This window comes from Bradyrhizobium sp. USDA 4501 (assembly GCF_054062115.1).
Window position 1 is genome coordinate 8,957,509 of record NZ_JBSSEX010000001.1, and the last position, 54,372, is coordinate 9,011,880.

At 64.6% G+C, this 54,372-nt stretch carries 60 protein-coding genes and 1 tRNA gene (2 of these 61 cut by a window edge); 27 read left to right on the plus strand and 34 right to left on the minus strand.

The window, feature by feature from the left end:
- Window positions 1–194, minus strand: partial view of a cold-shock protein gene (locus ACVWZM_RS41865; protein ID WP_057018559.1) — the beginning only. It extends 469 nt beyond the left edge of the window; 194 of the gene's 663 nt are visible here — the first part of the coding sequence; it begins with the start codon at window positions 192–194; the stop codon falls past the left edge of the window.
- A 209-nt stretch (window positions 195–403) separates the two neighbouring features.
- Window positions 404–1,165, minus strand: coding sequence for an SIR2 family NAD-dependent protein deacylase (locus ACVWZM_RS41870; protein ID WP_076828654.1), 762 nt, complete (start codon window positions 1,163–1,165; stop codon window positions 404–406).
- 252 nt (window positions 1,166–1,417) lie between these two features.
- Between ACVWZM_RS41870 and ACVWZM_RS41875 the strand changes: the two genes are divergently transcribed.
- The gene (locus ACVWZM_RS41875) at window positions 1,418–1,579 is read left to right on the plus strand and encodes a hypothetical protein (protein ID WP_162832435.1); all 162 of its coding nucleotides are present in this window, start codon (window positions 1,418–1,420) and stop codon (window positions 1,577–1,579) included.
- Between the two features lie 434 nt (window positions 1,580–2,013).
- On the opposite strand, the gene ACVWZM_RS41880 is transcribed toward ACVWZM_RS41875, so the two are convergent.
- Together ACVWZM_RS41880 and ACVWZM_RS41885 are read right to left on the minus strand one after the other, a co-directional pair.
- Window positions 2,014–2,199 carry a hypothetical protein gene (locus ACVWZM_RS41880; protein WP_057018561.1) on the minus strand — a complete coding sequence of 62 codons (186 nt, stop codon included), beginning with the start codon at window positions 2,197–2,199 and terminating at the stop codon, window positions 2,014–2,016.
- Window positions 2,200–2,453: 254 nt separating this feature from the next.
- Window positions 2,454–2,894: a GrlR family regulatory protein gene (locus tag ACVWZM_RS41885; RefSeq protein WP_244558847.1), complete on the minus strand. Its 441-nt coding sequence runs from the start codon at window positions 2,892–2,894 to the stop codon at window positions 2,454–2,456.
- 75 nt (window positions 2,895–2,969) lie between these two features.
- Between ACVWZM_RS41885 and ACVWZM_RS41890 the strand changes: the two genes are divergently transcribed.
- The 5 genes from ACVWZM_RS41890 (at window position 2,970) to ACVWZM_RS41910 (ending at window position 6,103) form a co-directional block, all read left to right on the plus strand.
- Window positions 2,970–3,143 carry a hypothetical protein gene (locus ACVWZM_RS41890; RefSeq protein ID WP_018271496.1) on the plus strand — a complete coding sequence of 58 codons (174 nt, stop codon included), beginning with the start codon at window positions 2,970–2,972 and terminating at the stop codon, window positions 3,141–3,143.
- Between the two features lie 68 nt (window positions 3,144–3,211).
- Window positions 3,212–3,439, plus strand: coding sequence for a hypothetical protein (locus ACVWZM_RS41895; RefSeq protein ID WP_076828658.1), 228 nt, complete (start codon window positions 3,212–3,214; stop codon window positions 3,437–3,439).
- Window positions 3,440–3,652: 213 nt separating this feature from the next.
- Window positions 3,653–4,009 (plus strand): hypothetical protein, encoded by a 357-nt coding sequence (locus ACVWZM_RS41900; protein WP_456856177.1) that lies wholly within the window; start codon window positions 3,653–3,655, stop codon window positions 4,007–4,009.
- A gap of 659 nt (window positions 4,010–4,668) precedes the next feature.
- Window positions 4,669–5,121, plus strand: a complete 453-nt coding sequence (locus ACVWZM_RS41905) for a VOC family protein (RefSeq protein ID WP_016844600.1) — start codon at window positions 4,669–4,671, stop codon at window positions 5,119–5,121.
- A gap of 346 nt (window positions 5,122–5,467) precedes the next feature.
- Window positions 5,468–6,103: a glutathione S-transferase family protein gene (locus tag ACVWZM_RS41910; protein WP_456856178.1), complete on the plus strand. Its 636-nt coding sequence runs from the start codon at window positions 5,468–5,470 to the stop codon at window positions 6,101–6,103.
- An 18-nt stretch (window positions 6,104–6,121) separates the two neighbouring features.
- Here ACVWZM_RS41910 and ACVWZM_RS41915 read toward each other — a convergent pair whose 3' ends face one another.
- The 5 genes from ACVWZM_RS41915 to ACVWZM_RS41935 form a co-directional block, all read right to left on the minus strand.
- Entirely contained in the window at window positions 6,122–6,370 is a 249-nt protein-coding gene (locus tag ACVWZM_RS41915; RefSeq protein WP_456856179.1) for a hypothetical protein, read from the minus strand.
- Window positions 6,371–6,500: 130 nt separating this feature from the next.
- On the minus strand, window positions 6,501–6,758 hold the full coding sequence (locus ACVWZM_RS41920) for a PilZ domain-containing protein (protein ID WP_018271493.1): 258 nt from the start codon (window positions 6,756–6,758) through the stop codon (window positions 6,501–6,503).
- Window positions 6,759–6,928: 170 nt separating this feature from the next.
- Window positions 6,929–7,003: transfer RNA gene (locus tag ACVWZM_RS41925), tRNA-Glu, on the minus strand.
- 154 nt (window positions 7,004–7,157) lie between these two features.
- The gene (locus ACVWZM_RS41930) at window positions 7,158–7,307 is read right to left on the minus strand and encodes a hypothetical protein (RefSeq protein ID WP_438071396.1); all 150 of its coding nucleotides are present in this window, start codon (window positions 7,305–7,307) and stop codon (window positions 7,158–7,160) included.
- 84 nt (window positions 7,308–7,391) lie between these two features.
- Window positions 7,392–7,736, minus strand: a complete 345-nt coding sequence (locus tag ACVWZM_RS41935) for a hypothetical protein (protein ID WP_456856181.1) — start codon at window positions 7,734–7,736, stop codon at window positions 7,392–7,394.
- Between the two features lie 166 nt (window positions 7,737–7,902).
- Here ACVWZM_RS41935 and ACVWZM_RS41940 point away from each other — a divergent pair, with 166 nt between their 5' ends.
- Complete coding sequence (locus tag ACVWZM_RS41940; RefSeq protein WP_456856182.1) at window positions 7,903–9,135, plus strand: hydantoinase/carbamoylase family amidase; 1,233 nt, start codon at window positions 7,903–7,905, stop codon at window positions 9,133–9,135.
- A gap of 7 nt (window positions 9,136–9,142) precedes the next feature.
- Here the strand turns inward: ACVWZM_RS41940 and ACVWZM_RS41945 are convergent, their stop codons facing one another.
- Window positions 9,143–10,048, minus strand: coding sequence for a sulfite exporter TauE/SafE family protein (locus ACVWZM_RS41945; RefSeq protein ID WP_057018569.1), 906 nt, complete (start codon window positions 10,046–10,048; stop codon window positions 9,143–9,145).
- A 342-nt stretch (window positions 10,049–10,390) separates the two neighbouring features.
- On the opposite strand from ACVWZM_RS41945, the gene ACVWZM_RS41950 reads away from it, so the two are divergent.
- From ACVWZM_RS41950 to ACVWZM_RS41970, 5 genes are all read left to right on the plus strand, one after another.
- Window positions 10,391–11,428, plus strand: a complete 1,038-nt coding sequence (locus ACVWZM_RS41950) for a PrsW family glutamic-type intramembrane protease (RefSeq protein ID WP_028342108.1) — start codon at window positions 10,391–10,393, stop codon at window positions 11,426–11,428.
- Window positions 11,429–11,507: 79 nt separating this feature from the next.
- Window positions 11,508–12,698 (plus strand): acyltransferase family protein, encoded by a 1,191-nt coding sequence (locus tag ACVWZM_RS41955; RefSeq protein ID WP_456856184.1) that lies wholly within the window; start codon window positions 11,508–11,510, stop codon window positions 12,696–12,698.
- A complete protein-coding gene (locus ACVWZM_RS41960) occupies window positions 12,628–13,368 on the plus strand; it encodes an SGNH hydrolase domain-containing protein (RefSeq protein WP_456856186.1) in 741 nt (246 codons plus the stop codon). The genes ACVWZM_RS41955 and ACVWZM_RS41960 overlap by 71 nt, the downstream gene beginning before the upstream one ends.
- Before the next feature lie 88 nt (window positions 13,369–13,456).
- Entirely contained in the window at window positions 13,457–14,029 is a 573-nt protein-coding gene (locus tag ACVWZM_RS41965) for an HdeD family acid-resistance protein (RefSeq protein ID WP_092083436.1), read from the plus strand.
- Window positions 14,030–14,265: 236 nt separating this feature from the next.
- Entirely contained in the window at window positions 14,266–15,351 is a 1,086-nt protein-coding gene (locus tag ACVWZM_RS41970; protein ID WP_057018573.1) for a 3-deoxy-7-phosphoheptulonate synthase, read from the plus strand.
- Window positions 15,352–15,417: 66 nt separating this feature from the next.
- On the opposite strand, the gene ACVWZM_RS41975 is transcribed toward ACVWZM_RS41970, so the two are convergent.
- The 4 genes from ACVWZM_RS41975 to epmA are packed head-to-tail and all read right to left on the minus strand — an operon-like array spanning window position 15,418 to window position 18,067.
- The gene (locus tag ACVWZM_RS41975; RefSeq protein WP_225644401.1) at window positions 15,418–15,663 is read right to left on the minus strand and encodes a hypothetical protein; all 246 of its coding nucleotides are present in this window, start codon (window positions 15,661–15,663) and stop codon (window positions 15,418–15,420) included.
- Between the two features lie 43 nt (window positions 15,664–15,706).
- On the minus strand, window positions 15,707–15,958 hold the full coding sequence (locus ACVWZM_RS41980) for a hypothetical protein (RefSeq protein WP_225644190.1): 252 nt from the start codon (window positions 15,956–15,958) through the stop codon (window positions 15,707–15,709).
- Entirely contained in the window at window positions 15,927–17,018 is a 1,092-nt protein-coding gene (locus ACVWZM_RS41985; RefSeq protein WP_456856188.1) for a lysine-2,3-aminomutase-like protein, read from the minus strand. Before ACVWZM_RS41985 ends, ACVWZM_RS41980 begins: the two co-directional genes overlap by 32 nt.
- The gene (gene epmA, locus ACVWZM_RS41990) at window positions 17,015–18,067 is read right to left on the minus strand and encodes an EF-P lysine aminoacylase EpmA (protein ID WP_456856190.1); all 1,053 of its coding nucleotides are present in this window, start codon (window positions 18,065–18,067) and stop codon (window positions 17,015–17,017) included. Before epmA ends, ACVWZM_RS41985 begins: the two co-directional genes overlap by 4 nt.
- A 416-nt stretch (window positions 18,068–18,483) precedes the next feature.
- Between epmA and efp the strand changes: the two genes are divergently transcribed.
- The 3 genes from efp (at window position 18,484) to ACVWZM_RS42005 (ending at window position 21,534) form a co-directional block, all read left to right on the plus strand.
- A complete protein-coding gene (efp, locus tag ACVWZM_RS41995) occupies window positions 18,484–19,050 on the plus strand; it encodes an elongation factor P (protein WP_016844580.1) in 567 nt (188 codons plus the stop codon).
- 128 nt (window positions 19,051–19,178) lie between these two features.
- Window positions 19,179–20,783: a M23 family peptidase gene (locus ACVWZM_RS42000; RefSeq protein ID WP_456856192.1), complete on the plus strand. Its 1,605-nt coding sequence runs from the start codon at window positions 19,179–19,181 to the stop codon at window positions 20,781–20,783.
- A 328-nt stretch (window positions 20,784–21,111) separates the two neighbouring features.
- Window positions 21,112–21,534, plus strand: coding sequence for a DUF805 domain-containing protein (locus ACVWZM_RS42005; protein ID WP_159109549.1), 423 nt, complete (start codon window positions 21,112–21,114; stop codon window positions 21,532–21,534).
- Window positions 21,535–21,555: 21 nt separating this feature from the next.
- On the opposite strand, the gene ACVWZM_RS42010 is transcribed toward ACVWZM_RS42005, so the two are convergent.
- The 4 genes from ACVWZM_RS42010 to ACVWZM_RS42025 form a co-directional block, all read right to left on the minus strand.
- Window positions 21,556–22,449 (minus strand): dihydrodipicolinate synthase family protein, encoded by an 894-nt coding sequence (locus ACVWZM_RS42010; RefSeq protein ID WP_229189463.1) that lies wholly within the window; start codon window positions 22,447–22,449, stop codon window positions 21,556–21,558.
- Between the two features lie 148 nt (window positions 22,450–22,597).
- A complete protein-coding gene (locus tag ACVWZM_RS42015) occupies window positions 22,598–23,104 on the minus strand; it encodes a cupin domain-containing protein (RefSeq protein ID WP_456856194.1) in 507 nt (168 codons plus the stop codon).
- Between the two features lie 41 nt (window positions 23,105–23,145).
- Window positions 23,146–23,625: a carboxymuconolactone decarboxylase family protein gene (locus tag ACVWZM_RS42020; protein WP_057018579.1), complete on the minus strand. Its 480-nt coding sequence runs from the start codon at window positions 23,623–23,625 to the stop codon at window positions 23,146–23,148.
- 37 nt (window positions 23,626–23,662) lie between these two features.
- Window positions 23,663–23,833: a hypothetical protein gene (locus tag ACVWZM_RS42025; protein WP_456814398.1), complete on the minus strand. Its 171-nt coding sequence runs from the start codon at window positions 23,831–23,833 to the stop codon at window positions 23,663–23,665.
- Between ACVWZM_RS42025 and ACVWZM_RS42030 the strand changes: the two genes are divergently transcribed.
- A complete protein-coding gene (locus tag ACVWZM_RS42030) occupies window positions 23,832–24,296 on the plus strand; it encodes a MarR family winged helix-turn-helix transcriptional regulator (protein ID WP_246786882.1) in 465 nt (154 codons plus the stop codon). The two genes, ACVWZM_RS42025 and ACVWZM_RS42030, sit on opposite strands and share 2 nt — an antisense overlap.
- A gap of 55 nt (window positions 24,297–24,351) precedes the next feature.
- Window positions 24,352–25,587: a lytic murein transglycosylase gene (locus ACVWZM_RS42035; RefSeq protein WP_456856196.1), complete on the plus strand. Its 1,236-nt coding sequence runs from the start codon at window positions 24,352–24,354 to the stop codon at window positions 25,585–25,587.
- A 98-nt stretch (window positions 25,588–25,685) separates the two neighbouring features.
- On the opposite strand, the gene ACVWZM_RS42040 is transcribed toward ACVWZM_RS42035, so the two are convergent.
- The 7 genes from ACVWZM_RS42040 to ACVWZM_RS42070 form a co-directional block, all read right to left on the minus strand.
- Window positions 25,686–26,504: an SDR family NAD(P)-dependent oxidoreductase gene (locus ACVWZM_RS42040; protein WP_076828684.1), complete on the minus strand. Its 819-nt coding sequence runs from the start codon at window positions 26,502–26,504 to the stop codon at window positions 25,686–25,688.
- Window positions 26,505–26,522: 18 nt separating this feature from the next.
- Window positions 26,523–28,364: a single-stranded-DNA-specific exonuclease RecJ gene (gene recJ, locus ACVWZM_RS42045; RefSeq protein WP_168858799.1), complete on the minus strand. Its 1,842-nt coding sequence runs from the start codon at window positions 28,362–28,364 to the stop codon at window positions 26,523–26,525.
- A gap of 153 nt (window positions 28,365–28,517) precedes the next feature.
- A complete protein-coding gene (locus tag ACVWZM_RS42050) occupies window positions 28,518–29,237 on the minus strand; it encodes a haloacid dehalogenase type II (protein WP_057018584.1) in 720 nt (239 codons plus the stop codon).
- Between the two features lie 127 nt (window positions 29,238–29,364).
- Window positions 29,365–30,363, minus strand: a complete 999-nt coding sequence (gene glpX / locus ACVWZM_RS42055; protein WP_050420275.1) for a class II fructose-bisphosphatase — start codon at window positions 30,361–30,363, stop codon at window positions 29,365–29,367.
- A 79-nt stretch (window positions 30,364–30,442) separates the two neighbouring features.
- Entirely contained in the window at window positions 30,443–31,762 is a 1,320-nt protein-coding gene (locus ACVWZM_RS42060) for a homoserine dehydrogenase (protein ID WP_057018585.1), read from the minus strand.
- Window positions 31,763–31,800: 38 nt separating this feature from the next.
- Window positions 31,801–33,021, minus strand: a complete 1,221-nt coding sequence (locus tag ACVWZM_RS42065) for an LL-diaminopimelate aminotransferase (RefSeq protein WP_016842955.1) — start codon at window positions 33,019–33,021, stop codon at window positions 31,801–31,803.
- A 216-nt stretch (window positions 33,022–33,237) separates the two neighbouring features.
- The gene (locus tag ACVWZM_RS42070) at window positions 33,238–33,513 is read right to left on the minus strand and encodes a hypothetical protein (protein WP_057018586.1); all 276 of its coding nucleotides are present in this window, start codon (window positions 33,511–33,513) and stop codon (window positions 33,238–33,240) included.
- Between the two features lie 291 nt (window positions 33,514–33,804).
- Here ACVWZM_RS42070 and ACVWZM_RS42075 point away from each other — a divergent pair, with 291 nt between their 5' ends.
- Together ACVWZM_RS42075 and ACVWZM_RS42080 are read left to right on the plus strand one after the other, a co-directional pair.
- Window positions 33,805–35,613 carry a PHA/PHB synthase family protein gene (locus tag ACVWZM_RS42075; protein ID WP_456814397.1) on the plus strand — a complete coding sequence of 603 codons (1,809 nt, stop codon included), beginning with the start codon at window positions 33,805–33,807 and terminating at the stop codon, window positions 35,611–35,613.
- A 73-nt stretch (window positions 35,614–35,686) separates the two neighbouring features.
- The gene (locus tag ACVWZM_RS42080) at window positions 35,687–36,085 is read left to right on the plus strand and encodes an MAPEG family protein (RefSeq protein ID WP_076828695.1); all 399 of its coding nucleotides are present in this window, start codon (window positions 35,687–35,689) and stop codon (window positions 36,083–36,085) included.
- 61 nt (window positions 36,086–36,146) lie between these two features.
- Here the strand turns inward: ACVWZM_RS42080 and ACVWZM_RS42085 are convergent, their stop codons facing one another.
- The gene (locus ACVWZM_RS42085) at window positions 36,147–37,277 is read right to left on the minus strand and encodes an IS630 family transposase (RefSeq protein ID WP_076829362.1); all 1,131 of its coding nucleotides are present in this window, start codon (window positions 37,275–37,277) and stop codon (window positions 36,147–36,149) included.
- A gap of 39 nt (window positions 37,278–37,316) precedes the next feature.
- On the opposite strand from ACVWZM_RS42085, the gene ACVWZM_RS42090 reads away from it, so the two are divergent.
- The gene (locus tag ACVWZM_RS42090) at window positions 37,317–37,598 is read left to right on the plus strand and encodes a LexA family protein (RefSeq protein WP_076829365.1); all 282 of its coding nucleotides are present in this window, start codon (window positions 37,317–37,319) and stop codon (window positions 37,596–37,598) included.
- Window positions 37,599–37,605: 7 nt separating this feature from the next.
- On the opposite strand, the gene ACVWZM_RS42095 is transcribed toward ACVWZM_RS42090, so the two are convergent.
- The 6 genes from ACVWZM_RS42095 to ACVWZM_RS42120 form a co-directional block, all read right to left on the minus strand.
- The gene (locus tag ACVWZM_RS42095; RefSeq protein WP_057018589.1) at window positions 37,606–38,196 is read right to left on the minus strand and encodes a class I SAM-dependent methyltransferase; all 591 of its coding nucleotides are present in this window, start codon (window positions 38,194–38,196) and stop codon (window positions 37,606–37,608) included.
- Window positions 38,197–38,210: 14 nt separating this feature from the next.
- Window positions 38,211–39,191, minus strand: a complete 981-nt coding sequence (argC, locus tag ACVWZM_RS42100) for an N-acetyl-gamma-glutamyl-phosphate reductase (protein WP_456856198.1) — start codon at window positions 39,189–39,191, stop codon at window positions 38,211–38,213.
- A gap of 121 nt (window positions 39,192–39,312) precedes the next feature.
- Window positions 39,313–40,359 (minus strand): N-acetyl-gamma-glutamyl-phosphate reductase, encoded by a 1,047-nt coding sequence (argC, locus tag ACVWZM_RS42105; protein WP_057018591.1) that lies wholly within the window; start codon window positions 40,357–40,359, stop codon window positions 39,313–39,315.
- Entirely contained in the window at window positions 40,356–41,030 is a 675-nt protein-coding gene (locus ACVWZM_RS42110; protein WP_456856200.1) for an FMN-binding negative transcriptional regulator, read from the minus strand. Before ACVWZM_RS42110 ends, argC (ACVWZM_RS42105) begins: the two co-directional genes overlap by 4 nt.
- Window positions 41,031–41,368: 338 nt before the next feature.
- On the minus strand, window positions 41,369–42,358 hold the full coding sequence (locus ACVWZM_RS42115) for an MBL fold metallo-hydrolase (protein ID WP_456856202.1): 990 nt from the start codon (window positions 42,356–42,358) through the stop codon (window positions 41,369–41,371).
- Between the two features lie 148 nt (window positions 42,359–42,506).
- Window positions 42,507–43,037: a DedA family protein gene (locus ACVWZM_RS42120; RefSeq protein WP_028332199.1), complete on the minus strand. Its 531-nt coding sequence runs from the start codon at window positions 43,035–43,037 to the stop codon at window positions 42,507–42,509.
- Window positions 43,038–43,222: 185 nt separating this feature from the next.
- On the opposite strand from ACVWZM_RS42120, the gene ACVWZM_RS42125 reads away from it, so the two are divergent.
- From ACVWZM_RS42125 to ACVWZM_RS42140, 4 genes are all read left to right on the plus strand, one after another.
- Window positions 43,223–43,591 (plus strand): hypothetical protein, encoded by a 369-nt coding sequence (locus tag ACVWZM_RS42125; RefSeq protein ID WP_057018594.1) that lies wholly within the window; start codon window positions 43,223–43,225, stop codon window positions 43,589–43,591.
- 126 nt (window positions 43,592–43,717) lie between these two features.
- Window positions 43,718–45,778, plus strand: coding sequence for a DNA topoisomerase IV subunit B (gene parE, locus ACVWZM_RS42130; protein ID WP_076828704.1), 2,061 nt, complete (start codon window positions 43,718–43,720; stop codon window positions 45,776–45,778).
- A gap of 226 nt (window positions 45,779–46,004) precedes the next feature.
- Window positions 46,005–46,796 carry an outer membrane protein gene (locus tag ACVWZM_RS42135; RefSeq protein ID WP_028332202.1) on the plus strand — a complete coding sequence of 264 codons (792 nt, stop codon included), beginning with the start codon at window positions 46,005–46,007 and terminating at the stop codon, window positions 46,794–46,796.
- A gap of 197 nt (window positions 46,797–46,993) precedes the next feature.
- Window positions 46,994–47,764 carry an SDR family NAD(P)-dependent oxidoreductase gene (locus tag ACVWZM_RS42140; RefSeq protein WP_016842941.1) on the plus strand — a complete coding sequence of 257 codons (771 nt, stop codon included), beginning with the start codon at window positions 46,994–46,996 and terminating at the stop codon, window positions 47,762–47,764.
- 36 nt (window positions 47,765–47,800) lie between these two features.
- Here the strand turns inward: ACVWZM_RS42140 and ACVWZM_RS42145 are convergent, their stop codons facing one another.
- Both ACVWZM_RS42145 and ACVWZM_RS42150 read right to left on the minus strand, forming a co-directional pair.
- On the minus strand, window positions 47,801–49,045 hold the full coding sequence (locus tag ACVWZM_RS42145; protein ID WP_456856204.1) for an FAD-dependent oxidoreductase: 1,245 nt from the start codon (window positions 49,043–49,045) through the stop codon (window positions 47,801–47,803).
- Between the two features lie 72 nt (window positions 49,046–49,117).
- Window positions 49,118–50,614 (minus strand): caspase family protein, encoded by a 1,497-nt coding sequence (locus ACVWZM_RS42150; protein WP_141341088.1) that lies wholly within the window; start codon window positions 50,612–50,614, stop codon window positions 49,118–49,120.
- A 230-nt stretch (window positions 50,615–50,844) separates the two neighbouring features.
- On the opposite strand from ACVWZM_RS42150, the gene ACVWZM_RS42155 reads away from it, so the two are divergent.
- From ACVWZM_RS42155 to ACVWZM_RS42165, 3 genes are all read left to right on the plus strand, one after another.
- Window positions 50,845–51,798 carry a helix-turn-helix transcriptional regulator gene (locus ACVWZM_RS42155; protein WP_456784806.1) on the plus strand — a complete coding sequence of 318 codons (954 nt, stop codon included), beginning with the start codon at window positions 50,845–50,847 and terminating at the stop codon, window positions 51,796–51,798.
- A 228-nt stretch (window positions 51,799–52,026) separates the two neighbouring features.
- Window positions 52,027–52,743 carry a helix-turn-helix transcriptional regulator gene (locus tag ACVWZM_RS42160; RefSeq protein WP_456856206.1) on the plus strand — a complete coding sequence of 239 codons (717 nt, stop codon included), beginning with the start codon at window positions 52,027–52,029 and terminating at the stop codon, window positions 52,741–52,743.
- A gap of 251 nt (window positions 52,744–52,994) precedes the next feature.
- On the plus strand, window positions 52,995–54,372 hold the 5' portion of the coding sequence (locus tag ACVWZM_RS42165) for a DEAD/DEAH box helicase (RefSeq protein WP_456856208.1). 104 nt of this gene lie beyond the right edge of the window; 1,378 of the gene's 1,482 nt are visible here — the first part of the coding sequence; the start codon lies at window positions 52,995–52,997; its stop codon lies beyond the right edge, outside the window.

The window sequence follows — 54,372 nt, forward strand, 5'->3', positions numbered from 1 at the left end:
TTCGAGGCGTCGAACCATTTGATGACGCCGGAAACTTCGACGAGGTTGGCCGCTGCGTCGCCGAGGCCTGAGAAAGCATCCATCGCCGGATCGCGTGGCGCGCTTCCATACTCGCCTTGACCAATCCTGCTTTGCCCAACTCCGCCCATCGGCGGTCCGCCGAGCTTCTTGGACTCAAATCCGTCCGACCCCATGACCCCGGACCCCACACATCAAATGCAGATCGCCGTCGTTGCGGCGCACCCTGTACACGCTGCTCTCCATGACCAACTCACTCGGACTGATTTGGACGCGGCGCGAATCTCTCAACCAAAAGATAACACTCCCGCTTGCGGGGCATAGCTAAAAAACGATTCTTGCGGGAACTATGAACAGACTTGCAGAGCCGCGAATCAATCAGGCATCAATTGCCTACGAAAGGACCAAGCGTGTCGCCGATGTCGTGGCGGATCACCAGATCGGCGATGTCGTCCTGATCGGTCGGCTCGTTGTTGATGATCACGAGCCGCGCACCGCTCTCCTTCGCCATCATCGGAAAGCCTGCGGCGGGCCACACCACAAGCGATGATCCGATCGCCAGAAACAGGTCGCAGTGCCGGGAGAGTTCCGCCGCGCGGCGCATCGCATCCTCGGGCATCGATTGCCCGAACGAGATCGTCGCGGTCTTCACCGGATCGCCGCAGTCCGCGCAGTCGGGGGCGCTGCCCGTCTTGTCGAACTGCTGCTTCACCCACGACAGCTCGTAGTCCTTGCCGCAGCCGATGCAGCGGCCATAGGTCGTGTTGCCGTGCAGCTCGATCACGTCGTCGGCCTTGAAGCCCGACGCCTGATGCAGATTGTCGATGTTTTGCGTGATGATGCCGGGAACCTTGCCGGCCCGGTAGAGCGACGCAAGCGCGCGATGCCCACGACCGGGTTTGGCCGCCGCAAACGTCTGTTCCATCGCAAAGCGGCGCCGCCAGGACTCGTCGCGCGCGTCCTGGCTGGCGACGAACTCGTCGAACGGAATTGGTCGGTTGCGGGTCCACAACCCGCCGGGCGAGCGGAAATCGGGAATGCCGCACTCGGTGGAGATGCCCGCCCCGGTGAAGGGCACGATGGACGACGCCTCCGCAATCATGTTGCCGAGCTGCTCGACGCCGCTGCGCAAGTCTTTTGCGATCACTAAAAACAATCCGGTTGGCCGCAGCGACTATAGCACGGCCCGACCGATTGCGAGCTCAACCGTTGCGCGAGCGATCGGCTGCGAGCGGCGTGTCTTGATCGATCGGCTTGCGATCAGCTGCGTCGGCGCCTCCGCTTGGTCGCTCTTCCAGCGCCTCAGCATCATCACATTCCTGCACTGGCTGCTCCGCATTGACGCCCAATTCGCCGACGCCAATGCGCCCGGGACAGGACCACGGCCAGGAGGATGGGCATGACCGATCAGGAAGACCGCGTCGCGCGCGAGCGCGAGGAGATCGTCGCACGCGTTGCCAGCTTCAGGGCGACGCAGCAGAAGTTCGAGCGCGATCGCCAGGAATATTACGACAACACGCTCGGCAATGCCTGGAGTGGATTTCAACGCAAGACCGCTTGACGCAAGACCGCTTGATGTCCTTGCCAGGCGACCGCGTTCATGGTCCGGGCGCCATGAGGCGCAAGTGAGAAAGCCCCGAGCGGCGTGCTCCGGGCTTATGGCTATTGCCAGTGCCGCCGTGCGATGGTTGCCGCAAACGCAGTTCCGGTTCCCTCGAGCGTTTTCCGTTCCGATCGGATCGCTCGAAACGTGCCAGCCATACGATAGCGCAAAGCTACCATCGGTTAGCGCTGGAACAAAAATACAACCTCAGAGATTAGCTTGGCGGTGAACGAGGTTGGCATCAATGCCGGCATGGATGGAACTGCTGCTTAACGTGATGGGCTTTGCCGGCTTCATCGGCATCGCGATGTATCACAAGCATCCGAATGGGAAGCTGCCCGACTGAGCGTCGGCGGCGCGTCTCGGCTTGCCGCTCCCCCGGCTTGCCGTCTTCAGTTTGCCTTCCGGGCCTCTCCCGCGGTCCGGACCAACCGGTCCGACTTCACCAGCACTTTGCCGCTCTCCGGCTGCGGCCGCAGCCAGAAGCTGATCACGACAAAAGCCGAGCAGAACAGCAGCCCCACCACCATCACGCGCCGGTGGGTCGGTCGATCAGCACTGTGGAACGATGGCATCATGGCTGTCACCCGCAGCCATCCCAATCGCAATCGCAGGTGGAGACAACACGATGCTGCTCTTAACCTAACCAGGTAGGGTTAGCGGTGGCCGGGTAACGCCTCGTCCGGATCTCCCGATCGGCGGCCGCAGCGGGATTCACAGCGATATCCCCTGCTTGTCCGCAGCAAATCCACAACGCCAGCGGGTCCAATTATCCAACGAAATACGCATCTTGCTGCGCGCTTGTCCACAGCCTCGCGCCGCGTGCGCGCATTCAGGCATCGGCGAGCCATTTCAGGGTGGCCCGGAAACCCAGGCTGCGGGTTCCAACCAGCACGGTTCCGAACACCTCAGCCTCGTCGCCGCTGAATGTGCCGGAGAACCCGCTCGTCACTTCCTGTCCGGCGAACAGCGGACGGGTGAACGGGTCCGCGAAGGGCGAATGCTGGTTGGTGCTGAGATGTCCCTTCCAGGTGCCCTCGCCGGCCGTATAGGCCCCGATTGACCAGAAATATGGCCCGCCCCCGATCAAGAGACCGTCGCGCAGGATCAGGATGCCGCTGTCGCGGCCCCTCACGCCGTCGGTCATGTGGATGTGGATCGAATAGAGCCCGTTCTTCATCGATCGCGCCGCCCGGTCCTGGCGGCCCGCAGTATGGCTCCAATCCGGCCGGCGTGCGAGGCCGATACCGCCCGGCCCTCCGAATCGGCGCAAAAAGGCAGCTCCCCGGGCGCTTACAAATCGTTAAGAAACCCCTGACAAGGTTCGATCCTCCGGAGGGAGAGAGCCATGCTCGTATACCCCGTACCTGTCGAAGTGACGCAAGCCAGAGTGCAGCTCGTCGTCGACCAGACGGCGAAGGAGCAGCCGCGCATCATCAATGAGGATGTGCTGGATGTCTTCGCCGCGAAGAACCAGGCCGACCGTGAAGCGGTCGAGACCATCCTCGACATCAAGGTGTGAGAGCGGCAGTAGCCGACAGGAACCTCTCGACTGCGCACGGGTCATCCTGGTGACGCCAGGAGGCACCCATGTGCAAGCTGATCGCGGTCACCGTCTTCACCCTGATATGCGGCGGGGCCTTTGCCCAGGATATTGGTCCAGCGCCGCAGAGCGGCATGGAACGGCCTGAAAACACCAACGGAGCCACTCAGAGCGGCGCGATGGACACCACGGGGATGGATGTGAAGCGGGCCAACAAATCCGAGATGAAGAACACGGCAAAGGGCGCGGCAAAAAGGGACGACGCAAAAAAGTAGGTTCCCACGACGGAACGTCCGGGAAGCTGCGACCTTAAAAAACGACCTTGAAAAAAAGACGCGACCATCAAAAAAAGGAAGGAACGAGTCTCTCGTTCCGCCGTTATTTTGGCGAGCGGTACAACGAGGGAGAAATCCACCGGAAATATCAGCTCAACAAGCCCCGTCAGCTTACTTCGGTAACTGGCGGGGTTTTGTTTTGTGGAGGCGCCCATGTACGCCCTGTTCCGCGGCAAGACTCAGCTCGGAAGATCGTTCGCGACGGAGAAGGAAGTTTGGGAGGCGGCGCTGATCGACGGTCTTGTCGAGGATGTTCCGGTCGCAGACGAACTGGGTGGCCAGATCCTGCCGGACATCGCGTCGAGCGGGTCGATGAATACGAGCCGCAGCCCGATTGGAAACCCGGACGTTCCTGACGCCGGTCAGCCAATTGGAGGAACCAGCCGGCCGAAACGACATGCACATCGCGCGTGGTGCCGACAGCTCACCGCCCTGTCGGCTTTGGAAGGCCCCGCGAATCCCCCTCGCGGGGTCTTTCTTTTGAACCTTTCGCGCGCCGCGAAGACATAAAGGGCGCTGGGGGATTTCAGGGCCCAGCATCCGGCGCAGCGCTGTGGGACGAACATACTCCGTCTACGCGGCGCTGTTGCATTTTACAAATTCAACCTTAAGTTTGGTGTCCAACAGTTGACGGCTCACGCCCTGAGAGATCCCCAGTCCGTCAGCTGGGAAAGCCCCGCATCCAGCCTGCGGGGCTTTCTATTTTCCGGACCCAGGAACCTTCCGCGCGCAGCGACATTCTATGCCGGTTGCCGGCACGATCTCCCCAAGGCCGATCGGCATCAGACCTCGCGAGCCCACTCGCGGGGTTTGCGCTTTAGAGGCCGTCCAACCTCGCGCGTCCTTGATTGGCCGTGATCGGCAATCGGTGCGATAGAGGCCGCGCCTCCAAGGCTCGACCACAAGCCCCGTCCCAGAAATTTCGCTGGGCGGGGCTTTCTTGCATCCGCTGCTGCGCAAGCGTGTCGCGGCACGTCCCGTCCATATCCGGCCGCGTGATCGCGCGGCGCAACCGGAGCCAACGCTCGCGAAGGCGTGAGCATGCAAAGGCGAAATGCGATCGGCAAAACTCGCGCTAACCCCTGCCCCGCGTCGCGTTTTGCTGCTATTCCTTGCCCCGTCTCGCCCGAGCCCAAACAAAATCTCTGAATCTGCAGGAGGATAAGAAAATGCGCTATCTGCACACCATGCTGCGCGTCCGCAATCTTGATGTCGCGATGAAATTCTATCAGGACGCGCTGGGGCTGAAGGAAGTGCGCCGCATCGACAATGAGAAGGGCCGCTTCACGCTGGTGTTTCTCTGTGCGGAGGAAGACCTCCATCTGCTCAAGTCCCTGCCGCAGACCCGCGGCGCCCCGCTGGTCGAGCTGACCTACAATTGGGATGAGGAGAAGTATGGCGAGGACCGCCATTTCGGCCATCTCGCCTACGAGGTCGACGACATCTACGCGACCTGCGAGAAGCTGATGAAGATGGGCGTCACCATCAATCGTCCGCCGCGCGACGGCAACATGGCGTTCGTGCGTTCGCCCGACCTGCACTCGATCGAGATCCTGCAAAAGGGCGAGCCGAAAGCCCCGGCCGAGCCGTGGGCATCGATGCCGAACACCGGCCATTGGTAAACACCGCGCCCGCACCTACGTTCCTGTCGGCGTTTCGCCCTTGCTGAAGCGCCGAGCGATCGCGAGGAACGCGACACGATCGTTGACGTTGCTCCCTCACAAGCATGCGAGGAGGCAACGATGGGAAGAGGAATTTTGCTTTGGCTGTTGGGTGTGCCGATCCCGGTGATCATCGTGTTGTGGTTGTTGTTCGGTCACTGACGGCGTCTTGATGCATCGCTATCAACAAGGCTCTGCCGCTATGCGGCGGAGCCTTTTTTTGCTCTCGGTACAATTCACCCCGCGCTTTTCCCCGACGCTTCAGCTATGAACGCGCGCAAAGCACAACAGCGGGAAGAAACGCGTAATGGACAGTAAGCCGCAACTGACGATCTGGGGTCGGGCCAACTCGGTCAACGTGCAGAAGGTGCTCTGGTGTCTCGCCGAGCTCGACCTCCCCTATCAGCGCATCGATGCCGGCATGCAGTTCGGCAAGAACGATCAGCCCGACTATCTCGCGATGAATCCGAATGGCCGCGTCCCGACGCTGGTCGACGGCGACTATGTGCTGTGGGAATCCAATTCGGTGATGCGCTATCTCTGCATGGCCTATGGTCATGGCGCGCCGCTCTATCCGCAAGCGCCGAAGGCGCGCGCCGCCGTCGACCGCTGGCTCGACTGGACGCTGTCGACGCTGCAGCCGGTCGACCGGCCGGTGTTCTGGGGGCTGGTGCGCACGCCGCCGGAGAAGCGCGATATGGTCCAGATCCAGAAGGACGCCGAGGGCGTGGTGTGGCGCGTCGTCGAGGCGCAGCTTGCAAGGCGCCGCTTCATCGAGGGCGATCAGTTCACGATCGCCGACATCGCGCTCGGCGCCTTTGCGCGGCGCTGGCTCGGCGTCGAGGGCGTCACCAAGCCGAAGCTGCCCCATCTCGAACGCTGGTTCGGTGAGATCGCGGGGCGGCCGGCCTTCGTGCGCTTCATCGCGCCGCCGATGTCGTGAGCGCGGGCGGCAAGCCGCTCAACGCCCGCCGCTGGACATCCCGCCACCGACGCTGACGGCACCACCGAGCTTCACGCAGGTGTCGGAGCCTTCCACCTTGACGAAGCCGGGTCCGTACGATGCGCATGGATTACTCCGCGTCGCGGATTTCGACGGCAAGGTTTTGCCGGCGTCAGCGGGCGTCTGGAAATTGCGGCGGTCGCCCTGCTGGGCGAACGCGGCGGCGGGAAGCAGGACGGCGATGATGGCAATGCAGATCTTGCGCATCCGGCCTTTTATCCCACGCCGCCGGACGAGGCTAGCTCATGGTGCGATCAGGAAGGGTCGCAGCATGAGCTAGCTCTTTTCTTGAGCATGATCTGTTCGGAAAACCGGATCCACTTTTCCGGATCATGCTCTACCGCACGAACTTGACGCCGAACGTCCTGCCTTCGCGCCACACCACTTCGCAGGCGCGCCCGGTGCGGGCGTCGCGCGAGAACGCCAGCCGCAGCTTTGCCGGCAGCGTGTTGTTATCCTGGACCGTGATCTTGGCGCCCGACGAGGACATGTCCTCGACCACGCAGGGCCGCGCGGCGAATCCGCCGTCGAGCGTGATCCAGCCGGATTGCCGCAGCGATTTGCGCGTTTCGCGCTTCCTGGTCCCTGGAGCCATCACATCATTCCCGGGGCCAAGCCGTATCGCCGCTAACTTACCAAAGGGTTGCGAAACAGCTGCGGATTGCAGCGATCCGCCGACCCGTGCACAACGGCCGAGACGGCGCGGCGAGAGCGTCCGTCCGAGCACAATGCGTTGAGTTGGCTGGATTTCCAGTCTGGCAGTAATGGCGCTCCCTAGCGGAATCGAACCGCTCTCTCCACCGTGAAAGGGTGGCGTCCTAACCGATAGACGAAGGGAGCAAAACTCCCGGCAAATCAATACGTTAGACGTGAGATGCGCCGGACCGGCCACAGCCCTCAAGCCGCGACGGGCGAACGTATAGTGGCGATTGGCCGGGCGGGCAAGCGTTCAGAACGCTTTTCCCGGGTTGCCGCTGGGATCACCGGAAGGACATCACCTGCAGGACAATCCGGCCTCGATCGAGGTCCAGAAGCCGCAATGCGTCGGCACATGCGCATGCGCCCGCGAGCCCCCGACGTGAATCAGGATTGCGGCGGCAAGCGCGACGACGACGACGGGAACAATGACTCTTCGGATCGACATGGGCCTGCGCATCGACCGATATCGTGGCCTAACTAAGGCCTGCGAGCCGGCTCGATGCCCGGCAACAGCGCTCAGCGCCAGCCGCTAGTGATTGCTGGCGACGTCCTGACGATTATTCGGCTGCGCCGCCACAGGCGTCCGCTTGATGCAGGTGCTGCAGATCACGAGCTTGCGCGCCAGCCGGTCGTCGGCATCCGCTTCCGACAGTTGCGCAGGCGATGTCTCCGCCACCGCGGGCGACGCATTCCGCGCATGACGCCGCGGCTGCGGAAGATTGGGGTCCTGTCCGGCACCGTCCCAGGCCAGCGGACCTGTCCCCGGCGGGGGCGTGGTCATGCTGTATTGCTGCGAGACCTGCGTGCAGGCGCCGACAGCGATCGGAAGAAACAGCACAGCGGCCTTGCGAGCCCAGTTCCGGAATGCAGACATGATCACACTCTCACGCTATTCGTACTGCGACCTAAGAGCAGAACCGCTAAGAAATCGTTTGCCCTGATTGTTCCGTCGCATCCAACCGCGTCGGCATCAAGACGGGATTGAGGCGCCAAGGCGCACATCAAGACGTAAAATCAAGACGGCAATCCGGAGTCCAATCATGCCAGGCATCAACGGTCGCTTCGACGGCAAGCGCGTGCTCGCCGATCTCAACGCGCTGCGCGCGATCGGCGCCTACAAGACCGGCGTGCACAAGCCGACATTCTCGGAACCGCATCTGCGCTCGCTCGACTGGCTCGCGACGCGTTTGCCGGACGCCAATCTCACCGCAACGATCGACGGCATCGGCAATGTGCTCGGCTCCAGCGCGAAGGCGGGGCCAAAACTGCTCGCCGGCTCGCACCTGGAGAGCCAGAACCATGCGGGCTGGCTCGATGGGCCGCTCGGCGTGATCTACGCGCTCGAGGCGGCGCGCGTCATCAATACCGACCCGGACGCGAACGGCGCGGTCGAGGTCGCCGCGTGGTGCGACGAGGAAGGACATTTCGGCAGTTTCCTCGGCAGCCGGTCGTTTGTCAGCGCGGTGACCGAAGCCGACATCGACGCAGCCCGCGACCGCTCCAGCGATCGCACCATGCGCGATGCATTGCGCGACGCAGGCTTCGCCGGCCGCCCGCGCCTTAATGCCGAGGCCGGCCGCCATATCGGCTATCTCGAAGCGCATATCGAGCAAGGCGACACGCTGGAGAGTAGCGGACTCAAGATCGGCGTCGTCACCTCGATCGTCGGCATCTGGCAGTACCGCATCACGTTCACCGGCGAGCAGAACCACGCCGGCACCACGCGGATGGCGGTGCGCAAGGACGCCGGCCTCGGGCTGGCGCGGTTCTGCGTCGCGATCGACGACAGCTTCCCTGCCCTGTCGGGACCGCGCACGGTGTGGACGACCGGCCGCATCACGCTGGACCCAGGCGCACCGAGCATCATTCCAGGCGGCGCCGAGATGCTATTCCAGATTCGCGACGACAATCCCGAAGTGATCGGCCGCCTCGAACAACAGCTGCATCGCCTGGCGGCCGAGGCCACCGCTCAGGGCCGTTGCGGTGTGACGGTTGAGCGCATCCGCACCGGGGTGCCCGCGATGATGACGCCTGCATTCCAGGATGCGATCGAAGCCGCGAGCGCAGCCTGCGCCGGCGGCAAATCGATCCGCATGCCGAGCGGCGCCGGCCATGACGCCCAGGTCCTCGCCACCATCATGCCGGCGGCGATGCTGTTCGTGCCGTCGATCGGCGGCATCAGCCATCACTGGAGCGAGAACACCGACGACGCCGATATCGTCACGGGTGCCGAGGTCTTTGTCGAAACCTGCCGGCGCCTGCTCGCAGGTTAGATCGCCTTCAGGTCGGACCGCCCCGGTTGCCCGACTTCAGCGAAGCCAACGCGTGCGAGTCCTGCACGGTGCTTCTCCTCGCGGTGAAGAAAACGTACAGCAAGCAGATGTCGATCAGGATCGTGCCGGCCATGACGCTGTAGGCCCACGGGCTTTCCATCAGCTTCACTTCGATCAATACGCGCGACAGGCCGAATCCCACGACCCACGCATCAAAGCTCATGCAGATCCGGCGAAACGTCTCGGCGTCCAGCCGCCGGATCAGCCAGGCACCGAGCGGTATGCCGAGGACAACGCAGGGAACGAGCACAAACAGGATGCTCCGGCTCTCGTCGATGAACAGACCGAGCTTGTAATACGCGATTGCAGTCAGGCTGGACTCCGTCACCCGAACCAGTGCGAGACCGGCCCGAAACTCATCTTTGACGAGGCCCTGATTGTTGAAGAGGATCGCCAGCGGCGGGCCCGAAATGGTCGTGACCGAGTACAAGATCCCGAGCATCGTTCCGAAAGGCAAACCGACCAGCCATTTCGACTGGATCGGCCTCCGCCAACCGGCCGCCTGCAGCAGAATGAGCGGCAGAATGATCGAGTAGGTGGCGAACTTGGTCCAGCCGGGCTGAAGCGACGTCAGCGCAAAGGCTCCGACCGCGATGCCGGGCAGCATGCCGATGAGAATAGGCAGCACGCGCCGCCACACGGCCGGAACGCCGCTCAGATTGATGCACAGGACATACAGATTGACGAAGACTTCGACGATGACCACCGCGGGATTGAGGACGCGGTTGGTGTAGAAGACGAGTGCGACTGGCACCGTGAGCGAGGAAAACCCGTAACCAAGCGCGCCATTTACAAACGCCGCAAACAGCGCAATCACGGCAAGAACGATCACAGCAAAATCAATCGAAAGCATCTCTGGCTTTTACCGGATCAGTCGCCTTGCCCACGGCATTATAGCCCAACGACGGGGACGCGGTGCCGAAGCTGATCGGACCCACAGGCCGCGATCCCGGAATCGTCGGTGCTCCTGCGCCTGGAACGCCATGGACCTGGCGCTTGGCAGGAACCTGTCCGGGAGCCGCCCTCGGCCCTTAGCTGATCAAGGTCCGCAACGGCACTTTCCAACCCGCTTTCGTAAGGCACCGTGGCATATTGGTCACGAGAACGGCATCAGACCGATTTGCAATCCGCTGAACTTGCTGCCATTTCTTCGGCACGCATCGCTTTGGTGCCATTAAAGGGGCCCGTCCGGCTCATGTTGTTGCTTGAGTCGCTTCCAACCGTCATCGGCGCCGCCGCCATTGCCCCCGCATTGCTGGTGTTGTGGCTGGTCATCGCCGCTGACGAGCGCCCCGGACCGCCGGTTCAGGTGTGGCTCGCCTTCGTGCTCGGCGCGGCCAGCATCTCCCTGCTCGGCTTGGCGCGAATTCCGTTCAATGCGCTGCTTGCCATTCCCGACAATCCCTGGGCGACGCAGGCGGTGCGTGCAGCTTTCGGAGTCGCGGCACCGGAGGAGATCGTCAAGGTGCTCGTCATCGTCGTCATCTCGACGCGGCGCCGCGCCTTCGCCGATCCGATGGATACGGTGGTCTATGGCGCGGCCGCCGGACTTGGATTTGCCGCCTATGAGAACCTCGCCTATCTGGTCCAGCACAAGGACATGTGGCGCGCGCTCGCGGCATTGCGCAGCGTGCTCACGGTGCCGTTCCACGGCGCGCTCGGCATCATCGCCGGCGCCTATCTTGCGATCGCGCGCTCCGGTGGCGCGCTCGGCGCTTACCGGGGTCACCGCGACTGGGCGCGCATGACGAATTGGGCGCTGGTGCTGGTCGCGCCGGTCGCGCTGCACGCGGCGTTCGATTTTCCGCTGCTCGCGCTCCAGCGCATCCCCGATCTCGGCTCGACCACGCGGCTGCTGCTCGGCTCGGCCAGCGTGCTGATCGGCTTCTCCTCGATCGGCTTTGCAATCCGCCTGGTGCGACGCCTCGGCAAGCATCATGCGCCGCGCACCGACGTTGCGCGCGAGCGGCTCAGCCAGCTGCGGCGGATGTGGGCGCTGCTGCTGATCGGTGGCGGCGCCGGCTTTGCCGGCGTCTCCTTCCTGCTCACCTCGCTGCATCATTGGTACGTCAATCCTGAGCGCAATGCGTCGTTCATCCTGGTCCCGATCGGCTTCACCTCGATCCTGATCGGACTGGCGCTGCTCATCGCGACCACCGCCGTCTACTTCCTCGGCCGCAACCGGATGCGGACCGCCTCGGAGGGCTTTCCGTCCGCTCCCGGTCAAAGCTAGCGCCCCGGCCGGCACCGCTCCCCTTGCAAAACAACCTCGGCGGGTTCAGGGAGAGGCACAGACCAGGCGCGAGAGGACGATGGGGCACAACTACAAGAATTATCGGCCGGATATCGACGGCCTGCGGGCCGTTGCCGTCTCGTTGGTCGTGCTCGGCCACGCGTTTCCGCAATATGTTCCCGGGGGTTTCGTCGGGGTCGACATCTTCTTCGTCATTTCCGGCTACCTGATCACCGGGATCATCTATGGCGACATTCAGAACGGGAGCTTCAGCCTTGCGACGTTCTATGCGCGTCGCATTCGCAGGATTTTTCCTGCCCTGATCGTCGTCTTGATCGCCGCCTTCATCGCCGGATGGCAACTTCTGATGCCGAGCGAGTTGGTGGCCCTTGGAAAGGAGATTGCGGCAGGCGCGGGTTTCTCGGCAAACCTGCTGTTCTATTCGGAGGGTGGCTATTTCGATGCGGCCGCGCAAACGAAGCCGCTGCTCCATCTCTGGTCGCTCGGCATCGAGGAACAGTTCTATCTTGTCTGGCCTTTGCTGCTGTGGGCGCTGATGCGATGGCGGATCGCCGCCGCCGCTCCCCTTGCCCTGATCTTCATCGCATCCCTTGTCGCAAATATCCTGGTCGTTCGAACCAACCCTGAAGCCGCATTCTACCAGCCGTTCACGCGGGCGTGGGAGCTCGCGGCCGGAGCATTGGTGGCCGTCTGCCTGCCCAACGGATTCTCCGCGGCGCGCGACCTTCTCGGATGGTTCGCGCTCGCGGTGATCGCCTCGGTAACCGCGTTCTATTCGCCCTCCATGACCTACCCCGGGATCGCAGCGGTGGCGCCGGTCGCCGCTGCCGCCGCCCTCATCATGTCAGGTCGCAATCGATTTCTCTCGACCCGTACCGCGGTCGCGATCGGGCTGATCAGCTATCCGCTCTACCTCTGGCATTGGCCGATCCTGGTTTTTGCGGCGAGCTTCAAAGGTCGTCCCCTGACTTTGGCCGAGAACGGGCTGGCCGTTGGGGGCCAGCTTCATTCTGGCCTGGGCAACCTATCGCTACGTCGAGCGCCCAATCAGGTTCGGGCAGTGGCGGGTGGCGCCGGTCCTTGCGGCATCGATGGTGGCCGTTGCATCGGGGGGAGCATTGGCGATCGTCGACGGCTTTGCCTTTCGGCTTCCGGCGATCGTTCGCGAAGCCGGCGCCATGACCGTATCCAGGGACTTCCTGAGATACGGCGAATGTCATATCTCCGCTTCCGCCGATCCCGCGTTTGATCCGAGTTGCGTTGACGCCAGCAAGCGCCCGCTTGTTTTCGTATGGGGCGATTCGACCGCCGGCATGCTTGCCGCCGGGCTGCGGCAAGTCCAGGGCGATCAATTCGGGTTAGCCCATTTCACCGTCAATTCCTGCCCGCCACTCTTCACCGCGCAGGCCGAGACCATTCCGTTTTGTGTTCAAACCAATCGCCACATCGTTGCTGCGGTTGCCCGCTCGCACCCCGATGTCGTGCTTCTGCACCTGGCGTGGAGCAAAGAACCCACCGCCGACGATCTCCGCCCGACGATTGTCGCCCTCAGACAGGCCGGCGCCGCCCGTGTCATCCTGGTCGGCCCTGTCCCCGTCTGGACCGACACGGTGCCCCATCTGACGGTGCAATATTTCCTGCGCCATCATACATTGATCCCGGAACGCAGCCACGATGTGCGATCGACCAAGCAGACCGACGACAGGATTGGGCAGATCGCCGCCGATCTCGGGATCGAATATCTGTCGCCCTATGACGAGCTCTGCAACGCGGACGGATGTCTGACGAGGGTCGGGACCAGCGCAAACGACCTGGTATCGGCCGACTTCCTGCATCTGTCGCCGCGCGCCTCGCGATATCTGGCGGCCAGGCTTGTGCCAAGGATTCTGGCTGTCGAAAACCGCCATGCAGAAAGATGAGCGCACAGCTATTGCCGCCGCAACTGACGGGCTGACCATTTATAACCGGTTAGGATAGACTGCACACGCGCAGATCCGGAGAGCCGCGATGACCCTGTCCAACGACCTCGACAAGCTGCGATCGGAAATGCAGGCCGCGGTGAAGGCGCACTGGAAGGCGTTCCTGTTCGAAGGCATCCTGCTGGTGATCCTCGGCATCGCCGCGATGATCGTGCCGACCTTCGCAAGCCTCGCCGTCACCATCTTCCTCGGCTGGATGTTCCTGATCTCAGGGATCGGCGGGCTGATCGTGACGTTCTGGGCGCGCAACATGCCGGGCTTCTGGTGGTCGCTGATTTCGGCCGCGCTCGCCGTGCTGGCCGGCATGGTGCTGCTCGCCCGTCCGATGCAGGGTGTGCTGACGCTGACCATCGTGGTCGGCGCCTATTTCGTCGCCGAGGGCGTCGCCACCGTCATGTACGCGCTGGAGCACCGCCGCGAATTGTCGGGACGCTGGTCCTGGCTGCTGATCGCCGGCCTGATGGACATCGTGATCGCCTTCTTCATCATCGCGGGCTTGCCGGAATCCGCGGGATGGGCGATCGGCCTCCTCGTCGGCCTCAATCTGATGTTCGGCGGGGCGACCCTGATCGGCATGGCGTTGGCGGCGCGCAACACCTGACGCCGAACCGCGGGGGGCTTGCATTTGGGGGGTGACAGCCCCAAATCCCTGCGCTATAGAGCCGCCCAATGATCACCGTCGCCACCAGCTATTTTTGGTACTTTAGCTACGACAGCTCGCTGGCGGCAGGAGGATCGCGCTCAATCTGAAGAATTGCAGCAAACGTCCAAAACAAGCCGCCAGACCTGGCGGCTTTTTTGTGTGCCGGCAGGTCCCGAAATCCAAAGGAGCCAGCCGTGTTGAGTACGACAGACGATCTTCGCATCAAGGAATTGAAAGAGCTCAGTACGCCCGAGGAGGTGATGCGGGAGGTCCCGCGCACCCTGACGGCGACCCGGGTGGTGATGGGCGCCCGCAACGCCGTCCACGCGATCCTGAACGGCACCGATGACCGCCTGCTGGTCGTCGTCGGCCCCTGCTCCATCCACGATCCCGCGGCGGCCGTCGATTACGCCGAGCGCCTCGCCAGCCTGCGCGAACAGCTCGCCGACCGCCTCGAGATCGTGATGCGGGTCTATTTCGAGAAGCCGCGCACCACCGTCGGCTGGAAGGGGCTGATCAACGATCCCGATCTCGACGGCAGCTTCGACATCAACAAGGGCCTGCGGCTCGCCCGCAACGTGCTGTCGGCGGTGAACAATCTCGGCCTGCCGGCCGGCACCGAATTCCTCGACATGACGACGCCGCAATACATCGCCGATCTGGTTTCCTGGGCCGCGATCGGCGCGCGCACCACCGAGAGCCAGATCCATCGCGAGCTGGCTTCCGGCCTGTCCTGCCCCGTCGGCTTCAAGAACAGCACCGACGGCGGCGTGCGGATCGCGGCGGACGCGGTGAAGTCGGCCTCGCACCCGCATCACTTCATGGCGGTCACCAAGGGCGGCCGTTCAGCGATCGCCGCGACCAGCGGCAACGAAGACTGCCACGTCATCCTGCGTGGCGGCCGGGCGCCGAACTATGATGCCGCGAGCGTCGATGCTGCCGCCGCCGAGCTCGGCCGCGCCGGTGTCGCGGCGCGGCTGATGATCGACACCAGCCACGCCAACAGCAGCAAGAAGCCGGAGAACCAGCCAGCGGTTGCCTCCGACATCGCGCGCCAGGTCGCAGGCGGCGAACAGCGCATCATCGGCGTGATGATCGAGAGCAATCTTGTCGCGGGACGCCAGGACGTCGTGCCAGGCAAGGCGCTGACCTACGGCCAGAGCATCACGGATGGCTGCATAGACCTCGGGACGACGGCTGACGTGTTGAAGCAGCTGGCCGATGCCGTCGACGCAAGGCGCAGCGTGCGGCGTGACGGCCTGCAGGAGCGTTCGGCCTGACGCGGCCGAACGGATTGAGCGTTGCCGGCGGGGCGAATATCGCGCCTCGCCGGTCAGCTGCGTGGGTTAGCAACCGCGGCAGATGCTCTTGATCTTCCTGTCGAGCGCCGCGTCTTCCTTGTTGGCCTGACTGTTCGGATCGCTGATATTCTTCTCGCTGCCAACGTCGCCGCGGCGCGGCTGACGATGTCCGATCGGCGCCTCCGGGACCGTCCCGCCCTTCTGCATGGAGGACGATCCGCCCTGTTGCTGCGCCCAGGCTTGGGAGATGCCAAGCTGGGGCGCTCCGGCCGCAACCATCATCAGAGCCATCAACAAAACTGTCTTCCGCATCTCGCGTCTCCGCTTCTCAACCCTATCGCGCCCGTTCCGGCACCTCGACGGTAGCACAGTTGCGTCGCCCCTGCGCTGCGCAATCCTGTACCTTCCGTATATCGGCCATCGTGCCAAGGAGCCAGATTCCCGCGGCGACCAGCACCACAAAGAAGCCGAACATCACAGCATTTTCGATGCTGCGGTTGCCCTCATCCTCGGGCGGCTCCTGCCGTCCGTCCCCGGCCCCGCTCATCGCCGCCTCAGGATTGCGGCGGGTAAAGATGAACGTCACCACAATAATCGACGATACGGTAGCGCCGTTCCATCGGATCTTCACGTTCGCGGGAAGCCGGCTGCGACAAATAGCTCGGGCCGATCGGCGCCTTGCCGTGGCCGCCGGGGATGTCGAGCACATAATCCGGCTGACAAAGTCCGGACACACGCCCGCGCAACGCCCGCATCAGTTCCTGCCCGGCTTCGATCGTGGTGCGCAAATGCGCTGTGCCGGGCGCAAGGTCGCCGTGATGCAGATAATAGGGCTTGATCCGGCACTCGACGAAGCCGCGCATCAGCGCCTCGAGCGTCGCAGCATCATCATTGACGCCGCGCAGCAGGACGGACTGGCTTACCAAGGGAATGCCGGCGTCTGCAAGGCGCGCGCACGCTGCGCGGGCATTGTTGCTCAGCTCACGCGGATGGTTGGCATGGATCGCAATCCAGGTCGTCGCGCCTTCGACCCGCAGTGCCGCGATCATCTCGGGATTGATACGGCCCGGATCGGCGATCGGAACACGGGTGTGGAGGCGAACGATCTTCACATGAGTGATGTCGGCGAGATCGGCCATGATCTCGGTCAGCCTGCGCGGCGACAGCATCAAGGGATCGCCGCCGGTCAGGATGACTTCCCAGATCTCCGGATGGCTGCGGATGTAATCCAGCGCCGCACGGTAGGCGTCATCGGACAAGGCCGAGGCCTTTCCCGGCCCGACCATTTCGCGCCGGAAACAGAACCGGCAATACACCGCGCAGACATGGACGAGCTTGAACAACACCCGATCGGGATAGCGATGCACGATTCCGGCGACCGGCGAATGCGCATCGTCGCCGATCGGATCGGCGTTCTCGCCCGGCTGCTCGACGAGTTCGTCGGCGCTCGGGATGAACTGCCGCGCGATCGGGTCGGCGGGATCGGCCGGATCAATCAGCGCGGCGAGCTCCGGCGTCACCGCGACCGCGTAGCGCGCAGCAACCCGCTCGAGCCCGGCCAGTGCTGCGACCGGCGCGAGCCCGGCATCGACCAGCTCGCGCGGCTGTCGCAGCGTCGCCGCCAGTTTTGCATCGATCCTGTTCATGTCTCTCCCGCAGGCGGCGTCCAGACCACCTGATCAATTCGTGGCGCGCCGCTCGCCAACATCACCAGCCGGTCGAAGCCGAGCGCGACGCCGCTGGCCTCCGGCATCTGGCCGACCGCGGCAAGGAAATCGTCATCGAGCGGATAGCGCTCGCCATAACGGCGGGCCTTCTCATCCATCGCTGCGGTGAAACGATGGCGCTGCTCGGCCGCGTCGGTCAGCTCGCCGAAGCCGTTGGCGAGCTCGACGCCGCAGGCATAGACCTCGAAACGCTCGGCGACGCGCTGATCGCCGGCCTTGGTGCGCGCCAGCGCGGCCTCTGGCGACGGATATTCGAACAGCACCGTCAGACGGCCCTGTCCCAGATGAGGCTCGATATGATCGACCAGCACCTTGCTGAAGATATCGGACCAGGTGTCGTCATCTGCAACCCGCACCCGCGCTGCTGCAGCCGCCGCCAGCGCTTCGCGGTCGCCTTCGCCGCCTGAGATCGTCGCCAGGAGATCGATGCCGGCGAAGCGCTCGAAACCTGCCGCGACCGTCATCAGCTCCGGATCCGCAAACGGATCGGCCGTCCTGCCGCGGAATGAAAACCGGCCGATCCCGGTCGCCTGCGCCGCATGGGCGATCACCACGATCGTGTCGGCCATGATGGCGTCATAGCCGGCATTGGCGCGGTACCATTCCAGCATGGTGAATTCGGGCAGATGCAGGTCGCCGCGCTCGCGGTCGCGGAACACCCGCGCGAACTCGTAGATCTTCGGCTCGCCGGCCGCGAGCAGCTTCTTGCAGGCGAACTCCGGCGAGGTGCGCAGATAGCGCGGCGCATGTGAGCCATCGGCCTGCCTGAGCTCGGTGCGGGGAGCGTGCAGATGGGTCTCGTTGCCCGGCGAGATCTGCAGGATCGCGGTCTCGACCTCGGCAAATCGCTGCTCCTCGAACCAGGCGCGCAGCGCTCGCGTGATCGCCGTCCGCGCCTGCAGGAACGGCCTGCGGTCGGCATAGCGCTGCGGCATCCACCAGGGCGACGGCCGGTCATGAGCTGTCATCGCCAGAGCATCCTCACGGATTCAACATCAACGAGCCGCCATCCGCACTCAAGAGTCCCGCGCAACCGATTGATTCCACACAAATTCATAAGCCTACACAGCCCGAGCCTCCGCGGAACGCAGCGAGGCTGATCCCTTCTTGTCGAAAGACGCGCACCTTGTCCATGCGCGCGCGTGGCTGAACCTGAACCACGGCTCGCGCGTCCCATCCGCAGTTTCGCTGAAACGGATGAGCCCATGGCCGAAAAATAGGGCCGATCGGGACGGCCGGGACGGTTGGCAACCTTGCGAATTCGGCCGCAAAAGACTGGCATCTCAGGGACAAATCAGTATGTTGCAGCCCGAAATCGCCGCCATGGCCGAGGGGCTGCCGATCCGGTTGGCGCCCTTAGGCTCTCAAATTCAGGAAAACACCTTTGAAAGTCATCGCCAGTTCCATCCGCAAGGGCAACGTCATCGAGCAGGACGGCAAGCTCTATGTGGTCCTGTCCGCCGAGAACATCCATCCCGGCAAGGGCACCCCGGTCAGCCAGATCGAAATGCGCCGCATCGGCGACGGCGTGAAGGTTTCGGAGCGCTACAAGACCACCGACCAGGTCGAGAAGGCCACCGTCGAGGACCACAACTACAACTACCTCTATGAAGATGGCGACGGCTTCCACTTCATGAACAACGACAACTACGACCAGGTCCAGGTCTCCAAGGAGATCGTCGGCTCGTCCGCGCCGTATCTGCAGGAGAACATGACCGTGAAGCTCTCGATGCACGAGGGCAACCCGGTCGCGATCCAGCTGCCGCAGCGCGTGACGCTGGAAGTGGTCGAGACCGAGCCTGTGACCAAGGGCCAGACCGCCTCCTCGTCCTACAAGCCGGCCATGCTGTCCAACGGCCTGCGCACCGGCGTGCCGCCGCACATCACCACGGGCACGCGCATCGTGGTCATGACCGAAGACGGTTCCTACGTCGAACGCGCCAAGGACTGAGCGCTTGAGGCGCGGTGGGATTTGAAATGAATCGTCACCGCGCCTCAACTTGTTGGTTAAGCATCAACTTTAGCGAAAACCGCTACACACTTTTCCGGAACTTGCTTTAGTCTTACGGGCGATCAGACATGAGCCCGGGGTGTGCAGTGAACAGGAAGGTGGTCAGCTTCGTCAGTTGCTGGCTGGCAGCCCTGCTCTCGCCTCTTCCCGGCGCCCATGCCGACGAATTCCGAACGCCATCGATCTCGGCCATGCGGGTCGAATGGCGCGCCGTGCTCGACCAGCTGCGGCAGGAGATCGGCAGCCGCCCGGCCATCGCCGCCGGCTTCACTTTCGCAGGCCAGCGCCGCGTGCCCGCCACCGATCCGCGGGCGACGCCTGCGCTGGTGCAGTTGAACGCGGTGACAGCGCCGCTGTTTCCCGGCATTGCGCAGAGCCCGATCCCGGTGCTGCTGCCGCTCGACCCCGCAAGCTATCTCGACGCGCGGCAAAACGGTGCGCTGGACAGCCTGTCGATCGCGCGCTACCAGGCCGACTTCCGCGCGGTCGATTTCTTCCATGCCGGTGCATCGGGCTACGATGCCGTGTTCTCGCTCGACCCCGGCGCCGGCGACGGCCTGCCGCCGCGGACATTTGCAAAGCCGGTCGAGGTGCAGATTTCCGGCTCGATCCTGGTTTACGACCTCGCCGACCGGCTCGGCGGCAAGGGCGAGCCGGTCAAGACGCTGGCCGCGCAGTTTCCGGACCTGCGCCGCTTCATTCGCGAGGGCTATGTCCGCTACGCCTTCACCCGCTTCGGAATTCCCTATGTCGTCTCGATCCAGTGCCTCGACAGCGCGCCGCGGCCGAAGCGGCTGGCCTGCCGCGAGGCCTATCCGGTCGCCGAGCGGTTTCTGAGGGCCCTGCGCATTGTCGGCGGCCAGCCGTCACGGCCACGCAGCGACGTCGCCTCCGACATCGCCGAGCGGCCGGCCGCGCAATCCGCCGACTTCACCTACCACCCGAGCGGCGACATCGTCGCGGGCAGCGGCGGCCGCAGGCAACAAGGCGGCCACGCCGACTTCACCGTCTATTCGCAGATCCGCTTTCCGCTCGAGAAGGCGCCGGCCTTCGCCCACTCGCAATCCTTCGCCAAGCGCAAGCCCGGCGCGGCCATCGACACGTATCCCTGGCAAGACAATTTCTGCGAGGCGCGCAGCTTCGAGGTCGGCCAATGCGCCAGCGGCTACGGCCATCAGGGCCAGGACATCCGCCCCGGCGCATGTCCTGTCGACAGCAAAGATGGCTGCGACCCCAAGCAGCAGGCGGTCGTTGCGGTGCGCGACAGTATCGTGATCCGCTCGGCGCAGCAGCAGGCCGCGACGTTGCAGGTCAACACCCGCACCGAGCATGTCCGCTTCCGCTACATGCACATGAACCCGTCAGTGATGGATGCAGACGGCCTGCTCAACGGACGCCGCGTCAGCGAGGGCGAGAAGATCGGCGTGGTCTCGAACTATCTCGACCACCCCAACGGCACATCGCGGCATCTGCATTTCGACGTCCAGCTGTTTACGCGCGACGGCTGGCTGTGGGTCAATCCCTACACCACGCTGGTGTCGGCCTATGAGCGGCTGATCCGTGGCCGCGGCCGCGAGATCGGACCGGAGCCCGGGCTTGCAGCCGCCGTGGCCCATGCCCTGCCCGACGACGTCGTGCATCGCATCGACACCCAGGAAGGCGGCGGCAATTAGAGTGTTGTCGAGCGAAGGGGACACCGGTTCGGGGCGCACTGCCAAAATATCGAAAACAACCCCATGCAAAGTAGCCGGCGGCTGCCGTCGTTCGACACGACAACTTGACACGTCGGGCAAATCAGCGGCATTATTCCATTATTCCGAAATTGTGCAAACGCCCACCGCAGGTTCCATTCGGAATCGCATCGATGCGCGCCATGTCGCGGCGACAATTGCCAGCTTGAATGATCATGATGGAAGCAGCAATCCGCGGGAACCTGTCCCGCTTTGACCGTCGGACGCAAGTCTCTATCAGATGCCCATTCAGGCTGGACCACAACCAAGCATGCTCTCGACCTTCCGCTGGTTCTTTCTTTCGGTGAAAGGCCGCATCAGCCGGCAGGAATTCGGCCTGGGATTTTTCGGTCTCGTGCTGGTCGACATGCTCATCATTCGCATCGGCGTAAGGCTCGACCACGGTCCACGGTATTATGACAGCAGCCCGCCCGCCGACGACCTGTCCGTCCTGCGCTTGCTGCTCATGTTGTCGTTGTGGCCGTTCGCCGCGATCCTGGTGAAGCGGCTGCACGACCTCAACGTCTCGGGCTGGTGGGCGCTGACGATCCTCGCCGTTCCCCACCTCGCCGCCGCGCTGCACGTCAAATACTGGGTCCCCTATCTGGCGCTCGTCGCAACGCTGAGCGTGCTGCCGGGATCGAAGGGTGACAACCGGTTCGGCCGCGACCCGCTGGCGCGCGCCGGCATCTAGCGCCCTCCGCCGTGGTTGCGATCAGTCGATCTCCATCGCAGCCAACGTCTCCTTGACGCGCCTCTGAGCGTCCGCGGGCAGCGGCAATATCGGACGTGGAGGCTCGGCCGCGCAGACCCCTCTGAGATTGGCAAGTGCGTAGACAACACGCAGACTGGAATATGTCCTGAACAGATCCCAAATCGGCTGCAGACGCGCGTTGAACTCTCGCGCCCGGGCCGCATCGCCGCTCCTCGCGGCGCGAACGATGTCCACGCAGACCTTCGGGAAGATTCCTGCGACAACGCTGTACCAGGTATCTCCGCCCGCCAGCAGCGCCTCGGTGCAATTCCAGTCGGCGCTGTAACCCAACGCAACGCCGTCCGGAACCACAGCCCGCAATTCCCTGAGATGGCCCGCCACGGTCGAAGCATCCAGCGCCGGACTTTTCACCGCGACGATTCCCTCGACCCGGCTCAGACGGCCGATGAGAGCCGGCGTGAATTGAAAATGAGTCGTTCCGGGATTGTCATAGATGCAGATCGGCAACCCGCTCTCGCGGGCCACGGTTTGGAAATGCTCAAAGACCTCGTCATCGGTTAGCGGGGTATAGGAAACCGCCGCCAACAGGCCCGCCGTCGCGCCGGCATCACGCGCATCTTGAGCCAGCCGCACCGCATCGTCGGTGCGCAGTGCGCCGATGCCAACCAGTATTGGTGTGTTGCCGGCCGCCGAGGCGATGGCCGCTTGCACGGCGCGCCGCCGCTCATCACGGCTGAAATAGGGATATGAGCCGGTACTTCCGAGCAGCCCGACCGAATCCACCTTCGCCGCAATCAAGGGGTCGAGCAAGGCGCGGAGCGCGCCTACATCGACCCGCCCATCCCGGCTCGAAGGTGTTATCGGGAAGGCAGAGAGCCCCTTCAGGCTGATCATCGATTTGTCCCTCGTCGGCAACCGTCGCCGCAACGTGTCGTGCAATCAATCGACACGCCCCGTTGCGCGCAAGGTCCAGTTTCACGCGAACTGGGCACCAAACTGGTCCAGTGCGCACGTCTTGCAGAAACGAGCGCCCAACCGATCGCTATTCGAGCATCGTGGTCAGCTGCGCGCCCTCGTCCGCCACGAACACCGCGATCAGTTCCGCCGGCTCCGTCGTGCTCGCATTGGCCGAGACCATGTGGGTCGAGCCCGGCGGCTCGAAGAACGACTGGCCGACCTTGAAGGTCTCGACCGGCCCGTCGCCGAGCTGGGAGCGGATTTCACCCTTGGTGATGTAGGCAGTCACCGAACCGGAATGGCGGTGCGGCGGCGTGAAGCCGCCGGGACCATAGAACACGCGCACCACCGTGACACGCTTGCCCGCCACATTGGGCAGCGCATGCGAGCTGATGACCTCGACCTTGTCGAGCGGCGACGCCGCATTGGCGCTGGCGCACAGCGGCGCGATGACGGAGGAGATCGCGTCCATCGGGGTCGGCAGTGCCTTGCCGATCACGAAGGCGGAGGCCAGTCCCGCGATCACCGCCAGCGCGACCGGCCGCGGCGGCCGCGCGAATGGAAGGGATGGTGTCATCGCCATCAAGCTCATTGTTTTGCTCCCTGTCAGTTGCCGTTTGATCCGTCTCGACGTTACGAAGCCGCCGCGTCCGCACGCTGCCGGCGCGGCGGCGGCGTCCAGCGATAGGCCGCGCCGAACCGATTCCAGACATTGATCGATGCGATCGCCGAGGTCAGGTAAGTCAGCTCCTGCTCGGAGAATTCGGTGGTGGCCTGCGCATAGACCTCGTCGCTGACGCCGTTCGGCAGGGTCGTCAACGCTTCGGTCCAGGCCAGCGCGGCGCGCTCGCGCGGCGTGAACTGCGGTGCCTCGCGCCACACCACGACGAGATTCAGCTTGTCGGCGGGCACGCCGAGGCTCTCGCCCTGCAGGATGTGATACTGCACGCAGAACGCGCAGCCGTTGATCTGCGAGGCGCGCAGCTTGACGAGTTCGAGCAGCTGCTTGTCGAGGCCGGCCTTCGCCGCGAACTGGCCGAGCGCGCGCACCGCGGCGAAGACGTCGGGCGCGAGCTTCTCGAAGTCGGTGTATTCCTTGCGGGCATGTGACATTGGCCTGGCCTCATGTTATCAGTGTACTGAGATATTATCAGAGCTCTGATATCGTCGGCAAGATGCGGGCATCGGCAAAGGCGGCAGCACGCGACATGGCGGCAATGCGGAAACGAGGCAAATCGGGCACCGCCGAGCGGCGCCCGGTCGGAAAAGCCGCCGGTCGACGGGCCGCAGCGAATGCGGGATCGAGCGCAGGCGACGTCATGTTCGCCCCTTCCGTTCCGGCGCCGGGCGAAGGCAAGCGCGGCGAGCAGGGCTATCTCGCCTATCTGCTGCGTCAGGCCCACGCGGCCTCGCGGCTGTCGATGGAGCGCCAGCTGGGACAGCTCGGCGTCACCTCGCCGCAATTCGTCGTGCTGACGATGCTGAAAGCCTATCCGGGGCTCTCAGGCGCCGATCTGGCTCGCGTCGCGCTGCTGACCCCGCAGACCGTGAGCGTGATCATCCGCAACCTCGAGCGCGACGGCGCGATCGGCAAGACGCCGCACCCCGTCCACGGCCGCGTGTTGCAATGGACCCTGACCGGCCATGGAACCGCGCTGCTGGAGAAATGCCGGCAGATCGCCCAGGCCCAGGAGCGGCGGCTCGCCGCTAGCCTCGACGCGAGGTCGGAGCAAATTGTCCGGCAATGGCTGTCAAAAATCGCCACAGATTTGCAAGACACATAGCTCCTGCGGCGGCGTGGCTTTTGGCTCACCCGATCGGCGCCGCTACACTGGCCCGATGAAACAGCCTGATTCTCCGAAATCCCCTGCCCGCCGCGCCGCCCTTAAGGCCGGGCTCGCGGCCGGCGTGGTGCTCGTCAATCCGCTCGGCGCGCTCGCGGCCGCCCCTCCGGGCTTCGACCAGTGGCGCGACAATTTTCGCGCTCGCGCGCTCGCCAAGGGCATTTCGGAGGCGACCTGGAATCGCTGCATGGGGCGGATCGAGCCCGACATGAGCGTGTTCAGGCAGATGCGCAACCAGCCTGAATTCCACGAGCAGATCTGGCAGTACATCAACCGCCGCGTCTCCGACTGGCGGGTCATTCACGGCAAGGAGGCGCTGAAGAAGAACGAGGCGCTGTTCGGCCGGATCGAACGCGATTTCGGCGTCGAGCGCGGCACGCTGCTCGCGCTGTGGGGCGTCGAGTCGGCCTATGGCGATCCGCTGGTGCAGCAGAACCACATGACGCCGGTGTTTCCCTCGCTGGCGGCGCTCGCCTGGAACGAGCCGCGTCGCAAGGCCTATTGGGAGACCGAGTTGATCAACGCGATGAAGATCGTGCAGCGCGGCTGGAGCACGCCCCAGGAGATGAACGGCTCCTGGGCCGGCGCGATGGGTCATTCGCAGTGGATGCCGGAAGTCTGGCTCAATGTCGGCTTCGACTATGACGGCGACGGCAAGGTCTCGCCGTTCGGCCGGCCCGACGACGCGCTGGGCTCGACCGCGAAATATCTCGTCAACCGCGGCAAGTGGCACCGCGGCGAGCATTGGGGCTACGAGGTCCGCGCGCCCGGCGGCGGCGGCAGCGGCAGCCGCACCTATGCGGCCTGGGCCAGCGCCGGCGTCGTCAGAGCCGACGGCCAGCCGTTTCCGCAGCCGAACGCATCAGCGCAACTGTGGATCCCCGTCTCGGGCGGCCCGGCCTTCCTGCTCGCTCCGAACTTCAATTCGGTGAAGAGCTACAACCCGTCGATGAACTACGCGCTGGCGATCTGCCATCTCGGCGATCGCTGCCTCGGCGGGCCGCCCTTCATCCAACCCTTCCCGGGCTCGGAGCGCGCGCTGACGCTCGCCGAGGTGCAGGAGATGCAGACGCGGCTGACCAAGGCCGGCTTCGACACCGGCGGCACCGACGGCCGCGTCGGCAACGACACCATGAAGGCGATCAAGGATTTTCAAATCAAGACGGGCCTGTTGCCCGCCGATGGTTACGGCGGGCTCAAGGTGCTGGCGCGGTTGCGCCAAGGCGGCTAGCCATCATGCGATCCGCGTAGCCCGGGTGAGCGAAAGCGATACCCGGGGACGCATTTCCCGCATATCGCTCCGCTCATGCGGGCTACGACAGTTCGCTCCTACCGGCTCGCAGGCTGCCGCACGACGCCGCCGGCATTCATGCCGCCGTCGATCACGAGCTCGCTGCCTGTGACGTAACGCGACGCGTCGGAAGCGAGATAGAGCACGCCCTGGGCGATCTCGATGGCCTGGCCGGCGCGGCCCAGCGGTGTGGCGAACCTCGCGCGCTCCTCCGGATCGATCGGCGCGTTCTGGCCGGCGCCGGTCGCGCCGGTCGGGATCTTGCCCCAGATCGGCGTGTCGATGATGCCGGGATGCACCGAGTTGACGCGGATGCCGTCGCCGATCTGCGCGCATTCCATCGCGATCGACTTGGCGAACAGCCGCACCGCGCCCTTCGTCGCGCTGTAGCCGGAGAGCGTCGCCGCGCCGCGCAGGCCGGCCAGCGACGACATCATGATGATGGAGCCGCCGCCATGCTTGCGCATCAGCGGCAGCGAGTGCTTCACCGACAGGAATACGCCGTCGATATTGATGGCGGTCTGGCGGCGCCAGTCCGCGAGCGACATCTCGACAATCGAGGGCGCTCCGATGCCGATGCCGGCATTCGAGACCATGATATCGAGGCGGCCATGGCGCTTGCCGATCTCACTGATGATTTCGATCCAGCGCTCCTCGCTGGTGACGTCCTGCGGCAAGAAGGTCACGTTCCGCCCGGCCTTGGTGAGCCGCGCGGCGAGCTCGGGTCCCCTCAACTCATCGATATCGGTCGCAATAACGGTCGCGCCTTCCTGCGCGAGCAATTCAACGATGGCCTCGCCAATGCCCGATGCGCCGCCGGTCACCAGCGCGACCTTGCCTTCAACCTGTCCTGACATGTCCTCTCCCAACGTTTCTTATCGGATCACCGTCGGGCCCTGATCCGGCACCGCGACGTCGAGGACACGGAATTGCACACGTTCGGTGCCTTGCCAACGGTCGACCGCAAGAGAGCCCGCCACGTGCAATTGCTGGCCGCGATTTTGCGTCAAGGCGCTGCCGAGCTTCTGTCCGACGGAGCGGAAGGCGATACCGTTGACGATGGAGCCGTCGCCGGACTTGAAACGCAGCCGCAGATGCGCCTGCCCGACCTCGTCGGCATAGACCAGCTGATGCGACGGCAGCGCGATCACCGGCTCCGGATTGGCGCTGCCGAATGGACCCGCGCGATTGAGCGTCGCGGCGAACTCCGGCGTCACCGCGCGCGCGCTCACGGCGCCATCGATGAACAGCTCGTTCTCGTGCCGCGAATTGGCGACGTCGGCCGCCAGCGCGCTCTCCATGTAAGCGCGGAATTCGGCGAGCTTCTCCTTGCGCAGCGTGACGCCGGCCGCCATCGCGTGCCCGCCGCCCTTCATCAAAAGGCCGTCGTGCACCGCCTGCCGCACCGCCTTGCCGAGATCGACGCCGCCGATCGAGCGGCCCGATCCGGTGCCGATGCCGCCGGGCTCCAGCGCGATCGCGAACGCAGGACGCGCGAACTTCTCCTTCAGCCGCGCCGCCACAAGCCCGACCACGCCGGGATGCCAGCCTTCCGCCGCGGTGACGATGACAGCGCCCTTGTCCTCGAGCCCGAGCGAAGCCAGCGCCTCGGCCTCGGCCTGCGCCTCGGCCGCCTGCTCGATCACGCGCCGTTCGGCATTGAGGCGATCGAGCTCGGCCGCGATCCGCGCAGCTTCCGAGATATCGCCTTCGAGCAATAGCCGCACGCCGAGATCGGCGCGCCCGATCCGGCCGCCGGCATTGATGCGCGGTCCCAGCATGAAGCCGAGATGCCAGGCCTCCGGCGGGCCGTTCAGGCGCGCGACATCCATCAGCGCGGTGTGGCCGACATGGTCGCGGCGACGCATCGCGATCAGGCCCTTGGCGACGAAGGCCCGGTTGAGCCCGATCAGCGGCGCGACGTCGGCCACGGTGCCGAGCGCGACGTGATGCAGCACGCTGAGCAGGTCCGGCTCCGGCATCTCGCCGGTCCAGAAGCCGCGCTGGCGCAGTTCGCGATTCACCGCGACCAAGGTCACCAGCACGAGGCCGACCGCTGCGAGATGGCCGAGCCCGGAGAGATCGTCGGGCCGGTTCGGATTCACCAGTGCATCGACCTCGGGCAACACATCGCCGGTCTGGTGATGATCGATCACGACGACCGACATCCCGAGCTTCCTGGCTTCCGCCAGCGGCTCGATGCTGGTGGTGCCGCAATCGACCGTGACCAGCAGCGTCGCGCCCTTCGCCGCCAGCGCACGCACGGCGTCGACGTTCGGCCCGTAGCCTTCGAAAATGCGGTCGGGAATGTGGATCAGCGGGTCCAGCCCGCAGTGGCGCAGATGCCAGGTCAGCAGCGCGGCCGAGGTCGCACCGTCGACATCATAGTCGCCGAAGATCGCAACCTTCTCGCCGCGCACCGCGGCATCCGCGATGCGCTTGGCCGCGTGCTCCATCTCGGTGACCGTGTGAGGATCCGGCATCAGCTTGCGGATGGTCGGGTCGAGGAAGTCGGGAACCTCGTCGATCCCGACGTCGCGCCCCGCCAGCACGCGCGCCAGCATTTCCGGCAATTGATAGCGCTGCACGATCGCGAGCGCCCGCGCCGCCCCGCGCGCATCCAGCCGGTCGCGCCAGAGTTTTCCGGTCAGCGACCGCGTCACGCCGAGGAACGCCTGTGGCGCCTCGACGGGCAGTGCGGATGCGTGCAGCGTCATGAGCCCTTCCGAACAGAGCGTTTTCAAGCGAAGTGGGCACCGGTTCGCGTGAAGAAAACGCGTCAAACAAAAATCCGGAACATCGGTCCTGATCCAATCAGGGCCGATGCGTCCGGCAGGAATCGTAACGCTTCGATGATTTGTGGACCAGTTCTAGCAGCCCATTCGGCTGGCGATTTCCCCGAAATCCTTGGCCACGATGTCCCACTCGCCGGTGGCCTCGAAATCGTACTTCTGCAGCGGACCGTATTCGGTCGGACGCGCCACGAAGGCGGTCTTCAGGCCGAGCTTCTGCGCGTGCTTCAGGTCGTAATTGTGGGCGGCGACCATCATCACCTGCTCCGGCGGCAGGCAGAGCAGCTTCGCGGCGCCGAGATAGGTTTCCGGATCGGGCTTGTAGTGCTCGAACAGTTCGGCCGACATCACGAGGTCCCAGGGCAGGCCTGCGAACTTCGCCATGTTGGTGAGCAGCGCGACGTTGCCGTTGGAGAGCGGCGAGATGATGTATTTGGTCTTCAGCCGGGTCAGGCCGGCGACGCTGTCGGGCCACCCGTGCAGGCGATGCCAGCCCAGCGTCAGATGCTGCAAATCGGCCTCACTCAGCCCCTTGATGTCGAATTGCGCGACGAGTTTTTCCAGCGAGCGGCGGTGCAATACGTCGAGGATGACGTAGCCGTTCTGCGGGTTCTTGCGCACCTCGTCCATCGAGGCCGCATAGACCGCGCGCCAGCCGTCGACCAGCGCCGTCCAATCGGCCTTGATACCGCGCGTCTCGCCCCATCTGGTGAAGTCGTTGATCAGGCTGGTGCGCCAGTCGACCACGGTCCCGAACACGTCGAACACCAGCGCCTTGACCCCGGACAGATCGGACATGCGCGTCTCCCTTGTTGTTGTTTTTGGTCCGTCGTTCCGGGGCGATGCGAAGCATCGAACCCGGAACCTCGAGATTCCGGGTTCGCGCTTCGCGCGCCCCGGAATGACGGTTGTTGTAGGCTCGTCCTCAGTCCAGGTGGAATTTCTCGAGCTGCCGATGCTCGGCCTTGATGTAGCGCACGGTGCCGGTGACCGAGCGCATCACGACCGTCTCGGTCTCGATCACGTCCTTCTTGAACTTCACGCCGGTCAGCAGCGAGCCGGTGGTGACGCCGGTAGCGGCGAACAGGCAGTCGCCCTTGGCCATGTCCTCGATGCCGTAGATCATCTTCGGATCGGTGACGCCCATCTTGTGCGCGCGCTCGCGCTTCTCCTCGGTGTCGAGGATCAGGCGGCACTGCATCTGGCCGCCGATGCAGCGCAGCGCGACCGCCGCGAGCACGCCCTCGGGCGCACCGCCGGTGCCGATATACATGTCGACACCGGTCTCATCGGGCTTGGCGCAGTGAATGACGCCGGCGACGTCGCCGTCGGTGATCAGCTGCACGGCAGCGCCGGTCGAACGCACGCTGTTGATGATGTCGGCATGGCGCGGACGATCGAGCACCAGCACGTTGATGGCGGTCGGGTCGACGCCCTTGGCCTTGGCGAGCCGGCGGACATTGTCGGCCGGCGGCGCGTCGAGCTCGATCACGTTCTTGGCGTAGCCCGGGCCGATCGCGATCTTCTGCATGTAGACGTCGGGCGCGTGCAGCAGCGTGCCGCCGTCGGCCATCGCCATTGTGGCGATCGAGCCCGGCATGTTCTTGGCGCACAGCGTGGTGCCTTCGAGCGGGTCGACCGCGATGTCGACCTTGGGACCGGCGTTGAGGCCGACCTTCTCGCCGATGAACAGCATCGGCGCCTCATCGCGCTCGCCTTCGCCGATTACGACCGTCCCCTCGATCGGCAGCTTGTTGAGCTCGCGCCGCATCGCGTCGACCGCAGCCTTGTCGGCGGCCTTCTCCTGGCCGTGGCCGCGCAGCCGCGCGGCCGACACCGCCGCGCGCTCCGTCACGCGCACGATTTCGAGCGTCAGGATGCGCTCGAGCAGCATCTGCGGCGGAACGGAAATATGGGTCGACATCGACGTACTCCTTAAGCCTCTGGGACAGGCCAGCCTGCCCGCATCAATCGTCTCACGCCCGACCCGTTCAGGCCATGCGCTAGTTTTTCTCGATCCGGATCACCTGCGGCCGGCCGCTGATGACCTTATCGCGCTGCACTGCGGCCAGCGCACGATGCACGGCATCCTCGCTGGTCGCATAGGTAATCAGAATGACCGGGACCGGTGAAGGTTTTTTGGCCGCACCGTTCACATCGACGCCATCCGGGTGCCGTTGCACGATGGATTCCAGAGATATCTTCTGTTCCGCCAGCCGGGTGGCGATTGTTGCGGCAGTGCCTGCAAGATCGCGCGCCATCAGGCGGATATAATAGCCACCCTCATGGCGTTCCATCGGCGCCTTGGTGGTGTCGCGCAACCGCTCCACCGGACGGCCGAACGGCTTGGCGCGGATGCCGCGGGCGACGTCGGCGATGTCGGCGACCACGGCGGAGGCCGTCGCGCCGCCGCCGGCGCCGGGTCCCACCAGCGTGATCGGCGGAATCCCCTCGCCGTCGATCGCGACAGCGTTGGTGACGCCCATCACCTGCGCGATCGACGATGATTTCGGCACCATGGTCGGATGCACGCGCTGCTCAATGCCCTTTGCCGTGCGCACCGCGACACCGAGCAGCTTGACGCGGTAACCGAGTTCCGCGGCGGCCTTGAGGTCTTCCGGCGTGATCGAGGAGATGCCTTCGACGTAAACCGCGCTTTCCGCAACCTTGGTTCCGAAGGCGAGGCTGGCCAGGATCGCGAGCTTCTGCGCGGTGTCATGACCATCGACGTCGAACGACGGGTTGGCTTCGGCATAGCCGAGACGCTGGGCGTCCTTCAGACACTCCTCGAACGATAGGCCCTCCTGCTCCATCCGGGTCAGGATGTAATTGCAGGTGCCGTTGAGGATGCCGTAGACGCGGTTGACGCTGGTGCCGGCGAGGCCCTCGCGCAGCGTCTTGATGACCGGGATCGCCGCACCGACCGCCGCCTCGAAATTCAGCGCGCCGCCGTGCTTCTCGGCAGCCGCGGCGAGACGCAGTCCATGCTTGGCGATCAGCGCCTTGTTGGCGGTGACGACCGACTTGCCGGCCTTCAGCGCGGTCTCGATCGCGGACAGCGCGGGATCGCCGGCGCCGCCCATCAATTCGACGAAGCAGTCGATATCGGGATCCTCGGCGAGCGCCTCGGGGCTCTTCGCCCAGGCGATGCCGCGCAGGTCGAGGCCACGCTTCTTGGCTTTCGAGCGCGCCGTGACGGCGACGACGCGAACGCCGCGGCCGCTGCGCTCGGCCAGCGCACGTCCTTGCGTTTCGATGAGGCGGACGACATCGGCACCGACGGTGCCGAGCCCCGCTATGCCCACGTTCAGGGGTGCGACCATGGATTTAAGGGACCTGGAGATTAAGCAACCTGGAAGGATTAGCGTCGGTTGGCGAGAGGAACGACGTTGTGCAACGTTTCGATGCCGCTTTCAAGGAAGCGGCGCACGCCGCGCGCAGCCTGCCGGATGCGCTGCTCGTTCTCCACCATCGCGATGCGGACATAGCCCTCGCCATGCTCACCGAACGCCACGCCGGGCGACACCACGACGCCGGATTTCTCCACCATCAGGGTCGCGAACTGCATGCTGCCGACCGCCTCGAACGCCTTGGGCAGCGGCGCCCAGGCGAACATCGAGGCCTGCGGCGGCGGAATGTCCCAGCCGGCGCGGCCGAATGACTCGACCAGCGCATCGCGGCGCTTGCGGTAGGTGTCGCGCATCTCGCGGATGCAGTCGTCGGGACCGTTCAGCGCCGCGGTCGCCGCCACCTGGACCGGCGTGAACGCGCCGTAATCGAGATAGGATTTGACGCGCGCCAGCGCCGCGATGATCCGCTCATTGCCGACCGCAAAGCCCATGCGCCAGCCAGCCATCGAGAACGTCTTCGACATCGAGGTGAACTCGACGGTGACGTCGATCGCGCCGGGCACCTGCAGCACCGATGGCGGCGGATTGTTCTCGTCGAAATAAACTTCGGCGTAGGCGAGATCGGACAGGATGAAGATGTCGTGCTTCTTCGCGAACGCGACGAGATCCTTGTAGAAGTCGAGGTCCGCGACGTAGGCGGTCGGGTTCGACGGATAGCAGACGATCAGCGCGATCGGCTTCGGGATCGAATGGATGATCGCCCGCTCGACCGCCTCGAAGAACTGCGGCGTCGGCTCCGAGGGCACCGAGCGGATCACGCCGCCCGCCATCAGGAAGCCGAAGGCATGGATCGGGTAGCTCGGATTGGGGCACAGCACGACGTCGCCCGGCGCCGTGATCGCCTGCGCGACGTTGGCAAACCCCTCCTTCGAGCCGAGCGTCGCAACCACCTGGGTGTCGGGGTTGAGCTTGACGCCGAAGCGGCGCGCATAATAGGCGGCCTGGGCCTTGCGCAGGCCGTTGATGCCGCGCGAGGCCGAGTAGCGGTCGGTCCGCGGCTTGCCCAGCGTCTCCTTGAGCTTCTCGATCACATGCGGCGGGGTCGGCAGGTCCGGGTTCCCCATGCCCATGTCGATGATGTCGGCCCCGGCGTTGCGCGCGGCCGCCTTGGCCTGGTTGACCTTCTCAAAGACATAAGGCGGCAGACGGCGAATGCGGTAAAAATCTTCCATGGGACCCTTGCTCCGACAACCGCGATGCCAGAATCGACCCCCTTGGCGTAGTTTGCGGAAGCCGGCTCGGCCTCTGACAGAAATCGCACTGAATCAATGACTTAGAGCGAATTCAGGCGCACGATCTGGGGGCTGCGGCCGGATCTGCGGTTGAACTGGGTTTCTTTTAGCACGGACACCGGGCGGCGCCAGCGCTGATCGGCCGTTTGTCGGGCGCTACTTCCCGCTTTGGGCAGCCGTCGAGGCCTGGCGCGCGCGCGCGGCAATCAGCTCCTGCTCGATCTTGGCCTGGTCCGCCGGCTTGATCGTCGGGTCGGCGCGGTCGGGCGGAAGATCATGGACCGGCAGGTAGCCGGCGGCGTCCTTCTCGCGCGCCGGCGCATCGGCCGGCATCGTCATATCGGCGATCGTGCTCGAGCACCCGCTCAGCGCCACCAACGACGCGAGCAGCACTGCGGCAGCGAGCCCCCTGTTCATTCGATCGATCGGCATGCGCCGAATTGTCCCCAACAAGCTAGCGCGCACGTCGCACGTTGCCGACACGGGTCGCACTGGTACGAGCCTTGCAGCGTCCCCGCTGCGTTAATTTCGACTTTAGCGTTTCAAACCATTGTCGCCCGAAACGCTTAAAGCGGGAACACCAAAAGCGAACCCTGAGGCTTCAATATGACGGAACAAAGATTTTTTCTCGCACCGCAACAGAGCGAAATGCTGGATTTTGACTGATTTGCGTTGCCGCACCGCGCGATGACGCCCTCCAAACGACGCGATATTGTACCTCAGATGAGCAACGTTAGTACCGACACCCAGGCCACCCCGAAATTCAACGCCGAAGCCTTCGCCATGAACATCGCGCGGGCGATGGAGAGCAGCGGCCAGGCGCTGGCGGCCTATCTCAAGCCGCGCCAGACCGGAGAAGTCCGCGACAAGCCGCCGAATGAACTCGGTGAGGTGATCAAGACCTTCAGCGTGATCGCCGAATACTGGCTGTCCGACAAGGAGCGCGCCTCGTCGCTGCAGATGCAGCTCGGCAAGGACTATCTCGATCTCTGGGGCTCGGCGGTGCGCCGCATGGCCGGCGAGGCCGATGCCAAGCCGGCGATCGCCCCGGCCCCGCGCGACAAGCGCTTCCAGGATCCGGAATGGAAGTCGAACCAGTTCTTCGACTTCATCCTGCAGCTCTATTTGCTGACCTCGAAATGGGCGCAGCAGCTGGTCCATGACGCCGACGGGATCGATCCTCACACGCGCAAGAAGGCCGAATTCTACGTCCAGCAGATCACCAACGCGCTGGCGCCGTCGAATTTCGTGCTGACCAATCCGGAGGTGCTGCGCGCCACCGTCGAGACCAATGGCGACAATCTGGTGCGCGGCATGAAGATGCTGGCCGAGGATATCGAGGCCGGCCACGGCACGCTGCGGATCCGCCAGTCCGACTCGAGCAATCTCGAGGTCGGCGTCAACATGGCGACGACGCCGGGCAAGGTGATCTTCCAGAACGAGCTGATGCAGCTGATCCAGTATTCGCCGGCGACCGAGAACGTGCTGCGCACGCCGCTGCTGATCGTGCCGCCCTGGATCAACAAGTTCTACATCCTCGATCTGCGCCCCGAGAAATCCTACATCAAATGGTGCGTCGACCAGGGCATCACGGTGTTCGTGATCTCCTGGGTCAATCCGGACAAGGAGCTCGGCAAGAAGACCTGGGCCGACTACATGACCGAAGGCCCGCTGACGGCGATGGACGTCATCGAGAAGGTCACCGGCGAGATGAAGGTGCATACCGCCGGCTATTGCGTCGGCGGCACCCTGCTCGCCTCGACGCTCGCCTATCTCGCCGAGAAGCGCCGCCAGCGCGTGACGTCGGCGACGTTCTTTGCCGCGCAGGTCGACTTCACCCATGCCGGCGATCTCCTGGTGTTCGTCGACGAGGACCAGATCTCGGCGCTCGAACGCGACATGCAGGAATCCGGCGTGCTCGAGGGCAGCAAGATGGCGATGGCCTTCAACATGCTGCGCTCGAACGACCTGATCTGGTCGTATGTCGTGAACAATTATCTGAAAGGCCAGACGCCGTCCTCGTTCGACCTGCTGCACTGGAATTCGGATGCGACGCGGATGCCGTCGTCGAACCACTCCTACTACCTGCGCAACTGCTATCTGGAGAACCGGCTGTCGACCGGCACCATGGTGCTGGACAACACGCTGCTCGATCTGTCGAAGGTGAAGGTGCCGGTCTACAACCTCGCCGCCCGCGAGGATCACATCGCGCCGGCGGAATCGGTGCTCTACGGTTCGCAGTTCTTCGGCGGCCCGGTGAGATATGTGCTGTCCGGCTCCGGCCATATCGCCGGTGTGGTCAATCCGCCCGCGTCGAACAAGTACCAGTACTGGACCAACGACAACATCAAGGACATGAAGCTCGCCGACTGGCTGAAGGCCGCCGAGGAGCACAAGGGCTCGTGGTGGCCCGACTGGCGCGGCTGGCTGGAAAGCCATGATCCGGAGACGGTCCCGGCGCGCATGGTCGGCTCCAACGGCACGCAGGTGCTCGAGGACGCCCCGGGCAGCTATGTCCGCGTCCGCGCGTAGCGCCAAGTCTCCCGCTCAGCTATAAACAGACGGTCCCGACGGTCGGGAATCGAATTCACGTGAGGGGGAGACGATGACGCGCGAACTGTTCTGGCTGTCACTGACGGTGATCCTGACCGGGCTGTTGTGGATCCCCTACATCATCAACCGCTGCCAGGTGCGCGGCCTCTCCGCCGCCATGGGCAACCCCTCGCGCAACGACAAGCCGCACGCGGAATGGGCCAACCGGCTGATGTTCGCCCATGACAACGCGGTCGAGAACCTCGTGATCTTCGCGCCGCTGGTCCTGATCCTCAACGCGGCCGACTATTCCACCAAATGGACCGTGCTCGCCTGCGCCGTCTATTTCTGGGCCCGCGTCGCCCACCTGATCGTGTACACGCTCGGCCTGCCGGTGTTCCGCACCCTGGCCTTTACGGTCGGCTTCCTCGCCCAGGCGGTGCTGGCGCTCGCGATCTTCAAGGTCCTCTGATCCAGATATTCCCGCCGGTCGCGGCGACAGCCGCGCCGGCGCGGCATCAACTAGTAGCTCGTCACAGTGATTTTGACTCTTTGGGTATGCCTGGATAGGCGCGCCCCAGTTTGGTGCGAGCTTTGTCCGTTGTGAACATCCAGTTGATACGGGCGCGAGTTTTGTTTCGCTGCCGCTCCCATGCTGCGATCTCGTTTCTAAGGCGTTTTGGATCGTCGATCCGGCGGCCGAGACACTGCCCTTGGAGCACGCCGATCTCGATCTCGACCATATTGAGCCAACTGGCGTGTTTCGGGGTGTAGTGGAACTCGAGGCGGCGCAGGATGCGGCGGGCCTCGGCGGGGGCAAAGGCCTGGTAGAGGGCGCCGGGGGCATGGATCGACAGATTGTCCTGCACGACACGGATGCAGGCGGCCTTGGGGTAATGGACATCGACGAGTTCGCGCATGCAGTGAGCATAATCCACGGCGGTGCGCCGTTCGGTGACTTTGACGTTACGCCAGGCCCGATGCGGATCGAGGGCGACAAAGAGATTGACGGTGCCGTTGCGGCGGTACTCGTAATCGTAACGCTCGCGCTTTCCCGGCTCGGGTGGGATCGGCTGGCGCACTTCGCCGATGAGCTGGACGGGGGTTTCGTCGAAGCAGACCAGCGGCCGCTCGGGATCAGGCGCTTCAGCGTAGAGATCGAGCACATCTTCCATGCGGGCGACGTATTCGCCATCGACATGGGGAATGCACCACATGTCCCTGCGCCACGGCTTGAGGTCATTATCGGCCAGCCGGCGGCGCACGGTCTCGCCCGACAGGCTGTCATGATCGGTGAGCTTGACCATCACGTCGGCCAGCAGCGCCAGCGTCCAGCGCCTCCGGCCAGCGGGCGGCTTGGCGCATGCGGTCGCCACCAGCAGGGCTTCCTCCTTGCCGGTCAGCTTGCGCTCCGCACCGGGACGCGGCTCCTCACTCAAGGCCCGATCGAGATTGCCTTCCACCAAGCGGCGTTTGGTCCGATAGACGGTGGAGGCGCTTACTCTGACGGTCCGGACAATCTCCTCGTCGCGGCTGCCGATGTCGGCCGCCAGCAAAATCTGGGCCCGCTTGAGTTTGCGAGCGGCATGCTTGCCGCCGCTCAGCATCGCCGTCAGTTCCTCTCGCTCGGCTTGGCTCAATTCAACCCGGTACCGTACATTCATCGTTCGCCTCCCTGTCGGAGGCTCCGGACGAATCGATCCATGAGTCAAAAATCAGGCGCACGCTTTACCGAGAAGCAGGGCCATTATCTGGCTTTCATCTATACCTACTCGCACATGTTCGGACGGCCCCCCGCCGAAGCCGACATGCAGCGTCACTTCGGTGTTAGCCCGCCCTCAGTCCATCAGATGATCGTCACGCTCGAACGTAACGGCCTCATTCGCCGTCGAGCCGATATCCCCAGAAGCATCGAAATCCTCGTGCCGCCAGAGAACTTGCCGATCCTAAGCTGGCTCGGTATCAAACCGTCAAAATCACTGTGACGAGCCACTAGCCGCCCTTGCGCACCACGATGTGCAGCATCGTCGCGGGCGCCTCGTCAAAGCTCTTGATCTCGCTGGTGTCGGACGAGACTTGCGTCCACGCCCCTGACGCGGCGTAGGTCGCAGCGAGCCAGTCCGCCGCGGGATAATTGTAGTAGCGGCCGATGCTGTCGCGGCCATCGCCATGGCCGATCTTGTAGCTCGCGTAGAAAACGCCACCGGGTTTCAGCGCCCGATGGATGCGGCCGATGATGTCGGCCAATTCGTCGCGCGGCACGTGCAGCAGGCAGGCGCTGGCCCAGACGCCGTCATAGGCTTCGCGGTCCTCGAGCTCATCGAACAGCATCGCCTCGACGGGATGTTTGATGCGGCGCGCCGCGACCTCGGCCATCTCGGGCGACCCGTCGGTCGCACGCAGCACAAAGCCTTCGGCGAGCATGACGGCGGCATGATTGCCGGCGCCGCAGCCGAGTTCGAGGATCGCGCCGCCCGGCGGCAGCAGCTTCAGAAAGCCGATCAGCCGGGTGGACGGGGCTTTCGCCCACCCGGCATAGGCCTCGGCATTGCGCCGATAGAACTGCAGCGTGGCGTCGTCCACGATCCGCGTCGCCGTCAGCTGTCGGCCAGCCCGAGCATCAGCCGCATGTTCTGGACCGCGGCACCCGAGGCGCCCTTGCCCAGATTGTCGAGCCGCGCGACCAGCACCGCCTGGTGGTGCTTGTCGCTGGCGAAGACGTAGAGCTCGAGCTGGTTGGTCTCGTTGAGCGCCTCCGGCTCGAGCCGCCCGCCCTTGGCGGCCTCGTTCTGCAGCGGCATCACCGAGACATATTTGCTGCCGGCGTACCATTTCGCCAGAACCGCTTGCAGATCGGTACCATCAGGCTTGCCCGGCAGCGCGTCGAGTTGCAGCGGCACCGAGACCAGCATGCCCTGCCGGTAGTTGCCGACCGACGGGATGAAGATCGGCCTTCGCGTCAGGTGCGAATAGAGCTGCATCTCCGGCACGTGCTTGTGCTCGAAGCCGAGGCCGTAGAGTTGGAAGGCCGGCGCCGAGCCGTCCTCGAAGCTGGCGATCATCGACTTGCCGCCGCCCGAATAGCCGCTCACCGCGTTGACGGTGACGGGATAATCCGCCGGCAGCACGCCGGCATCGACGATCGGCCGCAGCAGCGCGATCGCGCCGGTCGGATAGCAACCCGGATTGGAGACCTTCTTCGCGTTACGGATCTTGTCGGCCTGGTCGGGCGCGAGCTCAGGAAAACCGTAGGCCCAGTCGGGCGCAACGCGATAGGCCGTCGAGGCGTCGAGCACTTTTGGCGCGGCATTGCCCATCGTGTCGATCAGCGCCACAGTCTCCTTGGCGGCCTCGTCAGGCAGGCAGAGGATCACGAGATCCACCTCCTCCATCAGCGCGCGCTTGGCGCCGGCATCCTTCCGCTTGTCCTCGGCGATGTGCTTCACCGCAACGTCGCCGATCGAGAGCAGCCGCTCCTGGATGCCGAGGCCGGTCGTGCCTGAGCCGCCATCGACGAACACGGTGGCCTTGGTCGCACCGCTCCTGGTTTTCGGTTGGTTGGTGTCGGTGAGGGTCATGGCACGTTCCTTTCGAGCTCGTTCGTTTCGTTTAACACATCTGGCCGCGCCTGCGCCGCCAACGGGGATGGGCAGTTATCCTTAGATTGAGCGCCCCTCGCCAGCGACAACAACCCCCCGCTCATGGAAACAGCGCGATCTGCTCCAGTCCGGTGGTTTCCGGCAAGCCGAACATCAGGTTCATGTTCTGGATCGCCTGTCCGGCCGAACCCTTCACAAGATTATCGAGCGTCGAGAGCACGATGGCGCGGTTCTTGATCCGGTCGGCGACGACGCCGATCTGAACATAATTCGAACCACGCACGTTCTGCGTCTGTGGCAGCACACCCTTCTTCGTCACATATACGAACGGCTCGTTGGCGTAGGCCCTTTCCAGCTCGGCGCGCAAATCGTCCGGCGTAGCCCCGTTGAGCTTGACATAGGATGTGCAGAACTCACCCCGCGCCATCGGAATGAGATGCGGGGTGAAGTTCACCGTCACAGCCGAGCCAGCGGCCGCGCCAATCTCCTGCTCAATCTCCGCCGAGTGTCGATGGCTTCCGATCGAATAGGGCGACAACCCTTCGCCGGCCTCGCTGAACAGCGTGTTCTGCTTCAGTCCGCGTCCGGCGCCGGTGACGCCCGACTTTGCGTCGATGATGATGTCGTCGACGTCAATCAGCTTTGCCTTCGCCAGCGGAACAAGCGCCAGCAGCACCGCCGTCGGATAGCAGCCGGGACAGGCTACCAGCCGCGCGGCCGTGACCTCCTCCCGGTAGAGTTCGGTCAGCCCATAGACCGCCTCGTCCTGCAATTCGAGCGCCCGGTGCTCATGGCCGTACCATTGCGCATAGCTGTCTTTGTTGCGCAGCCGGAAGTCCGCGGACATATCGAGGATCTTGATTCTGGGATTGGCTTTCAGCACCGCGGCGATGATCTCTTGCGTCGTCCCGTGCGGCAGTCCGCAGAACACGGCATCGAGCCGCGTCCAGTCGACCTTTTCCCATTCCACGAGTTTTGGCAGGTCGAGCATGAAGAAGTGAGGAAACACCTCGCTCATCGTCTTGCCGGCATGGGTGTTAGCGGTAAGCGCGGTGATTTCGGCATTCGGATGCCGCGCCAACAGGCGCACCGCGTCGGCGCCGGTGTAGCCGGACGCGCCCAAAATTCCGATTTTCTTCTTCGTCATTGCTCGCTCCTCGGAAGCGTAGTCATCTCGGCCTGTATCAGCGCGAAAGCCTGCGGGCGCACCTCGCGCATCAAGGCCGCGATGTCTTGGGCACCGGCTTCGGCCTGCAAAGCGAGCGTGTTGCCGACCGCCGCGAAATCGGTTTCAGACTTGTGCTGGTTCAGCTTGAAGCTGCCCTCCACCTCTTCCACCATCATCTCGAGACCCACGATGGCCTTCTTCATGGTTTCCAGCCTCGCGGCGGTCATCTTGCCCGACACCCACGGCTTTTTCGGCAGCAGCCGGTCCTCGAACTTGGCGCTCAGCGCGTCGATCTGAACGGCAAGCTCGTCATCCGACAACGTCCGCACCGGCCCGGTCAGATGCACCGCCTGATAGAGCCAGGTCGGCACCTGATCGGGTGACACGTACCAGTCCGGCGAAACATAGGCGTCGGCGCCGGTAACGGCCAGCAGCCAAGGTGACCCGCCCGCCAGCTTTACCAGCGGATTGTGACGGGCAACATGAAACAGCGCCCGCGGCGTCCCGTCGGCGGCGTAAGTCAAGTAGAACGGGAGCGCGGAGGCGATCGGCTTGCCGCCGTCCCACGCGCAGGCCATGCCGAAACCACGCGCTTCCGCGAAGGCAAGGCTCGCGGCACGGTCAGGCTTGAAGGGCGGTGGCGTATACATGGTCAAAGCTCCTGCATGACGAAGGAGCCGCCAGATCGAACCGCGTGTCTTTTTCAGGAGAGCGCCGCGGGATCGGGTCCGGCGGCAGAGGCGATGGTCTTAAACGCGAGCGACCGCCCATACCGCGATAATGCGGCGGCGGCGGGCAATGATGATGGTCGCGGCGTTGATCATGGGCGCGGGCTATAAGGCCGCGCCCCCTTGACGTCAAGTTGTTGCTTGTCATTCCGGGGCGATGCACAGCATCGAACCCGGAATCTCGCGCTAGGACCTCCAGATTCCGGGGTTCGCGCTCCGCGCGCCCTCAGGTGCGCAATGGCGCACCGGGGAATGACTGGCTAGATCGCCGGATTCCACGGTGCCGGCACGACGCGATAGCCGCCGCCGTCCTTCACCACATTGCCGAGGCCCGGGAACGGATAGTGGAAGCCCTGCACCTGGAGCCGCTCGGCAACCACCATGTCGTAGATGCGGCGACGGGTCTTCTCCGCCACGTCGCCGTCCTGGTCGAAGAACGCATGCCAGCCGGGGTTGGTCGCGAACAGGTTCGGATTGTTGGTGACGTCGGACTGGATGAAGACCTTGTCCGGGCCCGAGGCCAGCACGTAGGAGGTGTGGCCCGGCGTGTGGCCGACGGTCTCGACCGAGGTCAGGCCCGGCGCGATCTCCTTGCCCCACTCGTACGGCGTGACCTTCTTCTTCAGGCCGGCTTCGAAGATATTGCGGTTGTTCTTGAACAGGCCCTGCATGCGGCCGGCCGGTGCCCGGCTCATCTCGCCGTCGTCCATCCAGAACTTCCACTCGGTCGCCGGCACCAGCACCTCGGCATTCGGGAATGCCGGCGTGCCTTCGGCGGTCAAGAGGCCGTTCACGTGGTCGCCGTGGAAGTGCGAGATCACGACCATGTCGACATTCTTGGGATCGAAGCCGGCGGCGACGAAATTGTCGGCGAACAGGCCATTGGCGCCCTTCGTGCTGGCCTTCGCCAGCGCGCCATTGCCGGTGTCGATCACCACCAGCTTGCCGCCGGTGTTGAGCACCAGCGGTGCGAACCAGATCGTCATCATGTCGCGCGGCATGAACGCCTTCTCCAGCGCCGCGTTGACGTCGTCCCGCTTCGCATTGGGGATGAAGGAGTCTTCCAGCTTGAAGACGTTCTTGCCGTCGGACACCACGGTGACGAGGATGTCGCCGACCTTGTAACGATAGAAGCTCGGCGCCTGCTTGTCGGCAACCGGCGCCACAGCGCCCGCAGGAACGGTTGATAGCAACGGTGCGGCGGCGATGCCGGCAGCGCCGGCGAGAGCATGACGTCGTGTCAATTCCATGTGCTGTCCTTCCCAGTGAAACTGCGCCCGATGAATTCGCGCCCGGTGGGCGCGGTTGTATCAGCGTTTCGATACTCGCGCGATGCCGACAGCTCGAGCGGTTACCCTCCCGCCTAACCCCTGCAGGTCGGCCTTATTCCGGAGCTTGCTACACCACCCGCCACACCCACTCGATGGCATGGGCAATGACGTCGCCGAACAGCAGCAGTGCCGCCGACCAGACCAGCGCGGAGACGAAATTGGCGATCTGGAATTGCCAGTACGACATCTCGAAAATGCCGGCCGCAAGCGGCACCGAGGCGCGCAGTGGACCGAAGAAGCGGCCGATGAAGATGCTGGGCACGCCCCAGCTCTTCACGAAGGCCTCGCCCCGCGGCAGGATCTCCGGGTAGCGCGACAGGGGCCACATCTGCGCGACCTGCTCCTTGTAGCGATAGCCGAACCAGTAGGAGACCCAGTCGCCGAGCGCGGCACCAACGCCGCCCGCGATCCAGATCGGCCAGAAGCTGATCCCGCTGACGCCGATCAGGGCGCCGATCGCGACCAGCGCGCCCCAGGCCGGAACCAGCAATGAAATGAAGGCGAGCGATTCAGCGAACGCCAGCAGCATGACGATCGGAGCGGCCCAGGCCTGGTGGTGCCGCACGAATTCGGCCAGGGCCCGCGCAAGGTCTTCCATCTCGTCGTGTGCCTTCCCGCTCCGTTGAACCTCGAATGAACCTTTCTAGCGGCACGCAGCCTAAGAACAGGTAAGCCAGCCGATTGCGTGACATCAAGTCACAAAGGCGGGGATCGACCGTGATTTCCCGTAAGGCCCCTGAGGTCCAGGTTGGCATCTCCCTCACAAGAAAAAGGAATTACTGGATGATCGGATCGCTGATGATGTGCGTGAGCGTTCTCGTCCTGCTGTTCGGAATGCTCGCGGGCATCGCCATGGGTATCCAGCACGACTTCACGTTGGGACCGGCGCATGCGCATCTCAATCTGGTCGGCGGCGTGCTGCTGTTCCTGTTCGGCCTCTACTACCGGCTGGTGCCGGAAGCGGGCAGCATGCTGCTCGCCAGAATCCAGGGCTGGCTGCATATCGTCGGCGGCGTCCTGTTCCCGGCCGGCGTGGCCGCCGTGCTGCTGAAGGGACCGTCGTTCGAGGCGGCGCCGATCGTCGGGTCACTGCTGGTGGTCGCCGCCATGGCCCTGTTCACGGTCATTGTAATCCGCACCTCGCAGGCGTAATCGCGGTTTCCTATCTATGGGGATGGCCGGGCTCCAGGGCGCGGCCGTCCCCATTGGCAGCCCATCCGTGGCATAGTCAGAGCAACCGATTCGCCGCGCCGTGACTGGCGCGTCACTTGAAGAACCATGGCCAAATCATTGAAGTCGAACGCCAAAAGTAAATCTGCCGACGATCTGTTCGGAGCCCCGGAACCGAAGGGACGCGCCCCGGCGAAGGCTGCTTCGCGATCCGCTGGAAGCGCCGAAGCCGGCTATACGGCGGCTGACATCGAGGTGCTGGAAGGGCTGGAACCGGTCCGCCGGCGCCCCGGCATGTATATCGGCGGCACCGACGAGAAGGCCCTGCACCACCTGTTCGCCGAGGTGATCGACAACTGCATGGATGAGGCGCTGGCGGGCCACGCCACCTTCATCGACGTGGAGCTGACCGCCGATGGCTTCCTGACCGTGACCGACAATGGCCGCGGCATTCCGGTCGACCCGCATCCGAAATTCCCGAAGAAGTCGGCGCTCGAAGTCATCATGTGCACGCTGCACTCGGGCGGCAAGTTCGACTCCAAGGTCTACGAGACCTCGGGCGGCTTGCACGGTGTCGGTGTCTCCGTGGTCAACGCCCTCTCCTCGCGGCTCGAGGTCGAGGTTGCGCGCAGCGGGCAGTTGCATCGCATGACCTTCGAGCGCGGCCACCCCAAGGGCAAGCTCGAAGACCTCGGCAAGGTCAACAACCGCCGCGGCACGCGCATCCGCTTCAAGCCGGACACCGACATTTTCGGCGCCAAGGCGGCTTTCAAGCCGCAGCGTCTGTTCAAGATGACGCGCTCGAAGGCCTATCTGTTCGGCGGCGTCGAGATTCGCTGGCACTGCGACCAGGAGCTCCTGAAGGGCGTCGAAGACGTCCCGTCGGAAGCCAAGTTCCACTTCCCCGGCGGACTGAAGGATTATCTGGCCGCGGCGATCCACGCCGATACGCTGGTGCATCAGGATATCTTCTCCGGCAAATCCGGCCGCAGCGGCGCGCATGGCGCCTGCGAATGGGCCGTGGCCTGGACGGCCGATGCCGACGGCTTCCTGTCGTCCTACACCAACACGGTGCCGACGCCCGATGGCGGTACGCATGAATCCGGCCTGCGCAGCGCATTGTTGCGCGGTCTGAAGGACCACGCCGAACGCGCGGGCCAGGGCAAGCGCGCGGCGTCCATCACCTCGGAAGACGTGATGGTGGGCGCGGCCGTGATGCTCTCGGTGTTCGTGCGCGAGCCTGAATTCCAGGGCCAAACGAAGGACCGCCTCGCCACCGCCGAAGCGCAGCGCATCGTCGAACAGGCGATGAAGGATCCGTTCGACCACTGGCTGTCAGGCAATCCGAACCAGGCCAACCGGCTGCTCGATTTCGTGATCGATCGCGCCGAGGAGCGGCTGCGCCGCCGCCAGGAAAAGGAGACCGCGCGCAAGACGGCCGGCAAGAAACTGCGTCTGCCCGGCAAGCTCGCCGACTGCTCCGACGCCGGTACCGAAGGCTCTGAGCTCTTCATCGTCGAAGGTGACTCGGCCGGCGGCAGCGCCAAGCAGGCGCGCGACCGCAAGACGCAGGCCGTGCTGCCGCTGCGCGGCAAGATCCTCAACGTCGCCTCTGCCGGCAAGGACAAGCTGACCGCCAACGCGCAGCTCTCCGACCTCGTGCAGGCGATCGGCTGCGGCACGCTCGCGCATTACCGCGAAGAGGATCTGCGCTACCAGCGCATCATCATCATGACCGACGCCGACGTCGACGGGGCGCACATCGCATCGCTCCTGATCACCTTCTTCTACCGGCAGATGCCGCGGCTGATCGACGAAGGGCACCTCTATCTGGCGGTTCCGCCACTCTACAAGCTGAAGCACGGCACCAAGTCGATCTACGCCCGCGACGACGCGCACAAGGACGAGCTGCTGAAGAGCGAGTTCAACGCCAACGCCAAGGTCGAGGTGAACCGCTTCAAAGGCCTCGGCGAGATGATGCCGGCGCAGCTGAAGGAAACCACGATGGATCCGGCCAAGCGCACGCTGCTGCGCGTGGTGCTGCTGGCCGACGATCGCGAGGGCACCGCCGACTCGGTCGAGCGGCTGATGGGCACCAAGGCCGAAGCCCGCTTCGCCTTCATTTCCGACAAGGCCGAATTCGCCAGCGACGACCTACTCGACGTCTAGGCCCAACCGATTGATCTGAAATGAATTTCCGGCCGCCCCCAGATTGGGGCGGCCGTTGCCATTTTGCCCGTTCGGAGAGCCCCAGTGGCTTCGTTTTCGGCCGGATGTGTCTCACCAGCAACAGCATTTCCGGCGGAACCACGTATAGTTCGACCATGAGTTTCGGGAATCGGTGCCAGCGCACTCCCCTGAGCGACCTGATCGAACGCTAGTCGAGGATTTGGATATGAAGAAGATTTTGCTCGCTCTGACCGCGGTTGCTGCGATGACGGCATCGGCGTCGGCTGCCGATCTGGCCGCCCGCCCCTACACCAAGGCTCCTGCCCCGGTTCCGGTCGCTCCGAGCTGGACCGGCTTCTACATCTTCGGCGGCGGCGGCGGCGGCGTCTGGGATGCTGACACGGGCGTCCAGTCGACCGTTACGGGTGCGCCGATCCTCGGCTTCAACCAGCGCCAGGGCGGCGATGGCTGGTACGGCACCGTCGGTGCCGGTTATGACTGGCAGACCGCCAACAGCTGGGTCATCGGCGTGTTCGCCGACGGTCAGTTCGGCAGCCTGAAGGGCACCATCCAGGATCAGGGTCCGTTCGTCGCCGGCAACATCAAGAACGACTACAGCTGGGCGGCTGGTGCGCGCCTCGGCTACCTGATCGCGCCGAACGTCCTGTCCTACGTCAACGCCGGTTACTCCAGCTCGCACTGGAAGGGCACCACGCTGTTCAACACCGCGAGCGCGCTTCCCTCGGGTCTGCACACCAACGACTTCGATCGCGGCGGCTGGTTCGTCGGCGGCGGCGTCGAGAACAACCTGAACATCTTCGGCATCACCGCGCCGGGCTGGTTCATGAAGACCGAGTATCGCGCCGCTTACTACGACAACAAGAACATCTCGGAGCTGGTCGACGGCACCAACATCTCGAACGGCCGCGACATCACCTTCAAGCCGCTTGTCCAGACCATCAGCACCTCGCTGGTCTACCGCTTCAACTGGACCGGTCCGGTTGTCGCCAAGTACTGAGCTGCGTACTGATCCCTGCTGAGATAGCAGAGCAAAAGCCCCGGCATTGTCCGGGGCTTTTTTGTTGCCCGAACGTCATGGAAATCGCCCCATGCGCAAGCCCGCCGGCGCAGGGCGGACCGGCTGTGGCCGATCTGGTCAGCGCCGTGACGATCGGGCACTCTCGCGCCCGGTTCAAACCTCAGCGGACAACAACAATGAAAAACGGACAGTTTGATCTCTCGGGCCGGGTCGCCATCGTCACCGGCGGCAATGGCGGCATCGGGCTTGGCATGGCGCGCGGCCTGGCGGACGCCGGCGCGGCGGTTGCCGTGGTCGGCCGCAACGAGGCGAAGTCAAAGGCCGCCGTCGAGGATCTCGGCAAGCGCGGCGCCAAGGCGATCGCGGTGGCAACCGACGTGACCGACAAGGCCGCCGTCGCGGCCATGGTCGAACGGGTCGTTCGCGAGCTCGGCCGGATCGACATTCTCGTCAACAACGCCGGCATGAGCATCCGCAAGCCTCCGCACGAGCTCGAACTGGAGGAGTGGAGCAAGGTGATCGACACCAACCTCACCAGCGCGTTCATGTGCTCGAAGGCGGCCTATCCGGCGCTCAAGGCGTCGGGGCACGGCAAGATCATCAATATCGGCTCGATGATGTCGATCTTCGGTGCGAGCTTCGCCGCGGCCTATGCCGCGAGCAAGGGCGGCATCGTACAGTACACCCGCGCCTGCGCCAACGCCTGGGCTCCCGACAACATCCAGGTCAACGCCATCCTGCCCGGCTGGATCGATACCGACCTGACCAAAGGCGCGCGCCAGCAGGTGGCCGGGCTGCACGAGCGCGTGCTTGCGCGCACGCCGGCGGCACGCTGGGGGGCGATCGACGACTTCGCCGGCATCGCCGTGTTCCTGGCATCGCCCGCGTCGGACTTCGTCACCGGCACCGCGATCCCCGTCGACGGCGGCTATTCGGTGATGGCCTGAAAACACGGGCGCTCTTCCGGTCGCGCGGCGCGCAGTTCAGCCCGCGGCCGGCGAATGCACGTGCTCCGGCCGCACCCCGACGGCGACCAGACGTGCGGTGAGGCCCTGCAGCCAGGGCATTGCCGTGATCAACCGCAGCGCCAACGGCACCGGCTGATCGCCGGCCTTCAGCGCGGCGCTGATGATGTTGTTCTGCGCAATCACCTGCATGCGCTGCGTCACGCGCATCGGGAATTCGCGGCGACGCCGCACCGCATCGAGTTCGTCTTCCGACGGCACGCCGTGAACGAGCTTCGCCGCCAGGATGTTGGCGGTCGCGACCGCATCCTGCACCGCGAGGTTGACGCCGACGCCGCCGATCGGCGACATCGCATGCGCGGCGTCGCCGATGCAAAGCAGGCCGGGACGGGTCCAGCGCGTCAGGCGATTGATCGCGACCGTGAGCAGCTTGACGTCGTCAAAGCTCTTCACGTCGGCAAGGCCGGCCTTGAGGATCGGCGCCAGCCGCAGCACGTCGTCGAGCAGCGCCGGCAATCCCCTCGCCTTCACCGCCTCGTATTGGCCCTTGGCGATCACATAGGCGCATTGCCAGTAGTCGCCGCGATCGAACGTCACCATCATCTTGCCGTGCTCGACGCGGGCGAACAAATTCTCGGTCTCATCCGGACGCCGCCCGACGCGAAACCACAAAACGTCCATCGGCGCGCCGATCTCCTCGACGTCGAGGCCGGCGCGCTCGCGCACGATCGAATGACGTCCGTCGCAGCCGACGGTGAGATCCGCCTCGATCTCGACCGGGCCGTCGGGTGTGTTCGCGTGCACGCCCGCGACAGCATCGCCGAGCCGGATCAGATCGGTCGCCTCGGCCTTCATCAGCACCTTCAGCGAGGGGAAGCGCTTGCCGCTCTCGCGCAGGTAATTGAGGAAGTCCCACTGTGGCATCATCGCGATGAAGGGGTATTTGACGCTGAGGCGGCGGAGATCGGCGATCCGCACCGAGGTGCCGCCGAACATGCCGTCGAGCGTCTGGATGTCCTGATGCGGCAGCTTCAGGAAGCCGTCGATCAGGCCGAGTTCGTCCATCACCTGCAGGGTCGACGGATGCACGGTGTCGCCACGGAAGTCGCGGAAGAAGTCGGCGTGCTTCTCCAGCACCACGACATCGACTCCGGCGCGTCCGAGCAGATAGCCAAGCATCATGCCGGCCGGCCCACCACCGACCACGCAGCAGCGCGCCCTGATCTGACGCGTGTTCGGCCCTGCCCGATTGCCTGCATCCATGATGCCGTCCTCACCGCTGCCTCGCCCTTCAGGACCCGATTGTAACGCGGATCTGGCGGCAAGGATGCAAGGCTAACGCCTGAAGGTCTTGATTTCCGACACGCTGCCGTCGCGATAGGTCAGCTCGACCGAGACCGCCCTGGTCTGCGGCGCAAGCTTCAGATAGGGCTGCGCGTCAGACGGGATCGCGCTGGGATCGCGCGAATTGCAGGATGGCATCTTCAGGACCTTGTCCGGCACCGCGGTGTCGATGCCGATGCGCACCTCGCGGATCGCGCAGCGATACGACATCAGGTGCGTATAGTAGACCAGCAGCCCGTTGAACTCGCGGAATGACAGCCAGCTGGTCGCGGTCATGTCGAGGATCTTGCGCTGGTCGCGGATCAGCGCGGCGTCGGGATCGAACTTGATCGGGAACGGCCCCTGCATCATGCCTTGCGTATCGACATAGCGAATCTCGATCGTGGCGGCCGGCGCATCGGCCGGCAGCTCGACCGACGGATTGGGCATCCGCTTGCGCGTGCGCGGATCGAGCGTGTCGATGAAGCCGGTTTCGCGGAAATCGCCGCTGTCGCCGATCCGCCAGGAAATCCCGAGCGTCGGATCGGCGATCGAGAACACCACGGTCCAGCCGCCATTGTGCCGCGAGAAGCTCGCGATCGGCGCGTTGATCGAATCCTCCTTAGGCAGCTTCGGCACCGCGACCGGCGGCAGCGCGGCCACCTGCTGCGGCGGCGCGGACGGCTTGGTCGCCTCGGCCTGCCCCTTCGCGATCCCGTTCAGGAAGACATCGTCGACCATCTGGTCGAAATAGACCGGGATCTGCTTGTGCTTCACGGTCTCGGCCATCTCGCTGACCAGGCGCCGCGTGCGCTGCGCGACCTGCACGAGATTCTCGCCGGGCTGCAGCAGCTCCTTGGCGAAGGTCCGCGTGAACACCGAATTGGGATTGGCATCATCGTTCGAAAGACGGTCGAGCGCGGTCTGGCGCGGCCCCGCCGAGAACACCGAGAACACGCCCTCCGGCAGTTGCGTCATCGGTGCAAGGCCACCGCCGCCGGCGACCGCGCGTGTGCCGGCGCGCTCGAACGGATTGTTGCGGCAGGCGTCGAACACCAGGATCGAGGTGCGCGCCTTCTTGTTCTGCAAGCGCTCGACGATGCGGTCGGCGAGAACAGAGGCGTCGCGCACCAATTCCTCCTGCCCTTCGGTGGCGGCCGGCACGTCGGTCGGTAGCAGGAAATTCTGGCCGGCGATCTCGAAGCCGTGGCCGGCATAGAAGAAGAACGCGGTATCGCCGGGTTCGACGGCGCGGTCGAACGCGAGCAGCGTCTCGGAGAACGCCTGCCGGTTGAGGTTCTCGGCTACCATGACGCTGAAGCCGAGCTGCTTCAGCGTGTCGCCCATGGTGCGGGCGTCGTTGACCGCCTTCTGCAGCCTGGGCACGTTCCTGTAGTCATTATTGCCGATCACCAGCGCGACGCGCTTTTCGGCCTGGGCGGGTGCGGCCGATGCGACAAATGCAACCGCCCAAAGGATCGCCGAAAGTCTCGAAAGCCAGCTCTTCATCCCGTTTCCCCGCCTGCACGACAAATGCGCCGCCCGTGCGACCGCCGTCTAATAGTCGGACCAGCCGTTTCGCCGGTTCAAGGCCGGCCGCGGACGGCCGTTCCGGCCGGCCACGCCAGGCCGAAATGAGGGATCCGATTTGTCTTAGGTCAAGTTTCTTTTTACGGCCCGCGTGATAGATTCGAAGCTCCATCCGGTTCGAGCTCTCCGCACGTCGCAACGGCTTTTCCGTGCACACATGGTCTACTGATCAAGTCGATCCCAAGGATCGCTTCGACTATTGGCGCGAGGTCCGCGCCAAGGGGCTGTTCGGCGTCACCGCCGAGTTGGAAGCCGACCGGCGCCGCGACTTCTTCGGCGAGTTCTCGCTGCGCAAGCTCGGCGATGCCGGGCTGGTCGAGCTGCGGGCCTCGCCGTACCGCGTCGAGCGGCGCACGGGCGACATCGCCGATGCGGCCAGCGACAGCCTGTGCATCTACCAGCAGCTTGGCGGCGGCGGCTGGTTCGGCGGCGCGCGGCTCGATGAATTTGCCGTTCGCGACGGCATGTTCGCGACCAGCTATTCGGACCTGCCCTATCGCACTGTCCCCCTGCACGATGACGGCTTCCACCTGCGCATCATCAAGGTCCCGGTGGCCAACATCGTCCCGCCGGGCGCCGAGCTCGGCGAACTCGTCCCCAGGCCCGTGCAGGATGAGACCGCGCTGCGGGCCCTGCTGGAAGCATGCTTCCGCGACCTCATCGAGAGCAACGATGCCGCGGCGGCGGGCACGGCGCCGACGGTGCAGGCGCTGGCGCATATCGCGCTGATCGAGCGCGGCATCATGCGGCCGAAGAGCCGGCTCGCGCAGCAGGCCTTGCGAACTGCCCATTTGTCGCTGGCCCGGCGCCTGATCCGGCGCCACCTGGCGCGTGCGGCGCTGTCGCCAACCCTGATTGCCGGCCTGCTCGGCATCTCGGTCCGTCATCTGCACATTCTGTTCGAGGAAACCTCGATGAGCTTCTCGGAGACCGTCACCGCGCTCCGGCTCGAACAAAGCCGCCGCCTGCTCCGCGAGCAGCCCAGGCAGACGATCGCCGAGGTCGCCTTTGCCTGCGGCTTCGAGAGCCTTGCGACGTTCTACCGCCTCTTCAATGCATCCGAATCCATGACGCCGGGCGACTATCGCGCACAAACGGCCTGAGCGCCCGTCCGGACCGGCCGGGACACCACGCTCGCAATTCGCCGATGCTTGGCCGCGCCCCCTTCACCTCCTTGAACTTCACATCGCCGCGCGATCCGACTTTCGCTGAACCGAAGTGATCAGCCTGCGCGCATTGAGAAGATATTTTCCGGCCATTTCCCCAGAACCACTGCGGCGCTTCGCCCGGGTTCGGCACCGCAAATTTCCTTGCCGGCGACGCGCGCGCTCATGCAGAGCGAGGGATCAGTCACGATGCGCGGTAAGCACGGGGATTACAGCCAGGAAACGCCAGCTACAGGCGCGACGCGCATTTATCTCGATGCCGCGGACCTGCGAGCGGATCAAATCCCGGCATCTGAGCCAGCCCGTCAGGGCTCAGCGGCGACCGGCAATCACGGCTGGACGCCGCTGCTCGAAGCTTGCCTCGCCGACTTCAAGGAAGCCACGGAGGCCGGTGATACCGCTTGCATTCCTGCGCTGGTCAAGATCGTGGCGGACCTTGCGCTGATCGAGCGCGGTGTGATCAGGCCGGGCAGCCGCCGGGCGCAGCAGGCGCTGCGCGTCGGCCGGTTCAGCCTCGCGCGCCACCTGATCACGCGCCATCTTGCCAAGCCAAGCCTGTCGCCAGGGATGGTCGCCGGCATGCTCGGCGTCTCGGTCCGCTACCTGCACGTCCTGTTCGAGGCGACCGGGGCAAGCTTTTCGCAGACCGTCACCGCCCAACGCCTGAGCGAGAGCCGAAGGTTGCTTTGCGAGAAGCCGCCGCGGCCGATCGCCGACATCGCCCTCACCTGCGGGTTCGGCAGCCTCGCCACCTTCTACCGGATATTTGGCGATTCCGAAGGCCTGACGCCCGGCGGATTCAGGATGAAAAACAGCGCGGAGGCCCCCGCTGTGACCTCGCCGTCCGGGGCGGGGGTCGTGATTCATTTGACCGCCAAATGACGAAAAGACGCGTATTTCAGTCAAAACGTTAAGCTTTTTCGGCCATCCGGCTGGTTCCAAGATTGACTTTACCGCTTTCGCCCCTATGTTGCGGGCAACGCGGCCCTCGGATCGAAACGCGATTCGTCAGGTTTGCCGTCCGTCGGCGTTAGTCAGAGCCCCCGAGCTTTATAGAAAAGCGAGCCGTTTCGGGGCCGAACGCGACAGCCTTTTACCTGCGATGCCGAACGGCGGTTTCGACCAGAGGCTCAATGTCTTTTTCCAATCTAGGCCTGTCCGATAAGGTCCTCGCCGCAGTTGCGGCCACCGGTTACACCAATCCCACTCCGATCCAGGAACAGGCAATCCCGCACGTTCTCGCCCGGCGCGACGTCCTCGGCATTGCCCAGACCGGCACCGGCAAGACCGCTGCCTTCGTTCTCCCGATGCTTACCCTGCTCGAGAAGGGCCGCGCCCGGGCACGGATGCCGCGCACCCTGATCCTCGAGCCGACCCGCGAGCTTGCCGCGCAGGTGAAGGAGCAGTTCGACAAATACGGCGCCGGTCAGAAATTGAACGTGGCGCTCCTGATCGGCGGCGTCTCGTTCGGCGACCAGGACTCCAAGCTGATGCGCGGCGTCGACGTCCTGATCGCAACGCCCGGCCGCCTGCTCGACCACACCGAACGCGGCGGGTTGCTGCTCACCGGCGTCGAGCTGCTGGTGATCGACGAAGCCGATCGCATGCTCGACATGGGTTTCATCCCCGACATCGAGCGCATCTGCAAGCTCGTCCCGTTCACGCGGCAGACCCTGTTCTTCACCGCGACGATGCCTCCGGAGATCAGCCGCATCACCGAGGCCTTCCTTCACAATCCTGCGCGGATCGAAGTCTCCAGGCCCGCGACCACCGCCGTCACCGTGACGCAATTGCAGGTCCCGGCCGGTCGCGAAGCGCATGACAAGCGCGAGATCCTCCGCCGCCTGCTGCGCGATGCCAAGGATCTCAACAACGCGATTATCTTCTGCAATCGCAAGCGCGAAGTCGCCGTCCTTCACAAGTCACTCCAGAAGCACGGCTTCAGCGTCGGTGCCCTGCACGGCGATATGGATCAATCCGCCCGCACCGCGGCCCTCGATCAATTCCGGAAGGGCGAGATTCCGCTGCTCGTCGCCTCCGACGTCGCCGCCCGTGGTCTCGACATTCCCGCGGTGAGCCACGTCTTCAATTTCGACGTACCGCACCACCCCGACGACTATGTCCACCGCATTGGCCGTACTGGCCGCGCCGGACGCACCGGTACTGCGATCTCCATCGTCACCTCGCTCGATAGCAAGTCGATGACCGCGATCGAGAAGCTGATCGGCCAGCCGATCCCGCGCGCTGAGGGCGACTACACCGTTCACAGCGAAGCCTCCGACGAGGACGCCGCGCCGCGCCGCTCGCGTGGCCGCGATGGTGTCCGCGGCGGCCGCAAGCCGCGCCGCGAGCGCGAGGCGCGCCACGGTGAACGCGAGCCGCGTCACGGTGAACGCGAAGCGCGTCACGAGCGGGAGCCCCGCGAGGAGCGCGCAGCGAAGCCGGAGCGTGAACCGCGCCACGGCCGCAATTCGGCTCCGCAGGCCGCTCCGTCGCACGTGCCGTCGATCG

Coding starts and splice junctions, on each gene's coding strand:
- ACVWZM_RS41875 (WP_162832435.1), top strand. CDS start 1,418: ATGACCGATCAGGAAGACCGCGTCGCGCGCGAGCGCGAGGAGATCGTC.
- ACVWZM_RS41880 (WP_057018561.1), bottom strand. CDS start 2,199: ATGATGCCATCGTTCCACAGTGCTGATCGACCGACCCACCGGCGCGTG.
- ACVWZM_RS41890 (WP_018271496.1), top strand. CDS start 2,970: ATGCTCGTATACCCCGTACCTGTCGAAGTGACGCAAGCCAGAGTGCAG.
- ACVWZM_RS41895 (WP_076828658.1), top strand. CDS start 3,212: ATGTGCAAGCTGATCGCGGTCACCGTCTTCACCCTGATATGCGGCGGG.
- ACVWZM_RS41900 (WP_456856177.1), top strand. CDS start 3,653: ATGTACGCCCTGTTCCGCGGCAAGACTCAGCTCGGAAGATCGTTCGCG.
- ACVWZM_RS41905 (WP_016844600.1), top strand. CDS start 4,669: ATGCGCTATCTGCACACCATGCTGCGCGTCCGCAATCTTGATGTCGCG.
- ACVWZM_RS41910 (WP_456856178.1), top strand. CDS start 5,468: ATGGACAGTAAGCCGCAACTGACGATCTGGGGTCGGGCCAACTCGGTC.
- ACVWZM_RS41915 (WP_456856179.1), bottom strand. CDS start 6,370: ATGCGCAAGATCTGCATTGCCATCATCGCCGTCCTGCTTCCCGCCGCC.
- ACVWZM_RS41920 (WP_018271493.1), bottom strand. CDS start 6,758: ATGGCTCCAGGGACCAGGAAGCGCGAAACGCGCAAATCGCTGCGGCAA.
- ACVWZM_RS41930 (WP_438071396.1), bottom strand. CDS start 7,307: ATGTCGATCCGAAGAGTCATTGTTCCCGTCGTCGTCGTCGCGCTTGCC.
- ACVWZM_RS41935 (WP_456856181.1), bottom strand. CDS start 7,736: ATGTCTGCATTCCGGAACTGGGCTCGCAAGGCCGCTGTGCTGTTTCTT.
- ACVWZM_RS41940 (WP_456856182.1), top strand. CDS start 7,903: ATGCCAGGCATCAACGGTCGCTTCGACGGCAAGCGCGTGCTCGCCGAT.
- ACVWZM_RS41945 (WP_057018569.1), bottom strand. CDS start 10,048: ATGCTTTCGATTGATTTTGCTGTGATCGTTCTTGCCGTGATTGCGCTG.
- ACVWZM_RS41950 (WP_028342108.1), top strand. CDS start 10,391: ATGTTGTTGCTTGAGTCGCTTCCAACCGTCATCGGCGCCGCCGCCATT.
- ACVWZM_RS41955 (WP_456856184.1), top strand. CDS start 11,508: ATGGGGCACAACTACAAGAATTATCGGCCGGATATCGACGGCCTGCGG.
- ACVWZM_RS41960 (WP_456856186.1), top strand. CDS start 12,628: ATGACCGTATCCAGGGACTTCCTGAGATACGGCGAATGTCATATCTCC.
- ACVWZM_RS41965 (WP_092083436.1), top strand. CDS start 13,457: ATGACCCTGTCCAACGACCTCGACAAGCTGCGATCGGAAATGCAGGCC.
- ACVWZM_RS41975 (WP_225644401.1), bottom strand. CDS start 15,663: ATGGCTCTGATGATGGTTGCGGCCGGAGCGCCCCAGCTTGGCATCTCC.
- ACVWZM_RS41985 (WP_456856188.1), bottom strand. CDS start 17,018: ATGAACAGGATCGATGCAAAACTGGCGGCGACGCTGCGACAGCCGCGC.
- epmA (WP_456856190.1), bottom strand. CDS start 18,067: ATGACAGCTCATGACCGGCCGTCGCCCTGGTGGATGCCGCAGCGCTAT.
- ACVWZM_RS42000 (WP_456856192.1), top strand. CDS start 19,179: ATGAGCCCGGGGTGTGCAGTGAACAGGAAGGTGGTCAGCTTCGTCAGT.
- ACVWZM_RS42005 (WP_159109549.1), top strand. CDS start 21,112: ATGCTCTCGACCTTCCGCTGGTTCTTTCTTTCGGTGAAAGGCCGCATC.
- ACVWZM_RS42010 (WP_229189463.1), bottom strand. CDS start 22,449: ATGATCAGCCTGAAGGGGCTCTCTGCCTTCCCGATAACACCTTCGAGC.
- ACVWZM_RS42015 (WP_456856194.1), bottom strand. CDS start 23,104: ATGAGCTTGATGGCGATGACACCATCCCTTCCATTCGCGCGGCCGCCG.
- ACVWZM_RS42020 (WP_057018579.1), bottom strand. CDS start 23,625: ATGTCACATGCCCGCAAGGAATACACCGACTTCGAGAAGCTCGCGCCC.
- ACVWZM_RS42030 (WP_246786882.1), top strand. CDS start 23,832: ATGTTCGCCCCTTCCGTTCCGGCGCCGGGCGAAGGCAAGCGCGGCGAG.
- ACVWZM_RS42025 (WP_456814398.1), bottom strand. CDS start 23,833: ATGACGTCGCCTGCGCTCGATCCCGCATTCGCTGCGGCCCGTCGACCG.
- ACVWZM_RS42035 (WP_456856196.1), top strand. CDS start 24,352: ATGAAACAGCCTGATTCTCCGAAATCCCCTGCCCGCCGCGCCGCCCTT.
- ACVWZM_RS42040 (WP_076828684.1), bottom strand. CDS start 26,504: ATGTCAGGACAGGTTGAAGGCAAGGTCGCGCTGGTGACCGGCGGCGCA.
- recJ (WP_168858799.1), bottom strand. CDS start 28,364: ATGACGCTGCACGCATCCGCACTGCCCGTCGAGGCGCCACAGGCGTTC.
- ACVWZM_RS42050 (WP_057018584.1), bottom strand. CDS start 29,237: ATGTCCGATCTGTCCGGGGTCAAGGCGCTGGTGTTCGACGTGTTCGGG.
- glpX (WP_050420275.1), bottom strand. CDS start 30,363: ATGTCGACCCATATTTCCGTTCCGCCGCAGATGCTGCTCGAGCGCATC.
- ACVWZM_RS42060 (WP_057018585.1), bottom strand. CDS start 31,762: ATGGTCGCACCCCTGAACGTGGGCATAGCGGGGCTCGGCACCGTCGGT.
- ACVWZM_RS42065 (WP_016842955.1), bottom strand. CDS start 33,021: ATGGAAGATTTTTACCGCATTCGCCGTCTGCCGCCTTATGTCTTTGAG.
- ACVWZM_RS42070 (WP_057018586.1), bottom strand. CDS start 33,513: ATGCCGATCGATCGAATGAACAGGGGGCTCGCTGCCGCAGTGCTGCTC.
- ACVWZM_RS42075 (WP_456814397.1), top strand. CDS start 33,805: ATGAGCAACGTTAGTACCGACACCCAGGCCACCCCGAAATTCAACGCC.
- ACVWZM_RS42080 (WP_076828695.1), top strand. CDS start 35,687: ATGACGCGCGAACTGTTCTGGCTGTCACTGACGGTGATCCTGACCGGG.
- ACVWZM_RS42085 (WP_076829362.1), bottom strand. CDS start 37,277: ATGAATGTACGGTACCGGGTTGAATTGAGCCAAGCCGAGCGAGAGGAA.
- ACVWZM_RS42090 (WP_076829365.1), top strand. CDS start 37,317: ATGAGTCAAAAATCAGGCGCACGCTTTACCGAGAAGCAGGGCCATTAT.
- argC (WP_456856198.1), bottom strand. CDS start 39,191: ATGACCCTCACCGACACCAACCAACCGAAAACCAGGAGCGGTGCGACC.
- argC (WP_057018591.1), bottom strand. CDS start 40,359: ATGACGAAGAAGAAAATCGGAATTTTGGGCGCGTCCGGCTACACCGGC.
- ACVWZM_RS42110 (WP_456856200.1), bottom strand. CDS start 41,030: ATGTATACGCCACCGCCCTTCAAGCCTGACCGTGCCGCGAGCCTTGCC.
- ACVWZM_RS42115 (WP_456856202.1), bottom strand. CDS start 42,358: ATGGAATTGACACGACGTCATGCTCTCGCCGGCGCTGCCGGCATCGCC.
- ACVWZM_RS42120 (WP_028332199.1), bottom strand. CDS start 43,037: ATGGAAGACCTTGCGCGGGCCCTGGCCGAATTCGTGCGGCACCACCAG.
- ACVWZM_RS42125 (WP_057018594.1), top strand. CDS start 43,223: ATGATCGGATCGCTGATGATGTGCGTGAGCGTTCTCGTCCTGCTGTTC.
- parE (WP_076828704.1), top strand. CDS start 43,718: ATGGCCAAATCATTGAAGTCGAACGCCAAAAGTAAATCTGCCGACGAT.
- ACVWZM_RS42135 (WP_028332202.1), top strand. CDS start 46,005: ATGAAGAAGATTTTGCTCGCTCTGACCGCGGTTGCTGCGATGACGGCA.
- ACVWZM_RS42140 (WP_016842941.1), top strand. CDS start 46,994: ATGAAAAACGGACAGTTTGATCTCTCGGGCCGGGTCGCCATCGTCACC.
- ACVWZM_RS42145 (WP_456856204.1), bottom strand. CDS start 49,045: ATGGATGCAGGCAATCGGGCAGGGCCGAACACGCGTCAGATCAGGGCG.
- ACVWZM_RS42150 (WP_141341088.1), bottom strand. CDS start 50,614: ATGAAGAGCTGGCTTTCGAGACTTTCGGCGATCCTTTGGGCGGTTGCA.
- ACVWZM_RS42160 (WP_456856206.1), top strand. CDS start 52,027: ATGCAGAGCGAGGGATCAGTCACGATGCGCGGTAAGCACGGGGATTAC.